The organism is Acinetobacter sp. AG3, assembly GCF_022343575.1.
Lineage (GTDB): Bacteria > Pseudomonadota > Gammaproteobacteria > Pseudomonadales > Moraxellaceae > Acinetobacter > Acinetobacter guillouiae.
This window is the reverse complement of the sequence record NZ_JAKQZD010000001.1, coordinates 2,249,189-2,306,135: the sequence shown is the minus strand read 5'-3', so window position 1 is coordinate 2,306,135 and position 56,947 is coordinate 2,249,189. Positions and strand designations below refer to the sequence as shown.

The window sequence follows — 56,947 nt, the reverse complement described above, 5'->3', positions numbered from 1 at the left end:
GATTTAAATGAGGTCATTCATTTAGCAAGTCTTTATGATTTGATTTTAAATGTTGGTACTTCTTATTCAATCTTCTTTATTACGCGTTTGTAGGATAAAACTTCTGATTGTAGATTGTTAGATGGTATATGTCGTGATTTCTATATCTAGGAGTTGCTTAGGGTCTGTTGACAATTCGTCTAGGTTTGCGACTACGTGTGTTTTTTAGGCGATACAAGGCACGAAATATGAAATTTAGTCATTCTAAATGAATAGTTCGTAACGAAGTAGCGGCAAAAAACACGCTAGTCCCCCGCTGCGCCTTGCGCTGCAAACAAAGCAGTGCTTTGTTCTTGCTCAGGGTTGTGGCTAAAATTATCTCAGTCTGTGTTATGAAACTTGAAAATAGTCTCGCTATTATCCTTCATGCTTTACGACGTATACGTCTCATGCTCAATTTTAACCTACAACGCAAGCCATTTATGAAATGTCTATAGACCCTTATATTTCTTCTAATTCACTTTTGCTTAGAAACATATGACAAAAGTAGATATTTCTAGCAAGTTTTTTTATGTTGTAATACTTTTGATTTTAATCAATTCATACTTGTTATGATTTTTTAAAATATCTTGATAATCTTTTTTAAAGTATCGGATTTCCCCGGGGATATATCCAAGGATATTCAGCAATGTCGAATAATTTTTTAGATTTAATTCATAAACGCCGTACAATTTATGCGATTGGACGTCATGTTAATCAATCTCCTGATCATCTTACTGATTTGATTCAGCAAGCGATCAAGCAAAGCCCATCTTCTTTTAACTCGCAATCATCTCGTGCAGTGATCTTGTTTAATGCTGAACATGAGAAGTTCTGGAACTTTGTAAAAGTTCAACTCAAAGCTTATGCCAAAGATGAAGCAAGTGCCTTAAAAACAGAGACTAAAATAGACAGTTTTATCGCAGGCTTTGGTACCGTTCTTTTCTTTGAAGATTTAGATGTGATCCAAAACTTACAGGAAAAATTTCCAGCTTATGCAGAAAACTTTCCGATTTGGGCTGAACACTCTACAGCAATCGCACAATTTTCAACGTGGACAACCTTAAATAGCGAGGGTATTGGTGCATCCTTACAGCACTACAATCCAATTGTCGATGAACAAGTCCATGCGGAATGGGATATACCCAAAACTTGGAAACTTCGTGCACAGTTGGTGTTTGGTTCAATTGAAGCGGAGGCTGCTGAAAAAGCCTATATCGATGATGCTGTGCGTTTTAAAGTGTTTAAATAATTTTTTATTTTCTCTAGCTTCTTGGCTTGCTCAGCCAAGAAGCTTTGCTATTGAAAATGCTAATCAATCTATTGATCTAATTATACAAAGTGTCGGTTATTTAGACCCAATTTCTTTTCGCAGACTGTTTAGAAAGAAAACCAGCTTAAAACCCTTAGAGTATCGTTGTAGTAGATTCAGTCGTCGAGTATCAGCTTTTCAATTGAATTTAGCTTGAAAGTTGAGTTGTTGCTATTTACTCACTAAAAGCTGAGGCGACGATGGACGCTTTTTTAAGTTTTATTGATCATTGCTATATAACAAACAAATCATTAAAAAAGAAAACGATTTCCAAAAAAGTGCTAAAGAGGCTTTGATTTAAAATTTAAATGTACTATAGTAAAGCTAGAAAAGTTGAGTAATATGCTTGGTTTTTATGCAGTTGATTCTTTATTTCAAGTTAAAGATCTACAGTTAAAAGCAAACTTATACTTTTTTCTATCTCTCTCAATATGAGCAATCAATTGTGTTAAGAAGCAGTGGTCTGTTGCTGGCATTTGCAACAGTATTTTTACAGCTTGCGGTTTTTTTACAGCCGTTATTACCTGAGCAGTATCAAATTGCTCCGGTCTGTGAAGACATCACTCAAGCTTTATTGCGACCAACACATGCACATCTTCATCATGAGCAAGAATCTAGTTTTATTCATCACTATTTACATTTAGATCAAGCCCAACAAGCAAGCAGTTCAAGTCATGATCATCATGACATTAACCATCAATGTCAGTATTGTGTGGTATATGGCAATTTAGTGATGCCACCAGAAATTGGCGTAAAAGAAATCCTAGTGCGTATTCAAGTACGTTTAATGGCTTATGTTGAAAACTTTCAGCATGTCTATTTTCAATTACAACGCCTGTTTCTGATTCCTCAAGGGCGAGCCCCACCTGTAGTCTTTGCATAACACATTCACCGATCCATAGGTTTAGCATTTTTAAATAAAGGCTTTAAAGCCATGCGATCGTATTTCGAATTTATTGTGTAGAGAATGATCATGATTTTTCAAAATTTCCTCGATTTGCAGGAAAGCAGCCTTTGCATGCTATTTTTAGTATTGTTTAAAAATACCGCAAAAAGAAAACAACAGATTGTACTGAATGTTCAGGCGTATGCTGAGTGTGTACAACAAAAAATGTTTATCAATGTATTCAAAACTCAATCTTTACCAACTTTACCAATGAATAAGGTGATGTCATGGATCTAGGATTAACTGCTTTAGAATTGGCGCGTATTCAGTTTGCTTTTACTGTTTCTTTCCATATTATTTTTCCTTCAATTTCTATCGGGCTTGCAAGCTTTTTAGCTGTGCTTGAATGGCGCTGGCTAAAAACTCAAAATCCTGTTTACCAAGATTTATTTAAATTCTGGGTGAAAATTTTTGCTGTCGCTTTTGGGATGGGCGTGGTTTCTGGTGTGGTGATGAGTTATCAGTTTGGAACAAACTGGAGTGAATTTTCACGTGTTGCAGGCTCGGTAACTGGTCCATTACTGGCTTATGAAGTGCTGAGTGCATTTTTCTTAGAAGCTGGTTTCCTTGGCATTATGCTCTTTGGTTGGGGGCGCGTAGGTCCTCGGGCGCATTTCTTTGCAACGGCTATGGTGGCGATTGGTACCTGTATTTCAATGTTTTGGATTTTATCTTCAAACAGTTGGATGCAAACACCACAAGGCTTTAGCATCGAAAATGGGATTATCGTGCCGCAAGATTGGTTTGCAATTGTGTTTAACCCCTCATTTCCTTACCGTTTAGCCCATATGGCTGCGGCAGCATTCCTTGTTTCAGCCTTACTGGTGGCTGCAACTGCTGCTTGGCATTTATTAAAAGGACGCCGTGACGCATTAATCAAAAAATCGTTCTCTATGGCATTGTGGATGATTCTGGTCCTTGCACCATTACAGGTTCTCATCGGTGATAATCACGGTCTAAATACCTTAAAACATCAGCCTGCTAAACTTGCAGCGATTGAAGGGCATTGGGAAACCAATAAAGGTGAGGGTATGCCGCTATATCTGTTTGGTATTCCAGATATGCAAGCAGAAGAAACTAAATATGCTATTGGTATTCCAAATCTTGGCAGCTTAATCATGACCCATACGCTGGATGGTGAGGTAAAAGGCTTAAAAGAGTTTGCACCTGAAGATCGTCCTAATTCTACTGTGGTGTTCTGGAGCTTTAGAATCATGGTTGGAATGGGCATATTGATGATTCTACTCGCCGTGATGGCATTGTTTCTACGCAAAGGCGGCAAGCTTTATGAAAACAAATGGTTACACCGTTTTGCTTTTGCTATGGGACCTTCAGGATTTATTGCCTTGCTTGCAGGCTGGTTTACCACAGAAGTTGGTCGTCAACCGTGGGTGGTATATGGAGTGATGCGAACCAAAGATGCTTTATCTCCAGTTTCTGCGGAACAAGTTGGCCTCACTTTAATTATTTTCGTTGTGGTGTATTGCATCGTATTTGGCATCGGCATTTACTATATGTTGAAATTGATGCACAAAGGTCCACAATTTATCTACGCCACACCAGAAAGTGTAGCGCATAGTGAAGAAGCGGTTATTTTGGCCTCTAAACGTCCATTGACGAGTGTTGAAGATAGCGTTGATTCCAATGAACAGGAGCGTAAATAATGATTGATTTATCTCTGATTTGGATTGTCATTATCGCCATTGGTGTATTCATCTATGTAGTATTAGATGGTTTTGATTTAGGGATTGGGATTTTATTTCCCTTTGTTAAAGATCAACACGAACGTGATGTGATGATGAACACCGTTGCACCTGTTTGGGATGGTAATGAAACCTGGATGGTATTGGGCGGTGCAGCATTATATGCGGCGTTTCCAATGGTCTATGCCACTGTATTATCCGCATTATATATGCCAGTTATCCTTATGGTGATTGCTTTAATTTTCCGTGGTGTGGCTTTTGAGTTTCGTTTTAAAGCCAATCGAACCAAACACTTATGGGACAAAGCATTTATTGGTGGATCAATACTTGCCAGCTTTTTCCAAGGGATGATTCTTGGTGCGTATATTCAAGGGATTAAAGTTGAAAACCATATGTATGCAGGTGGTGGTTTAGACTGGTTATCGCCGTTTACTGTGTTTACAGGTATTGGTGTTGTTGTACTTTACGCAGCACTGGGTTGTGGATGGTTAATTTTTAAAACTGAACTTGATTTACAAGATCGTATGTATCAGTTGATGCCTAAATTAATCGTTGCTTTGTTTGTCATCTTTGGCGCAGTCAGTATTTATACCCCGATGGCGCATCCTGAAATTGCAGCACGCTGGTTTAGCCAACCACAATTGATGTATTTTAGTCCTGTACCCATATTGGTGGTGCTGTTTACTTTTCTTGTGCTTCGCGCATGTAAAAAGCGTAATGAACTAAGCCCATTCCTTTATACCTTGGCTTTGGTTTTCCTTGCTTATACTGGGTTTATCATCAGTTTGTGGCCTTATGTTATTCCGCCATCAGTGACTATCTGGGAAGCTGCCGCGCCACAGAGCAGCCAATTATTTGCTTTAATTGGTGCATTGATTTTAATTCCAATTATTTTGATCTATACCGGGCTTTCGTATTGGGTGTTCCGAGACAAAGTTCGAATCGGTGATGAAGGTTATCACTAAGGTTAAACGTAGCATGTTTAGTCTTTTGGCTTGAGTAAAAAATAGCCTAATCAAGACTAAACATGCAGCAGGGTAAAAATTTAAAGCTTTAAATGAGGTAAGCAAGTATGAAACTATCTCAAACACAATGGTTTGTCGTGTTATGGCTAGGTGGATTTCTAACATTGGCGATTATTGCTGGTTTTTTTAGAATGTTGATTCAGTTGGCCTACTAAGGTTTTACTGAATAAAAAATGAGGAACTATGTTCCTCATTTTTTATTTAATTTTTTGTTTTAGCGAATCGACAATAAAAATAATCTGTATATAAGCGGCTTCTAACAAATTAATAAATTTTTTTCATCAATCAAAAAATGATCATCTTTGATTAAATCAGGCCAAGGGTGAAAACGGTTTGGTTTTTATTGAATGGGTTATATGACGTGACAAAGGTAAATTGTTTTTTTAAATAGATGTTACTCAGATTGGGCTTAATTCTATGTGGTTAGAATTTTTTCTAGTACTTTAAAAATAATTTGAAAATCATCATCCTCTAACCAAGCTGAATTACTAATGGTAAAACTTTGTGCTGCGAAGCGCGTTGCATTTGGCGTATCGGCATGTATATGCGATAACGCTGGATAGTGGGAAATTGAACGTACAATAAGTTTGGTTATGCCTAAACCTGAGCACCAAAGTTCATCTAATATTTTTTGACATAATCTTTCGTTTTCTACAAAACAAATCAAAAAGGGAAAAGTTGCCTGAGTATTTATCTGTTCATCAAATATATGTAAGTTTGGCAATAATCTTAATTGTAAGATACGCTTTTTAGCTCGCTGTCTTGCTTGTTGCCAATGTAGTGGAAGGCGTGTACTGGCATGTGCTGCGACTTGACTGCGCCATTTTCCAAGTTGATGAATAGGGATACTGTCGAGATCAAAGTTATCACCTACAGCTGTGATTTCATCATGGTTTTCTAGCGCCTTACGCAAAGGTTTGCCATAGAGCCATGTTAAAGTTGCAGGACGATAAAGCAAACTATACGCCATCAACTCCAAACAACGTTTCAGCTCCCATTGCTTGAGCAGAGGTAATGTTAGGGAACTCTCATAAAGTTGCTGGTTGATTTCTAGATCTCGACTAAACAATACACCTCCTTCAGCACTGGTTAGTCCTTTGCCAAAAGCCAGACTAAAAAATGCAATATCTCCAATTAGCCCTACGCTTTGATAATGGGTTTTAGCACCCATAGATTGAGCAGCATCTTCAATGATAAAGGTCTGATAATGTCGGGCAATTTCTTGGACTAAGCTAAAATCATAAACTAGACCAGCAAAATGAGTCACCACAATTGCCAAGGTATTTGCATTGGTTAATTGTTGTAGTTGTTGAATCTCAAAATTTAAGCTATTGGTTTCTATGTCACATAGAACGGGCGTTAATCCTATTTTCTCAATCGCCAGTGCCACCAACGGACATGTCCATGCTGGAATAATGACTTGTTTACGTCGTGGCTGTCTTTTTTCTAGCGTTTGCAAGGCAAGAATTAGAGCAACTGTACCTGAGCAAGTTAAACTCGGTTGAGGAATATTGAGTAAATGGCTTAGATATGTGGATAGATCTGTTTGACGAGCAGAAGGAAACAGATCTCTAAAATTAATCGTGAGGCCATTGGTCGGTGGGATTTCTTTTTTCATATTTAGATGTCGTAAGTCATATTCCTATGTATTGGTTCAAATAGGGTGTGGTTTTACTTCAGTAATTCATTGGTTGAAAGATGTTGTTTTGACTCATCTTTTGCTAAGAAAAGTACACCAATTAAAATCAGTGTTGCGCCTAGTACTTTTGCAAAGGTGAGTGGTTCATTAAACAACCATATAGACAGAAGCGTGACGCTAATCAACTCCAAATGTGATGCAGCAAAGGCAGGTCCAACAGGTGCATGTTTGAGTAAAGTCATCCATGTAAAAAAGGCCCCGATATAGCCAATAATTGCCCCATAAATCCAATAATGACTCAAGATACGGATTAACCAAGCCATATCATAAGTCAGTGGCATTGCATGGATGGACGCAAATTTAAAACTGATTTGGGCCAAGGTGTCAAAAGACATTAATATGATAAAACCGATGATATAAAATAACTTCATGTGCCTAATCCCACAACAGTGACGCCTAAGCTAATTAAGATGACACCGATCAGTCGATTACGTGTGAGCTTTTCATTGAAAAATAAACGCCCAGCGATAAGGATGACAACGATATTGATACTGCCTAACATCACACCATCAGACAATGGGACTAAGGAAAGGAAAATAAGCCAAGTGAAAAACTCAATGATATAACTGGTGATACCAATCCAAATCCAGGGGCGTATTGCCATTGCTTTCCAATGTGCAATGCCATCATGTTGAGTATTTTCTGATGCTGCTGCCTTAAAAGCCAGTTGACCGATAGTATCAATGACAATAGTTAGAAACCAGACAGCAGCAATAGCTAAATTCACGCAGGTTCACCATGTTTTAAATTCGCTTCAACAGTGCTTATTCCAGCTGACTTTTCTACAGGGTTGGAAATAACAGCCAATTGTTGATGTTGCTTGATGAAATTTAATGATGCTTCAATGACTTGTTTACGATCGTTATCAATCGTGATCATATGGTAGCTTTCGTAAAGCCAAATTAATTGTTTTTGGCCCGATACTTTGTCATAGATCAACTGACTATTTTTTTTATCCGCAATATCATCATGAAATGCATGTAAACAAAGCGTCGGAGCGGTAATTTTATATAAATTTTTACCAACATTTTTGGATAAGCGTTGCATCTGATAAAGTGAATGCCAAGGATTACCTGGCAATCCAGCTTTACTACTATCATCACTTTTCATGGCTTCTAGAATACGCATACGCAATTGTTGGTTTTTAATGCCGTAAGGCTCAGTTTCATCAAAGGCACTATTTTTAAAAATATTTAAATGCGAAACGATAGGTAAAACGATAGGCGCGAGTATTTTTGACCATCGTGGAATACTCCAACCATCAAATTTAAATGTTGGGCTATAACAAATCACTCCAGAAACTGGATGTTCTGAAGCATATTTAAGTGCCAATAACGAGCCCATAGATAATCCAATGACAAATATTTCATCAGTATGCTTTTTTAATTCTTCAGCAGCTTGGCAAATACTTGAATACCAGTCTTCCCATTTTGTTTGGACCAAGTCTTGCATTGTTCCGCAATGTCCTGCGAGCTGTACGGCTAAGACACTATAGCCCATTTGCTGACAGGGCTTTGCCACACTACGCATTTCATTAGGTGTGCCTGTTAAACCATGGATCAGTAGTACACCAGTACGACTTCCATTGATGAAGAATGAGTTATCTTTAATCATGCAAGCACCATAATCGTTGGATCAAGTTCAAAATCACTCATCAGTAACTTTTCTAAAGGTTGATGAATTTCTGTAATATTTTTAAAAGGCGTATATAAAATTTGTTTTTCGCGGCAATGTTCAATCAGGGATTTTTTTGCAAAGACATAATTTGCACTTTCGGCAAGACAAAAATCTGAACGACCATCGCCAATTAAAATAATATTTGCCTGATGATTCATCTCAGCAATTTTGCATTTACAGGTGCCACTTGCACTTTTACAGGCTAAATTGGTATTTGGAAATTCTAATCGCCATTGGTATTCATTTACTTGAACCAAATGATTCGCGATAACTGGAAGATGCCCAAGATTATACTTAGATAAAATATATTGAATCACCAGATCTAAACCATCGCTAACAATGGTCAGTGGTATGTTATGTAAAGCGCTCAATTGCACCAGATTTAAAAAACCAGCATCAATTTCTATTTGATCTAAACATTGATAAAACGCTTGTTGATTCATATGCAATAAAGCGATTTGTTGTTGCATACATTGCTTTGAGCCAATCAATCCTTGTTCCCATTGCTGCTCAATGGCTTGCCATCCATCTAAGGCAAAAGTTTCCAATAAATGATCAGTTGTATCATTTAAACTAATAGTCCCATCAAAATCACATAATATATGCCAAAGGTTTTGTGAGGTCGTATTCTGTTGCGGGCTTATCAGGAACATAATAAGTTTTACCACTGTTATTTTAATAAACTTGTCACATAAATTAATTTTCGATTCTTAATTAAATCTTATGGGAAATTAGTGGCAAAAAGATGACGTTGCTGTATTGTAAAAAAGTGTAATTTATTAAAATTATTTAATTTATTAAAAATTAATAACTTATTTTTTTATCGCCTCAAATTAAAGGAATTTAAAATTCATATTTTTGACTGAATTAAGTTTCGGGTCACAAAACAAAACAATGTTAATGGAATTTTACTTTTTTTTAAGATTCGCATAAGAAAGCAAATTCATATTTAGCCCACATCGCAAATATGCTGATTTCAGATTTGAAGTCATTATAAAAATGCGTTGAATGGACCGAAATATGAACAATCATTTAAAACCCATAAAACTTGCACCGATTATCGGAATACTACTTAGTTCATCCTATGTATATGCAAATGATGATCAGCCTGCAGCTTTAAGTATTGGTGCAAATTACACTGTCGATTTTCAGCCATATAAAGGAAAACGTACCTATCAGAGCTTATTACCTACAGCTTTCTATGATAACGGTCGCGTTTATTTAGAAGGCGATGAAGCCGGTGTTTATCTTTTAAATGATGATCACAATGAACTGCGGTTAAATGCTGCATACGATGGCAGCAGTTATGACCCGAGTGGGGAGCTGACTGGACTACAACGCCGTAAATGGTCAGTCATGGCGGGTGGTAGTTATATGCGAATAACGCCATTTGGGGGTTTTAAGGCCCAGATTGGAACAGACGTACTTTCTCGAAGTAAGGGCACGATTGCCACAGTATCTTATCTGGCCGAAATCAGTCGTGGTAAATGGTCTTTTTACCCTGAAATCGGCGTGCAATGGAACAATGCTAAATATAACCAATATTACTATGGCGTAAGTTCATTAGAAGCCCAACGCACAGGTATCAGTTCTTATCAACCCAGCTCAAGCTTTCATCCTTTTTTAGGGATGGCAGCTGATTACCAGATTTCAAAAGATTGGAGTGCTTTTGGCACTTTAAACGTCGATTTTCTTTCAAAGGAACAAACAAATAGTCCAATGATTGACCGACGTACAGATATTTATCCATCCATCGGCATCAAATATAAATTTTGAATGTAACTCATTTCTCCACTCAGATTTTGTTTCAAAACAAAACTGAATCAATTAAAAGCTCGAAAAAGGTAACAACATGAATATCAAAGAAAACCATCTTTTTGCAGAAGGTCAGGCCATGACAAAACGTGAACCATTAGATGAAGCACAACTCTTGGCGGATGAAGCCAAATATTGTTCGTATGGCGATACCGTGCATTATGTCAATCCGCCTAATATTTTTACAGATTGTCGAGGTAGCTATGTTTACAATGACCAAGGCACGCCATTTCTTGATCTTCAAATGTGGTATTCAGCAGTTAATTTTGGTTATAAAAACCCACGCCTAGACCAAGCATTAATTAATCAAATTCATACCTTACCTCAAATTGCCAGCCAATATTTACACCCAACTAAAATTGAATTGAGCAAAGTCATTGCCGAAGATATGTTGAAAAAGACCGGCGTAAAGGGACGTATTCACTATAATGTTGGTGGATCACAAGCGATCGAAGATTCATTGAAATTGGTGCGAAATTTCTGTCATGGTAAAAGCCGTATGTTTGCTTTTGAAGGCGGCTATCATGGTCGAACTTTAGGGGCTTCTTCAATTACCTCAAGCTATCGCTATCGCCGTCGTTATGGTCATTTTGGTGAACGTGCTCAATTTATCCCTTTCCCATATCCTTTTAGACGTCCTAAAGGGATGACAGCTGAAGAGTATGCAGTAAAACTTGTGGCTGAGTTTAAACGCTTATTTGAAAATGAATATCATGGTGTTTGGGATCCTAAAGTTCGCGAAAGTGAATTTGCCGCTTTCTATATTGAAACGATTCAAGGAACAGGTGGTTATGTCATTCCACCTATGAATTTTTATCCAGAGTTAAAAAAAGTTTTAGATGAACATGGAATTTTATTGGTTGTTGATGAAATCCAAATGGGCTTTTATCGTACTGGTAAATTGTGGTCATTTGAACATTTCGGTATTACCCCAGATGTATTGGTATTTGGTAAAGCTCTGACCAATGGTTTAAATCCGCTTGCAGGCGTTTGGGCGAAAGAAGAAATCATTAATCCTGAAGTTTTCCCTGTTGGATCAACGCACTCGACTTTTGCATCAAATCCATTGGGTACGGCAGTGGGGCTTGAAGTCATGAAAATGCTGGCCGAGAAAGATTATGAAAAACAAATTATGGAAAGTGGTGCATATTTCCTTGAAGGCTTAAAAGATCTACAGAAACGCCATCCTGAAATTGGTGATGTTGATGGGTTAGGCTTAGCTTTACGTGCAGAAATATGTCAAGTGGATGGCTTTACTCCAAATAAAGCATTATTGGACAAAATGGTAGATATTGGTCTTTCAGGTACTTTGGAGTATCAAGGTGAAAAAAGTGGTCTAGTCTTAGATGTGGGCGGCTATTACAAAAATGTGATTACATTTGCACCAAACTTGGAAATCTCACGTGCTGAAATTGATCAAGCAATGGTTTTATTAGAGCAGTTATTACTACGTGCTAAAAAAGAGCTGTGATTCAGTAGGTTGAATTTATGACAATGCAAACCGATCTCAATCAATTGGAACCACATTCACTGGTAGATGCTTTTATTCAGCATCCACCTAAAATGTTTGATGTAAATGATTCAAGCGATTTTTTAACTTTTTTTACAACAGATTTTAATCTACTCACGACTTTAGATCTTCCTGTAAAAAAACGCATTGAATCTACATTAGGTTATTCATATTGGGGGCGGTTTTTGCATTTAAAAACATGTTTTATTGGAACGACCGTAACCGAATATAGCCCACTTATCAGTAGTTTACCGGTCAGTGATTTGCTGCAACAACTCAAGCAACGTATAGGCCAGCAAAGTTTAACGATTATTAAAGATTTACCAATAAATTCGCCTTTATTAACTGCGCGAGAGAATCTCTATAGTCAGCAATTTATTGAAGTTGCAGAGCGTGCCGGTTTTCTGGCGATAGAAGGGCAAGCTTTGGCTTATGTGCCAATTGATTTTGAAAATCGAGAAGATTATTTAGCAAAATTTTCAAAAAGCCGCCGTAAAAATTTGAAACGCAAGTTGAAAAGCTTAGACGATTTACGGGTTGAGATACTCGATACAGGTGCGCAACAATTTGCACAGCACGCATTTCGAGCGCAGTTATATCAGTTATTTTTAAATGTTTACAATCAAAGTGAGGTTCACTTTGACTTACTCACTGCTGAGTTCTTTGATGAAATTTTGCAAGATGCTGAAAATGGTGGCAAAGTTTTTTTGTATTGGAAAGCGCAAATTTTAGTGGGATATAACATTTGTTTTGTGTACCAAGGTAATCTTGTTGATAAATATATTGGTTTAAATTATCCCTTAGCCATTGAATATAATCTTTATTTTATCAGTTGGTTCATCAATCTGGATTATGCCAAACAACATCATTTAAAATTTTACATTGCTGGTTGGACAGACCCTGAAGTAAAGGCTCAGTTGGGTGCTAAGTTTACTTTTACACGGCATTTAGTCTGGATTAAACAACCTATATTAAGATTTGTACTCAGACGACTACGCCATTTGTTTGAAGCAGATGCACATTGGCATGAAAGTATGCAGGAGTCAAAATCATGAATAGCATTAGGCAACATGTTGTTCTCAATTTTGATGGTTCAGTCGAGATTTCGAATGCTGCGCAAAACATCGATCTTGCCAGTTGGCAAGAACAAATCCGTTTTGGATGTCATTGGAAAAAATTTCAGCAACTTGAAGATTATCTAGCCGAGCAATTACCTCCATCAGATCAATTGGGTTGTGTATTTATGGGAAGTGGTGATTATCATCATATAACCCAGCTGCTTTTAAAACGGATAACAAACAATGAACCTGTTCATTTAATTGTTTGTGACAATCACCCTGACAATATGCGTTATCCGTTTGGAATACACTGCGGTTCATGGGTGTATTGGGCCAGTCAATTGCCACAGGTTGCCCGGATCGATGTGATCGGCATCAGCTCAAGTGATATTAGCTTAAAACATGCATGGGAAAACCATTGGTCTCCTTTATATAAGGGCAAATTGCATTATTGGAGTATTCAACAAAAGGCGAATTGGACCCAATGGATTGGCGCACAACATGCATGGCATGGTTATGATGAGCCAGACCAATTAATGTCAGATTTTTTTAATGAAATACAAAAAATTGATCTACCTATATATTTATCTATAGATAAGGATGTGTTGTCTAAAGATGTGGTGATGACCAATTGGGATCAAGGGCATTTTTTAGAAAAACATTTGCAGGATCTAATTCAAACTTGTTCAGCGCGTCTAATCGGAGCCGATATTACTGGGGATGTCTCAGCTTTTCATTATCAAAGTCGATTGAAAAGGTTTTTAAGTGAATCCGATGGGCAACAAGAGCCGACCCAAATCGAAATTGCTCAATGGCAAATACATCAGCAAGCATTAAATCAAAGATTGCTTAACAGTATTCATCACGCCTGGAAAATAGATGAATAAAACAGATCGTATTCGGTCTCATGTTATAACAACAATTATTTTTGATTTACGATCTTGATCATGTATACCGCAGCAAGAGTTTTTTCTGATGTTTGAGCTTATTATCGTAAAAAAGTAGGACTAAGATCATTGTAAAACAATAAAATAGCCTAAGCAAAATTATATAAATGCAATTGGATTTTCTCATTTATAAAGACATAAAAAGTACTTTATCTAATTTAAACTGGATTTTATGTCATGTTTAGATCATTTTCTTGCCAAGATGAATGGTTAAATACCGATTCATTCTGATCAATGTTTTCATTATCCATAATATATAAATGGCTGGCATTGTTGAACTTTAGTTTTTGAGGATATCTAAATAGAAATAGGGTTCTAATTGACGAATTTCTGTGGGTTTAAGACCTGCATCTAACAGGTATTTTTCTCTATTTTCGAGAACATCACGGACATCCTTAATACAATCTCTGGCTTGATCTAGGTTGAGTCCAAAGGCATTGCTACGACTGATAAGGTTGTCATAGCTTCCAAACCGTCCATCATTGCCTAAAACCAGAGCATGTTCATTTGGAAATGAGCTTGGCATACCATGAGGTAAAACATCAAAAAGCGGGCTTAAAGCATAATGTTGTTTTTTCATGTCATACATCAAAAAACCATGATTTTTTAAATGATCGTCAGTATTGCTAATCATGACATTCAGCACCATCCGCTTATAGAGTTCTTTTTGATTACTGATAGCATCAAAACAAATCTGACTACAGACTTTGGCAATACTCATATAGGACATTTTAGGATCTCCTATACGAATTTTCTGAATATTGAGCAAACTATTGGCACTTATATAGTGCTTTTTACGTTCAGGGCAGTTTCGATCAAAGCGTTCAACTAAGAGAATAGGGCGACCGGCACATTCTGTTAGTTCGGCATTACATGTATTGAGCCCCATATCTCGTGCCATATTCAGCGAAGCATATTCGACTTTACAGGTATCAAACAAATCATCACTTTTATTAAATTTGGCAATCCATTCTTTATTTTTATACATCACAAGGGTTTTGGGTCTGGCTCCGCCCATTGAAGCCCCGTTATATAACAGCTTGTTTAATTCAAGTTGCTCAAGTTTCATCTCAAACGGATCTCGTTTTTTTTCGATGAGTTCAGTAATTTGTATGAAAGTTTCTAATTCTGCATATTGAATGATATTTGAATTGTTTTTTATATGCGATTTAGACAAGCTTCCAACAATACAGCCGACTGAATTTCCTTGTGAAGCGAGTAACCATTCCAATTGATTTAATGGTGTTCTACGGTGTAAGGCATTGGTTAAGCGTTTACCCCAATTGTCTGGTGTTGCATCTGCAAGTACACCAAAACCATCTTTAGAAATAGTTTCATATGGTTTGTTATAAGACTGAAAGCTTAGATTAAGTGGATCTAAAGGGAAGGCATCTGCACGTTGTAAGTATGATTGACCATAAAGAAAGCGATAAATCGGTTTTTCATAAGAATAGTGTGCAGCAATTGTTGGCTGGGAGCCTGTATCTATGAAAACATAACATCCTTTAACTTCATCCATGTTCATTTACCTATCAGAAATCATCACTAATCACAGACTGTTTTTTTAATCTTGCACGTACTGAACTATTACGATTTTCGAGTGCCAAGCCAACTTCATCCAACTCAGGATTCGCGAGTGAGCCTAGGGTATGTTCAAGGCCAAAGATCACTAAAACTGAAATCACATTTTTTAGGCTGGTACTTGGATCACCTTTTTCCATACGTGAGATCGTTCGGTTATCTACATGAATGCGATTGGCCAAATCATGAATGGTCATATTACGTCGAAGTCGGGCTTTTTTGATATTCGTCCCAATTTGAGTCAACATGTCTTCCACACCATCAAGCATAAAATTATGCGCCGAAGTTCTCATCGCAACATTATCCAAAACATGACATAAAATGTATATTATCATGGTTAACATGGATTTTATGTCTTATTTTTATAATTTGAGTTCAATGTATGAAATGTCGAATGGAATAGATAAGTGGCTTAATTTCACCTACTAGAATGAAGAAAATCATTAAGAATAGGGATGATCGTACGTAAGCGGCTTAACCGCATGCTAAATCCAATCGTTTATAAAATAGCCTAAGCAAAAATTTTAGAAATTTCTTCTCTTAAATAAATGTGCCTAGAATTTTCATTTAGCACACCGTGCCAATAAATTCCCATATTTAATACAGGTAGATCAATAGGATGCTCAAAAATATTAATACTTTGATCTACCTGTAAATGTGCCAGTATTTGCTTTGGAATGGTTAACATCGCATCAGGATATTGTGCTAAAACTTGCAGGGCAGTTGAATAATGCTGACAACGCATAAAAATCTGACGACGAAATTGCGCTTGATTTAAATATATGTCCTCTAAAAGCAAACCAGTACGGCGTGAAGAAACACCGATATGAGGTGATGCAAAATACAGTTCAGAATTGATATTTATATGCTGAGAACAAATCACAAAATGATCTTGAACCAAATTTTGATAATTAATTTTATCACCATAATTTTGTTCTAGATCAATGACAAAATCGACTTGTTGAGCAGCTAAATCAGCAATTACATTCTTGCGGTCAAGCTTGGTACTTAGAAACTGAATGGTTAAATTCAATTTTTGGAAATGGTGAATCAATTTGGGAAAAATAATCGGTTCAATTTCATCATGTATTGCAATGCGTAAGGTTTGTACTGAACTGGGATCAAACTGTTGTTTTTGTTTGGAGATATTTTGAAAAGCAAATAAAGCATTTTGTACAGATGGATAAATCTGTTCAGCAAAAGGTGTCGGCAGCATTTTACTCCCAGCGCGAACAAATAAATCATCTTGCAAATGCTGCCTAAGTCTTTGTAAAGCATGACTCGCAGCAGACTGAGTAATGCATAAAATCCTTGCCGCTTTTGAAATATTTCTTTGCTCATAAATGGTGATAAAAAGTGGGTATAAATTAATATCAATATGATTGAAAATCGACATATCAAGATTGGTTTTATTATGAATCATATTCATAGTAAGGTATTGAATTAAATCATTTGGTTCATAATAGGTTTTCAGCTAAGGTAAAGTAAAGAGTCACTATTCAAATATTTATCCATATATTTACAGGAAGATAAGCATGTTTGAACTTTCAGCACGTGCGCAAGAATTTGTAGAACGTACCAAAGCCTTTATTAAAAATGAAATTGAACCTGTAGAAGCTGATTTTTGGAATGAAGTCCATCATCTGAATCAAGGCGGTGATTGGACAAAATGGCAATGGCCAGCACAACTTGAAGTCCTGAAAAATAAAGCAAAAGCTGCTGGACTTTGGAACATGTTTCTACCAGACCTAGTATTGGGTGCAGGTTTATCTGTACAGGAATATGCCCATATTGCAGAACTCTCAGGCCGTAGTTTAATCGCACCCACAGTATTTAATTGTAATGCTCCAGATAGTGGCAATATGGAAGTGCTATGGCGTTATGGTTCAGATCAACAAAAACAACAATGGCTTAAGCCGTTATTAGAAGGAAAAATCCGTTCAGTATTCTGTATGACTGAGCCAGCAGTTGCTTCATCGGACGCAACCAATATGCAGGCGACTGCAGTGGTAGATGGTGATGAAATTGTATTGAATGGTCGTAAATGGTGGTCTTCAGGTTTGGGAGATCCAAATGCGAAAATTATTATCTTTATGGCGCATACACCTGATGAAAGCAAAGATCGTCATCATCAACATTCCATGGTTTTAGTGCCTGTGGATACTCAAGGTGTGACCATTGAACGTATGTTACCCGTGTTTGGTGATTATGATGCGCCACATGGGCACGGCGAAATTAGTTTTAATCAAGTTCGTGTACCTGTAAGTAATTTTATTGGTGGTGCTGGACAAGGGTTTGAAATTGCACAAGGGCGTCTAGGTCCGGGTCGTATTCATCATTGTATGCGATGCATTGGTGCTGCTGAAAAAGCATTAGAATTAATGATTGATCGAGGAATGAGTCGAACTGCTTTTGGTAAAGAAGTGCTTAAATTAGGTGGGAATTTAGAACGTGTGGCAGATGCTCGTGTTGCGATTGATCAGGCACGACTGTTAACCCTGTATGCGGCGTATAAAATGGATACTCAAGGGACTATGGCTGCGCTTACCGAGATTTCAGCCATTAAAGTCGTTGCACCTTCAGTCCTTGAAAAAGTAGTTGATATGGCCATTCAAATTCATGGTGGCATGGGCGTATCACGAGATACACCTTTAACAGGATTCTTTGCTCAAGCCCGCAGTTTACGTTTAGCGGATGGCCCAGATGAAGTGCATAAAGGGATGATTGCAAAATTAGAATTAAAAAAACGAGGTTATGGCTCGCGAAAAAAATAACAATTTGCTGATAAAAAATAACTGCTTTATGTTAGAGGTGTTATATATAAAGTAGTGAGCAAGTGAAGTTTTTAGTTAAAAGTATCATTCTTTATAGATGTATGGTTTAAAACATAAGATTCAGGGAAATAATATGTCAGTCATTGATATTGGTGGAAGTATACGTGAAGGAGAGGAGCTGGACATTCGTGCTGTCGGAAATTGGCTCATTGAAAATGGATCTGAAATTTCAGGCAATGTAGAAGTGACTCAATATTCTGGCGGAGCTTCAAACTGGACCTATCGTTTAAAATATGACAATGCTGATTTAATTTTACGTCGTCCACCCAAAGGGACAAAGGCGAAATCTGCACATGATATGGCGCGTGAATATCATGTACAAAAATGGCTTGCACCATACTACCCAGTTCTTCCTGAAATGGTTGCGCTGTGTCAGGATGAATCTGTAATCGGTTGTGACTTCTATGTGATGAAACGCATTGAAGGTATTATTCCGCGTGCCAAACTGCCCCCTGAACTGAATTTTACTCAACAGCAAGTGCATGAATTGTGTATTAATGTCTTAGACAAGCTGATTGAATTACATCAAGTTCCATATCAAGGCACCGAACTCGAAAAACTTGGAAAAGGTGATGGGTATTGTCGTCGTCAGGTTGAAGGTTGGGATGCACGTTATGAAAAGGCGCACACCATCAATGTGCCGAGTTTTAAATTTGTACGTAAATGGCTTAATGAAAATATTCCTGCTGACTCAAACACGTGTTTGATTCACAATGATTGGCGTTTTGATAATGTTATTCTTGACCCTAAAAACCCAACCCAAGTGATTGGTGTATTGGATTGGGAAATGGCAACCATTGGTGATCCTCTCATGGATTTAGGTTCTGCTTTGGCCTATTGGGTGGAAGATACAGACAACCAAATTTTTAAATCAACCCGTCGCCAGCCTACACATTTAAAAGGGATGTTTACCCGTAAAGAAGTGGTTGAATATTATTTAGAAAAAACTGGATTAAAACCAGATAATTGGGCATTCTACGAAGTATTTGGTATTTTCCGTTTAGCTGTAATCGCACAGCAAATTTATTATCGTTACTATCATAAACAAACAGATAATCCTGCTTTTAAAGATTTTTGGATTGTGATTCATGCCTTACATATTCGTGCCTTAAAGCTCATCGGTATACAAAAAATTGAAGCCAATGAAGTTGCACAGAAATATCTTGAAAAATTTAAGGAAATTTTAGGAAAATGACCACAATCTACCTCGTACGTCATGGACAAGCGTCATTTGGTGCAGAGAGTTATGACAAGCTTTCACCCAATGGCGAGTTACAAGCCAAACTATTGGGTCAATATCTCGATAAAATTTTGAAAGAAGAGCCTTATGTGGTTGCAGGTTCAATGTTACGCCATCAGCAAACAGCAAGTTTTGCTTTGGCTGAAAGTTTTTCTGATGCTCAAATTGTGACTGACCATCATTGGAATGAATTTAACCATCAACAAGTTTTTGCTCAATATGATCCGCGTTTTAATCAACCGCATCTACTTAAACAGGATGTTGCCAAAGAAAAAAGTCCACGTGCTTACTTGGCAAAAATTTTTGAAGGGGCAATTGACCGTTGGACTGGTGGTGAATATCACCATGAGTATGACGAATCTTGGCCAGATTTTAAAAACCGTGTAGAAACGGCTTTACAGAATTTATGTGATGAGCTGGTAAAAACCAAACCTCGCTATGCAATCGTATTTACTTCTGGCGGTGTTATTTCAGTTGTTGCAGGAAAACTTTTGGAGTTAAGCGCCAATAAAACCTTTGCATTGAATTGGGCAATTGCCAATACCAGTTTAACCACATTACGACTGGTGGGAAATGAACCACAACTATTGAGTTTGAATGAACATCATTTTATTAAGGCTGAAGATCCGCAACTATTGACGTGGATTTAAAGTCGCACTTTTAGAAATATAAAAACAGTTTAAGGAATTTGTCATGGCAAAAACCATTTTAATCACAGGCGCAAGTTCTGGAATTGGTGCAGGAATGGCACGAGAATTTGCGCAAAAAGGTTATAACTTAGCCGTCTGTGCGCGTCGTTTAGAGCGTTTAGAAAGCTTAAAACAAGAGTTGGAGTCTAAATATGGTATCAAAGTGATTGCCAAAACTTTAGATGTGACCAACTATGAGCAAGTATTTCAAGTCTTTCGAGCATTTAAGCAAGACTTTGGTAAGCTCGATCGTATTATCGTCAATGCAGGTGTTGGTGATGGTCGTCGAATTGGCAATGGTAAATTTGAGATTAACCGTGCAACTGTAGAAACCAATTTTATTTCTGCATTGGCACAGTGTGAAGCTGCTGTTGAAATATTCCGTGAGCAAAAGTTTGGTCATCTGGTTGTGATTTCTTCTATGAGTGCACTTCGTGGTATGCCTAAACACTTGACCGCATATGGCGCAAGTAAAGCTGGTGTAGCTGCTTTAGCGGAAGGGATACGTGCTGAGTTAATTGACACGAAAATTAAAGTTTCTACGATTTTCCCTGGTTATATTCGTACTGAAATTAATGAAGGGGCAAAAAAACTACCGTTTGAGGTCGATGTTGAAACAGGTTCTCATTTATTGGTTAAAGCAATTGAAAAACAACCTGTTAAAGCTTATGTACCCCAATGGCCTTGGTTACCGATAGGCCTAGCCATGAAAATATTGCCATTAAAAATTGTGAATAAACTTGGTTGAGCTTTATTCAGTTTTAAAAGACCCTGCAAGGGTCTTTTTTATTGCATTGCATAGATAAAGCTTTAAAATCTAACTGGATAAAAAATAATGAGAATTTTAATATGTTTATCGTATTGGGTTTTTTCCTGACCAGCTTTTTAGTTTTTCTTGCGCGTATCTTGTATCTCTTCTTTTTTGAAAAGCACTGTGAAATTCAACAATGCCTGATGCAAATGGATGATATTCAAAAGTTAATGTATCTTGGTATCATTTTAATCGGGACCTATAATGCCTATTTGATGAGCAAAAGTAGAAAGTATGCGGTTTTAGTTTTTGAGTTTATTGGTACATTTATATTTGCTTTTGCCTTAAATTTTGTTGATTTAGCCCAATAGCAACTTGGCCATACAATTAAGTAAAATCGACATTGAACTTTATGATTTTAATATTGCGACAAGCTATATCCGACTCTGACTGATTTTGAGATAGCTTTGTTCAATTGGTACCCAAATATGCTTTTAAAAATTTCTACTATTGTTCTTGTTCCAGCGTTAATTCTTCAAGGTTATCGCGTCAAGAAAAATACACTTCGATTACCTGAACCTCAAGGATTGCGAAAAGGTGTTATAGGACAAGGAAAAGCGCTATCTATTTTAATTTTGGGTGACTCTGCTGCAGCAGGTGTAGGAGTTGAAGATCAACGTGAAGCCTTATTGGGATGTGTACTCGATGAATTAGCCTCTAATTTTGAAGTCACTTATCAATTAGAAGCGAAAACAGGAGATAGCACTTTAGAAATTTTGCAAAGAACCAAGCAATTAGACAATCAACAGTTTGATGTTGTGATTACATCGGTGGGAGTAAACGATGTCACAAAACTCATTTCACCACAAAAATGGATTCAGCAACAAAAGAAACTTTATACAGAAATTGAAGCTAAGTTTTTACCAAAGATGATTTTAGTCACGGGTGTTCCCCCAATGAATCTGTTTCCAGCATTACCAAATCCACTGGGATGGCTGTTTGGACAGTATTCGAGTGCAATGAATCACAAGTTAGCCCAATTCATCGAAAATAAAATCAATTATCAATTGATTCGTTTTGATTTAGCCCATTTTAAAACTTTAAATTTACAAATGGCACGTGATGGTTTTCATCCGAGTCAGGAAATTTATCAAATTTGGGCAAAACAAATTTCACAGTGTATTTTTAGCAAATTTAGCTAATACAACGTTCAAATCTCTATCTTTGACTATAATAAAAGCCTAAAAGCACGATTCAAAAAAGTATCAACGCCATTCATAAAATATTGCTTTATTGATTTCGCTAGAAAAAAATTAATTAACTAAAATCACTATTTTGTATCTTTACACTGAATATTTTCTTTTTCTTTGTAATAGTTTAAAGCAATATCTAAGTCTGAAAGTAATTTAGTTTCAGTATAGTTCTCTGGATTTAATTTAAGTAAATTTGGCATGTAATTCGATTTGTATTCTTTAGGATAATCTTGACATACGATTCTGGTCTTATCATCCAATGTCGTATTTGGATCATCAAGTTGATCAAGATATTTACTAATCATTTCATCTGATTGTTCAAATTGTGCAGTGAGGGTTGGTCGATCTGTTTGCGCAGTTGCATGCTGCTCAGGCTCTTTATTGCAAGCAGACAGGGCAATGATCAAGAATAATGCTGTAAAAAGTTTAATGTTCATAACGAATTGATTTTTAATGTTAAGAAAAAGTTTTCGGTTGTATAAAGTCAGTTAATATTTAGATAAATCTTAAAGAACCTTAACTATCAAATATATTACCGAGATATGCAATGATTTTTATTACCATATCTTGAAATTGTTACAAATTCAAGATATTTAATGATTTTATTTGAACTTTCCGATTAAAAACAGCACATCGCCAAGTTTTGTATTTTTTATACGGGGGCAAATTGACGCAACGACTTTTATTAGAACTAAGAATATTGATTAAAGCTTTGTTCTATATGAAATTTCTAGTAATTTTTTAAAGCCAGTAATCACAGCAGCAATAAAGAGTTGACCCGTCATAAAGAGATTTGATGCAAAATAGTTTTGTCGGAATGTTGTTGAAATTTATTTAAAAATAATAGCTTAGTGGTCAAGTTGAAAAAATCAGCTAACGTGTTGTGTTAAATAAATTTTTTGTAAGGTTTATTTCTGATCTCAACCTGAGTATCTTATCCTCAAAATATTAAGAGGGTATTTCATGAAAAAAATATTCATTATTGCTTTAACAACCTTAGCATCAAGTTTCTCCTTTGCAGAGAACTTACAGTGTGAAAAAAGCTATGAGATTTTTAATAAGCAAGCTGACAAGGAAGTCGAAATACTAAAAAATGGTTCACTTGATGATGTTCTAAAATTTTATGATCAGATTGAATATGACCGTAAACTTAAACCTAAGCATCAAGGACAAACCTTTTCTTCAGCTGACTGGATCAGTGATGCTGAGTACAGAAAAGACATTAAATTACAGCAAGATTTAGCTAAAGATGGTTCTTATAAAAGTATAGATTCTTCCTTTTTAAAACCAAAGTTAAATTATATCTCTAGTGTAGGTGAAATTTGTGTTGTTCCTATGCGATTACAAGATGAATTTTTCAAAAAGAGAGGTGGATCAGGAAATTTGAACAACACTTATAAGTGATATTTTGCTCCCCAAATGATGTTATAAACATCAATATATGGAGTATTTTATGGCACGTAGACCAAGAAGAAATCATTCAAATGATTTTAAAGCTAAGGTAGCACTTGCTGCGATTAAAGCAGAAAAAACACTTGCTGAATTGAGTGCTGAATTTGATGTTCATCAAAACCAAATTATCGACTGGAAAAATCAACTGATTTCAGCTTCCTCGCAAGCTTTCGATCAATCAAAAGCTCCAACAGAACCACCCATCGATCTAAAAAAACTACATGCAAAAATCGGTGAGCAGGCATTAGAAATTGATTTTTTAGAAGGTGTGTTGAAGAAACTGGGCCGCTTCAACCACAAAAGTTAATCGATGACTCACTTCAGATTTCAGTATCTAAGCAAGCTCAGCTGCTGAAAGTCTCCCGTGGTTGTTATTACTATCGCCCAAAACCTGTGAGTGCATCAGATCTGAAGCTGATGCGGTGTATGGATGAGTTACATATGCAATACCCTTTTGCAGGTAGCCGTATGATGCGTGATTTGTTGAATCGTCAAGGACATCATATAGGACGACGTCATACACGTACTTTAATGAAGAAAATGGGCATTAATGCGTTATATTGCAAACCAAATTTAAGCCAGGCTAATCAAGCTCACCGCAAATATCCATATCTGCTCAAAGGATTGGCTATTCAGCGCAGTAATCAAGTGTGGTCTACGGATATAACGTATATCCCTATGGCAAAAGGCTTTGTTTATTTATGTGCTGTGATTGATTGGCATAGCCGCAAGGTACTTGCGCATAGAGTATCGATTAGTATGGAGGTTACATTTTGCATAGAAACATTAAATGAAGCTATTGAAAAATATGGTCGACCTGAAATATTTAATACAGACCAAGGCAGTCAGTTTACCAGTGATGCATTTATTGATGTATTGAAATCAAATGGCATTCAAATCAGTATGGATGGTAAAGGTCGATGGGTTGATAATGTGATGGTTGAACGATTATGGCGGAGCGTTAAATATGAAGAGGTGTATCTCAAAGCCTACAGCAATGTTTTGGATGCGAAGAAGCAATTAAACGCATATTTTGAATTTTATAATTTGAAACGACCTCATTCGAGTCTGGACAAAATGACTCCAGATGAGTTTTACTATGACCAGCTACCACAACAAAATAAGGTAGCTTAACTAGAGCAGAGTATCACTTATAAATAAGCTTTTAGTTGTTCAAACATGTGGGACCACCTCTAAGCCTATGCTGACTGAGGCGGACGTTATTTTTGTACGCGACATTCAAACTAATGAATGGCGAAGATTTATCTATTTTGGAATTGAAGATAAAAAAGACTTTAATGAGTTTTTCCCTGATTTTCCTAAAAATGTAAAGCTTGCTCAAATGTTAATAGATAACAAAAATTTTGCTGAGAGCACTTCAGAATTTGGTTTGTTAATGCTTGAAGAGATGGGTGTTGAGATCACAGCAGAGATGAAGGAAATGATGAAAAATCAAACAGAGCCTTTTAGAGTTAAGTTAAGCGCGAATGGCTACTGAGTTTTATTGTGTAAGTTGTATTTAAAATACTTAAATGAATTGCACCCTTAACAAGTTGGATCCTTTTAGCTTCATTCAAAGGGTGCTTTGATTTAATATCTATATCAAGATAGATAATTTAACTCATCTTAAATATTAAAATCTTCAAGTGATGGATTATTTTAATGTTGACTCTTATACTATATACCCAATTCTAGGTATATTTATCTATTATTATTCTAGATATATTAATTTTTTATTTTCGAAAAATGGAAGGTTAAAATGTCAAATGAATCACAAATTACCATTACGTTTCCTGAAGGGTCTGTATTAACAGCAACTGCAACAGATACTCCATCGACATCTACTGGCTTTAGTGTTAAGGCTCAAGGTACAGGATCTTTTACAGGTTTAAGCTATACAGTTTCTGCACATACAAAAGGCACATTAGAGGCAAAAATAAAAGTTATGGCTATTACATCTGAAGATGTAAAAAAATTAAATGATTTGGTTCTAAGTATGGTAAATGCATCAACTCAAAAAGAATTTAAAGAGTATGAAAAAACACATGCAAGTGCCAATCTCAGTATTTGGTCATTTTGGAGTGCTGGTGCATCAGCCTCTTATGATAAAACAACTGAAAATATGCAGAAAAGTGGATTAAATGAAGAACAGATTACAACCATTATTAATAAAATGTTTGAAATAGCTAAGAGTCAATCGAGTGTAAAATTAAAGTTTGAGATTGATAATAGTCAAAATGATTATTCCGTTAGTGGTGATCTACAGCTATATACTATTGGGGGAACTATACAGACCGAAAAAGGGACAGCAGAATTTAGATTTCTTGCGGATAAAGGAACAGCAGGAAAAGGCTCAGATACAGCACCAGCCGAAGGTGAAATAATTCCATTGTCATAATTTTTTAATAACACTAATAGACTTCTTGCTTAAATTTGATTTTAGTAGTCCTTAAGCTTAATAAAAACTTATAGATAATTACTATTTTAATTTTTAACTAATGCAAGAAGTTTAATATTAATAATATGAGGAATGTAGAATGTTAAAATCATATATTAAAAAAGCTATAGTACTTATCACAATATTTTCGAGCTCTGCAGTATTCTCAGCATATTTGGATTTTTCATCAAATTGGAATGCTGTAAGTACAATTCCTATGTCAAAAAGAACAGCCTCTAGTGTGGTTAATTCTTGCCCTACTGTGCAAAATTATGCAATGAAAAAGGGAGATCGTTCCGGAGCAATGGTTGTGGCAGGCCCGCACACATCTAATACTGACGAGCATTTACATTTAACGGTTCGTCTATATAACAATGGTATTCATGAAAGAACTTGCCATGTTTATGTTGATCAAAAAGGAAATTTTACAAGTTGCAAATGTTTTTATACTTAATCGTTATTTCAGTAATAGAGCTGATCCAGCAGGCTTGTTTATCAATTGCACTCAGATAATGAACATTTTAAAAGATCTATCAGTTTCCCTAAAATAGAAAAGTAATTTACAGGCCCAAGTAATTATTTTTAAAAGATAATACAAATTTACAAACGCTCATTTTCTGTATTGATTTTGAGCGTTTGAGGTTTGTATTTCCTGTTTATACCAACCTACACAATATCAGTAGAGATGTCTTAAATGGTATGGAACTTTTTCAGATATATAATTGTGAGAATTAATGCCAGCATTGTACAAACCATAATAATCATTGATAGATTCATAAGTGGATTAAAATTAAAGCTATGACTGATTGGCACTACAATTAAGCAAATTAAGAATTGAATAGCACCTTGAAGTGCGCTTGCAGTACCTGCACGTTGACCTTGTTGAGATAATGCCAATGCATTACTGTTTGCACTTACCAATCCAAGACCTGCGACAAGACCAAACAATCCGAGCATGGTTGAGGATAGATTGACCAAATCATATCGAGGCGAGATAAATAGCCAAATCGCACTCATCACTTGAATCAGAATACCAAGTAATAAGATTCTTATAAGGCTAAATCGACCAATCAGACGAAGATTGATTTGCGAGAAAATAATCAAACCAGCGGCATTTATACTGAAATAATAACCAAAATTTTCAGGTTTTATCTGAAATTGATCAATGAAAATCGCTGGTGCAGCGGCAATATAAGAAAAGAATGCTGCATAAGACAAACTACCTATAAGTGTAGGGGTTAAAAAACTTTTGTCCCGACAAACATGGAAATAATTGATAAAAATATCGCCGACATGAAGAGATTTTCTTTTATGGTGATTCAGTGTTTCTTCAAAATAAAAATGCACAAGAACAAGATTGATGACACCGAAACAGGCAAGGAAAATGAAAATACTTTGCCATCCCCAATTGACTAAAAGCCATCCACCCAATATCGGTGCAAGAATTGGTGCCAGCCCCATCATGAGCATCATGCTGGATAAAGCTCTTGCAGACTGTTTAGGTGTTAATCGATCACGAATCGCTGCACGGACCATCGCCATTCCAACGCAACCACCTAAAGCTTGTAATACTCTTGTCATTAACAATTGATCTATTTGTGTGGTAAAAATACACAAAACAGATGCGATCACAAATAAAGTTAATCCAAAATATAGCGGTGGTTTACGCCCAAATCGATCACTAATCGGGCCATAAACAAGTTGACCAATGACTAAACCTAAAAAATATGCGGGCAATGATGATGACACAACACTAGTTGTCACTCCAAATTCTACTGCAATTTCAGGAAATGCAGGTAAATACATATCTATTGACATAGGGCCGAGCAAGGTTAAAAAGCTTAAAATACTGATCCATGCTAGGGTATAAGGTTTTGTTTCAGAGGGGGTATCATTGGATTTCTGTATATGGGGTGATCGAGGCATAATCTTACCTAAATGATGATCTTCCGCAGAATGGATGAAAAAAAACAGCGTCACTCAGATTTATGCATTGTGCTCATTGCTTAAAATAAGAAGCATTTCATCCATTTTGGGAATGTCTAGATAGAATGTATTGGCTAATTTAAATTCAGCTGACACGTATTTATTTCTGATATTCGTTAACCGAAATGACAAGCAAAGGTTTGCACCACGATTTTATTGTTTTTCACAATCAGCGTATCCGTAGCCATTTTTGCATTAGGCGCTGACCAGCGAATATAGGCGACTTCACCATAGACTGTTTTTTCTTCTATGCTAATTTCACGTGTACCTTCAGGGAAAAAATCCCGATATACGTTTATAAATGTTTCTCGAATCTGATCGGTACCACGTATTACCGTATCGGTTCCATTGATAATGATGGCATCAGATGCATAGTCTTGCACTGTTAAGTCCACATCACCTAAGCGGAAAGCATTTAAATGCCTTTCTAAAACAGCTAAAGTTTCTGTTATTTCACGATTTTCAGTATTTTGTATATTCGTAGTATTCATAAATAGATCTCCAACATTGCTATAGATAGGGGCCGTATCTAACGACTGATCAATACATTATTGTTGTATTGAAGCGTCCCTTGTAGCTACAGAACAGTTGAAACAGTTATTCCGATTTGTTGAAAATCCACCAATAAAACTAATTTTTAATTGAAAGTGTGATGTTTTTTCCCATATTCAAAGCGGATAGTTGTTGGTTCAATTTTAGCTGTTCAAATTTAAGCGCGATAAAATCAATAAAACATCTAGTTTTTGCGGGCATGTGCTTTTTGCTAGAAAAATAAAGATTGGTATTTCCTAAATCTGCATACCATTCAGGTAGGATTCTAATTAAAGTTCCATCTTCTATATATTTTCTTGCATGAGCAGTGGAGATCGCAGCAACACCTAATCCTAAAGCGGCGCCTTGATGTAATGCACTTGGATCATCTGCGATAAGTTTTTCATTTAAATTTAAGTAAAACTCTTGTTCATTTGGACCTGTAAATTGATATTCATGTAACTTACCGGTTTGAGGAGATTTCATGACAATCCCATCCCAATCGGAAATTTGCGCTGGATGATTGGGTCGTGTTTTATGTTTTAAATAATCAGGTGAGGCAACAATAATCATGTGCAGTGGGGATAGTGGTCTGATAATAATGCCTTGACCTAATTTAATCCCACTTCCAATTGCCACATCAAAATTATCTGTTATTAAGTTGACCTGTCTATTAGATAAGTGCCACTCAAGTTTGATATCTGGATAGTTGCTGATAAATTCAGGCATAAATGGCAGGATATATTCCACCCCAAATCCAGCACTTAAACTGACTTTTAGAATGCCTTTTGGCTTGCTCGAATCAACATTAAATTCTGAAATAGTTGTCTGAATACTATTTAAACTGTCTCGAATACTGATAAAAAAGTGTTCACCATCTTCCGTCAATTTAAGATTTCTGGTACTTCGATGAAAAAGCCGAACACCTAAATTTTGCTCTAACTGCGCTACATTTCGAGACACTGCGGCAGGTGTTAGGCTTAAATGTCGTGCTGCGGCTGAAAAACTTCCATATTCTGCACTTTTTATAAATGATTCGAGATTAGACAGCGTTTCCATATTCTATTTTCAATTTTTACTTGAAAAAGATTATAGCAAAAGCACTCTACTTCACAATGAGTACTGATTTTATAGTCGAGAGACTTTAATGAAAGAGTAATGTGAAATGTTAAACAAATTATCGTTGGTTGGAAAAGTTGCGTTAGTTACCGGTGGGTCGCGAAGTATTGGTGCTGAAATTGTCAAGACGTTAGCCGCCCATGGCGCTATAGTTGCTTTTACGTATCATTCTTCGCAAATCAAAGCTGAAGAATTGATTAAAGAAATCGAGTTTCATGGTGGGCAAGTCATAGCGATAAAGGCAGATTCAGGAAATCCTGAAATGCTAATCAAAGCGATAGAAGATGTTGCTAAAAAATTCCATAAAATCGATATATTAATCAACAATGCTGGAATAAGTCATTTAGGCAGTCTAGAGTCAGTATCAATCAGTGCTTTCGAGCGATTGGTGGCTGTTAATATTATGGGGGTATTTTTGGCCACACGTGAAAGTTTAAAACACATGGGTAAAGGCGGAAGAATAATAAATATAGGCAGTACGATGGTCAATTATTCTGGTTTTAGTGGAGCATCAATTTATATTCTTACAAAAGGTGCAATCACAGGATTTTCACGAGGATTAGTTAGGGAGCTTGGCGTTAAAGGTATTACAATTAATACCATTCACCCTGGTCCAACCAATACTGATATGAACCCTATAGATGGACCAATAGCAAGCCTATTACTGCCTAATATCCCAGTAGGTCGATATGGCGAGGGCATTGATATTGCGAATTCTGTTTTATTTTTAGCGAGTGAACAGGCGAGCTATATTAGCGGTGCTGAATTAAGTGTCGATGGCGGTTTTATTGCTTAATTCCTTTGGATCAAAATCAAATTTATATGTTCAGCCCCCAGAAAATGAATTGAAATTTTCTATTCCAAATCTATGGAAAAAACCCTCTATTTATAGAGGGTTAAAACAATTCAAAAATCATACTGTTTCAATAGATTGCTGCTTAGCTTGTTTTCACATCAAAATTCGAACTCAAATACAAAATGTTTTTCGGCTCAACTAAAGAGACATTTTTCTTTTCATCTATTACAGCACAAAGGGCAGAACCACATAAAATACGGTACTGTTTAAGATTATTTTCATTGCCAGTAATTTTTATTAAAGGTAATTCTTTAATATTGGAAAGTACTTCTGAACCATTTTTTTTACCTTTTTCTTGTGTGTCAAGAATAGATGTGAACAACATGAATGAACAACCTATGATTAAAGATACATAGATAGTAAAAGTTGTATAATTTTTCTCCAATTTATCAGTCTGGCTTGAATTATGTGGTTTAACTTGATGTTTTAATCGAAATTTGATTTTACGTCTTAAGAAATCAACAATCTTTTGATCTAACTCGAGTGAGACATAGATGTATTTCAAAACATAAAGAGTTATGCCAATTAGGAAAATAGTTATTAAAGGGTTTAATGCTTTAAGAAATCCCCAATAGATTTTGTCTTGAACGCTAAAGTTTAAGACTATAGGATCAACATAGAAAGGGCGTAAAAAACCGCCTAAATAAGCTTGGCCAGATACAAATAGAAAAATGGCAATCAGTGAAATAATGATTGCTGTATCCAATGAGAAATTAAACTTCATTTTCTTTCCTTATTATTGATTTTTAGGGCAATGCCTGCCATTTATATCCGATAAGCAACCACATGCTTTAGCATCGCTATCACAGTCTGAGATTCAGTTTGCTCAAATTTCTTTATTTACTCATAACATGTTTGTGCTTGAATGTAAGTTCCAAAGTCTACACATATTTTTCAAAAAATGGATAGACGTGTGCCACAAAACTAAAAATTTCTGAATTTATTGTGAAAGTTAAAAATTAAGTAAAAGATAAAAATGACAAACCACGCTTAGCAAGTAAAAATGTTAAGATAACAGCATAATTCTTAAATTATTTCTTATTTATAAATGACTGATATCGAAATAGAAACCCACCCACTCAAACCATTTCTTCCTACAAATGCCAAGCTATTGATGCTTGGTAGCTTTCCACCGCCTCAAAGCAGATGGAAGATGGATTTTTATTATCCGAATTATCAAAATGATATGTGGCGAATTTTTGGGCTTATTTTCTTTGATAATAAAGATCACTTTTTAGATTTACCTAATAAAAATTTTAAGGAACAACATATTCGCGAATTCTTAATCGAAAAAGGTATCGCAATTTTTGATACGGCGTATCAAGTTATTCGCTTAAAAGGGAATGCCTCAGATAAATTCCTACAGATTAAAACCCCCACAGACCTATCACAGCTTTTAGCGCAAATTCCTGAATGTAACAGCATCATGACCACTGGAGATAAGGCAACAGATACCCTGATGTTATCTATGCCTGAAGAAACTGAAAAGCCACAGATAGGGCAATCCTCACAAGCTATATTTGCTGAACGAGAGATATGTTTATATCGGATGCCTTCTTCATCAAGAGCGTATCCATTAGCACTGGATAAGAAGGCAGAGGCATATAAGAACTTATTTAAAGAAATAGGCTTACTTTAAGTAAGCTTAAAACTCATAATTTGGCATCATGGTTGGGTATTGAACCCATTTAAAACCAGTCACGTTAAAATCTCGAACATGGGTAAAACTAGACCAAATCAATTGGCTCCCTTTAGTCCATGAGAGCGGTTTGATACGCTGTTCAATCATTGCTAATTCTTCAGCAGTGGCGATACGTAGTTCACCAATTTCGATATTTAAACGAACACCGGGGAAATCTGAAAATTTACCTAAAATCATCGATTTCAACCAGAAAAAACGCTTACTATTCACTGCTTGTAAACATGCTTTGCTATTGTTAGGAATGTTTTCTTTAAATGATTCACTATAAGTATCAAAGAAAAATCCAGTTTGATTATTTTTTAAGAATACGGTTCCTATAGGCGTTATATTAGGTTGCCCCAATTGATCGACAGTTGCAATCGAACAATGCATAGAGGCACGTTGAGCAGTTGAAATGGTTTTTATTATTTGTTGCCAATTTTGAGAATCAATCATGTTTTTTCTCCTTAAAGCGTCAACATGTTGAATAAAATTAGCAAAATAAACCATATCTGTAATTGACAGTTTTTGTTTTAGCTTAGGCATTTATCCCATTGTACTTGATTAAATCGATATACACATATAGTCAATAAATGCTTAAGCTTTTGCATTTTCTATGCAAATCGTTTTGCCAGAGCAACACAGATCACGACTGCAAAGCAAACAACAATCATTGCAAAACTTACATGCTCACCCAATAGAACTGCTGAAAGCATTAAACCAATAAACGGTTGTACCAATTGAATTTGTCCAACTTTGGCAATTCCGCCCAACGCTAGACCTTTGTACCAAAAAATAAAACCGATCAACATACTAAACAGTGATACATAGATTAAACCAATTGTTTCAGGCCAATGAATATTTGCAAAGCTTGATGGTAGGTAATATAGACTTGAGATGAGCATCAAGGGTAATGCAACCACCAAAGCCCAACAAATCACTTGCCATCCACCCAGTTCTCTTGAAAGCTTTCCACCTTCAGCATAACCCAGTCCACAGACAACAATTGATGCAAGCATATAGAGATCACCCACACTAAAACTTAAATTACGGTTTTCATAAAACATAAATCCAACCACAATGGCGCTGCCAATTAAGGCAAATAACCAAAATTGTGTAGCAGGTTTTTCACCCCCGCGTAAAACTGCAAAAATTGCAGTCGATAAAGGCAAGAGACCAACAAAGACAATAGCATGTGCTGAGGATACTGTTTGTAAAGCTAAGGCCGTAAATAATGGAAAACCAATCACCACACCTAAAGCCACAATAACCAATGATTTAAATTGGGCAAAAGAAGGCTTTGATTGTTGTAAAATAAACAGGCAGATTAAAGCAATACTTCCTGCAATGGCTGCCCGAGCTGTGGTTAAAAATTCTGGACTAAACCCCATGACGGCAATACGGGTTGCAGGCAAAGAGCCAGCAAAAATCGCGACACCAATAAAACCATTTAGCCAGCCAATATTTGTTTTATCCATCATCAATTACTCAGTCAATTTATGATGATTTAAGCGCTATTTACTGGAAATATATATGTACACTACAGTACAATTTTAAATAACTGTTATGCTATTTTTACCAGTACAATTCTAATCAATCTAACGAGTTTCCTCAGATTTCTTATCTTTAAAATATGTGGCTTTTAAATGGCAAAAACTAAAATTGAACAAACAGTGCTGATGATTAAAAATCAAATTTCGAATAAAAGTTTGATTGCAGGTTCACGCTTACCTTCAGTCCGTCAGTTTGCTACACAAACAAATTGTTCTGTTTCAACGATCGTTGAAGCCTATGCCAGATTAGTTGCGGAAGGTGTTTTAGAATCTCGTCTTGGTTCTGGTTACTATGTATTAGGTAAAGCCGAACCGATGCAAATGATTGATACTGAAATACAGTATCAACGTGAAATAGATCCCTTATGGATTTCAAGGCAGTCATTAGAGGCGAAGACGGATGTGCTAAAACCGGGTTGTGGCTGGTTACCGACCGCTTGGATGCCTGAGCAATCGATCCGTAAAGCGTTAAAACAAGCTGCCAAATCTGAAATCATCATGCTTACTGATTATGCAACACCGCATGGACATTTGGAGTTACGTAAATTTATTGCCAGAAAAAAAGAACTGTATGATTTAAAATTTAAATTGAATCAGATGCTTATTACTGACTCAGCAACCCAGTCCATTGATTTAATTTTTAGACATTTGCTTAGCCCTGGTGATGTGATTTTGATTGATGATCCTTGCTATTTTAATTTCCGCGCCTTGATTAAGGCACATCATTTAAAAGCCGTTCCAATTCCATTTACAGAAACTGGACCAGATGTAGAGAAATTTGAACAAGCACTGAATTTAAAGCCAAAAATCTATTTAACCAATTCAGGGATTCATAACCCAACAGGAGCCACGATTTCGCTACAAACGGTTTATCAAATTTCCAAGCTGGTTGAGAAAACTGATTTATTGATTATTGAAGATGAAATTTTTGCTGATTTTGAATATACACCAGCACCACGTTATGCTTCATTAGCAGGTTTTAAGCATGTCATTCAGATTGGCAGTTTTACCAAAACTCTATCAGCTGCAATTCGTTGCGGTTATATCATTGCAGAATCAGAACTGATTGATCAATTGATCGATTTAAGAATTGCAACCAACTTTAGCAATAGTCATTTAAATGCAGAAATTATTTATCAGGCTTTAATGGACAGCAGTTATCCTAAACATTTAGATTGGTTAAAGAAACATTTGCTTAAAGTCAGCAATGAAATGATGCAAAAGTTGGGGCAACTCGGTATAAAACCGTGGATTGTGCCAACAGCAGGGATTTTTTTATGGTGCAAATTGCCAGATGGTATACAGGCAGCGGAATTATCAAAATTATGTCTTAAACAGGGCGTAATTCTTGCGCCGGGTAATTCTTTTAGCCAAGCTGAAAATGCAGGGCAATTTATGCGCTTTAATGTTGCACAATGCGTGGATAAAAAAGTCTTTGATATTTTGGCGATGTCAATTCAGCAGTTAAAAATAAATAACTTACAAAGTTAGCGAAAATCCTTTTCCTTATTGCTTTAAAATATGGGTAAATAGTAAGCAAATTTATATTGATTTCAGTGGAATAATTATAATGAGTGTTCAGGATGTACCAAGTCCAATTGATTTAAAAAATCCGCAAGATGCTTTGCAATGGGCTAATGAAGCCAATGAAAAACGCCCATGGCGTTATGAGTTTTTTGACTATTATGTGAATTTAATTCAAAAAGCAGCCAAAGAGAAACACTATCAAACTGATCAAAACGTGCAGTTCAATATTTTAGAAATAGGTTCAGGTCCTGGTTTTTTTGCCAAACATTTACTTACCCAGTGTGCTGATATTGAATATACTGCGCTAGATTTCTCTGATGCAATGCATGAGCTTTCTAAAAGTAAGCTACTTTCTTCTGAGTTAGACAGAGTGCAATATCTGATTGCTGATTTTAAAAATGAAGATTGGCGCGATCAGCTTGGACAGTATGATGCCATTATTATTCATCAAGCTTTACATGAGTTACGCCATAAAAACTATGCAAATCAATTTCATCAACAAGTAAAGACATTATTAAAACGTGATGCTCTGTATTTGGTCTGTGACCATATTTTTGCATCAGATGCGATGAGCAATAATGACTTGTATATGTCGAAACATGAACATTTTCAAAGCTTAAAATATGCAGGCTTTACTGACATAGAACTGGTTAAAGAGATCAAAGGGCTCTGTCTGTTTGAGTGTTATTTGTAGCAGTAAATTTTTAATACGTTTGGTATATACGTTGTCATTACAATAAAATTACATCATCCATTCAAGTGGTAAATATGAGACGCTATACATGACAAATCGTTGGAATCGTGTTGTTTCAGGGTCAACTTTATATTCAATCACTTTGCCATCCGCACGATGATCTAGCCAGATCAGTTCACCTTGCGGATTAAGTTTTAACTCATAAGCAACCCTAAATAGGGTTTGATCCAATAGATTTGAAATTTGCTCTTGTAAAGGATCTGATTGAACAACCAGTCCAACTTCGGTATTGATATTGAATGATCTTGGATCAAGGTTAAATGAACCAATAAAGACTTTGTCATCAATATTGATAAATTTTGCATGCAAACTGGATTTATTTTTGCCTTTTTTCGGAATGATATTTCCTGTAAGGACCTCATACCAAGTGCGGCGATTGCGTTCTATATAAGGTTTAAATTCATAAAGTTTTGCGCCTCCTTTAAGCAGGTCAACTCGATACTTTTGATAGAACGCATGGACAAGCGCAACATCATTTGCCATAAAGGAGTTGGTTAAAATTCTGACTTTGACATTTTGTTTAGGGAATTGGTTGATGAAATCCGTCCCATTTTTTGTAGGAACAAAATAAGCGGCAATCAAATCCATTTCTTGTTTGGGATCACCCAAATGTTGGTGAATTTGGTGTGAAATTAATTCATTACTGTGTGCTTGTCCTAAACTTTTCTTTGGAGAATCTGCCAGAAAATCGGCATAAGCCCAATTGATTTTATTTTGATTAAGCTCATTGGCGAGTTCTTTCTGCTCAAGATTTACTTTTTCATCTGTCGTATGTTCAGCTTGTTCAAGTCGTTCAAAGCTTTTTCGCAAAGTTAATAAATCGTGTTCAGAACCTTTATCAATAAATTGATCAATCGGATAGCTTAATTGAAAATTCCAAAAGTCGGTAAAAACTTCATTTGCACGATTGACCGCTTTACCAAAAAATAAAATATCCATATCGGTAAATTGGAAAGATTCACTGGCATCAAAATATTCACTGCTGATATTTCGTCCGCCTGTCACAGCAATTGCACCATCAGCAATAATTAATTTATTGTGCATTCGATGGTTGATTCTGTTCATTCTAAAAATATAATCCATTACACGAAAGTGTCGGAATTTATAAGGATTGTATAATTTGATCGAAATGTTTGGATGTGTCAGCAATGCACTTAATTGCCGATCTATTTTTGTTCCGTTTTGATCATCGATTAATAAGCGTACTTTTACACCGCGGTCAGCAGCTTTAAGCAATTCGTGTAGCATTAAATTGCCAATAAAATCATCTGCCCAAATATAGTATTGTAAATCAAGTGTATATTTGGCTTTCCGAATCAGATGGATACGTGACGCGATACTTTGGAAAGCATCATTCATGGCTAAATATGCAGTGAGACCTTGAGTAAGCATCTGTTTTGCTTGAGGCTCATTGATCCAATGCTCTGCATATACTTTAACTTGTTGTTCTTGTTCTGGTTGATTCATAGGTAAACTACATCCAGTGATTGAAAAAGCCAAAATAACGAAGGCAAGTGAAGTCTTTGAATGATTCATTCTTTCAATGAGTACTTTAAATTTTACTAAATCATATCATCAAGTTAATGGTTGAATCTGTAAAGAGAAAAAGGTTACTGTAGTCCAACTGTTAAAACACAAACCTATTAGGATATTTAGCTATGAAATCACGTGCTGCTGTTGCATTTGGTCCAGGAAAACCTTTAGAAATTGTGGAAATTGATGTTGCTCCTCCACAAAAAGGCGAAGTCCTTGTTAAAATTACCCATACAGGGGTTTGTCATACAGATGCATTTACTTTATCAGGTGATGATCCAGAAGGCGTATTTCCAGCGGTTTTAGGCCATGAAGGGGCTGGTATTGTTGTCGAAGTTGGTGAAGGTGTAACTTCAGTAAAACCTGGGGATCATGTGATTCCTTTATATACTGCAGAATGTGGCGAATGCTTATTCTGTAAATCAGGCAAAACCAACCTGTGTACAGCCGTTCGTGCTACACAAGGTAAAGGGGTTATGCCTGATGGAACGACACGTTTTTCTTATAATGGTGAACCTATTTACCACTATATGGGGTGTTCAACTTTTAGTGAATATACTGTCGTTGCTGAAGTATCATTGGCTAAAATTAACCCAGAAGCAAATCCTGAACATGTCTGTTTGCTGGGTTGTGGTGTAACGACAGGGATTGGTGCAGTCCATAACACAGCAAAAGTACAAGAAGGCGATTCAGTTGCTGTATTTGGTTTAGGTGGTATTGGTCTGGCTGTTGTACAAGGTGCGCGCCAAGCGAAAGCAGGTCGTATCATTGTTGTTGATACCAATCCTGAAAAATTTAAGTTGGCAGAAGATTTTGGTGCGACTGATTTCGTTAATCCAAAAGACTATGACAAACCTGTTCAAGAAGTGATTGTTGAAATGACAGGTTGGGGTGTAGACCATTCATTTGAATGTATCGGCAATGTCAATGTGATGCGCTCAGCGCTTGAATGTGCTCATCGTGGGTGGGGACAATCAGTCATCATTGGTGTAGCAGGTGCAGGTCAAGAAATTTCTACCCGTCCGTTCCAGCTTGTGACTGGTCGTACATGGAAAGGAACCGCATTTGGTGGGGTAAAAGGCCGTACACAATTGCCAGGTATGGTTGAAGATGCGATGAAAGGTGATATCCAACTTGCACCTTTTGTTACCCATACAATGGGCTTAGATAAAATTAATGAAGCATTTGATTTAATGCATGAAGGTAAATCAATCCGTACAGTGATTAACTTTTAAGCTTAAATACTGAGCACCACCCAGAACCAGTGATACATCATGTATCACTGGTTTTTATTTGCATGATAAATGTATGAGTTTTATATATTAATTTTTTAAGCTTATCTTTTTTTGTTATGTTATGACTTTAAAGCAAAAAATCAAAATAGGTCGTCTTATGAAAAATGTTGCAATTTTAGGTCTTGGTATCATGGCTTTAACCGTATCAGCATGTTCTTCGCTTCAAACTAATGCAACGCCAGATCAAACAGCACAAAACACTCAAACTACATGTGTTGCTGAACGCGCAACTCAATTGATTGGTCAAAATGATATGTCTGAAGCGAAAATTAAGCAGCTTACACAGGCATCAATCGTACGTAAAGTTGCGCCAAATCAAGGGGTAACTATGGATTATCGTATTGAACGTGTGACAGTAACTGTAGATCCTGCGACCAAAAAAATTACCCAAGCGACTTGTGGTTAATAACACAAATTTAAGTCTTATATGATTGAATAAATACTAATTTATTCAATCATGATTTTAAAGTTTAATTTAACAGAATCGCTTCATCTATTTGACATAGAACAATCATTATAAAAGACTAAAATAACAATATTTTGCTACTGAATGACAGATAATGCTTGCTTAAAGCAGTTTTTTTGTTATGTTTTAAGCTGTACTTTTGGATGTGTAGCGTTAGAGCACAATACTTCAATTCATTAGCTATTATTAAAACCCTATGAAAAGACTATTTTTAATCCTATTTGCGATTTTGATATCAAATTCAATATTTGCTCAGAATGAAAACTATAAAATTGCCATGGATAATTTTATAAACAACTATAATTCTGATCAGTATGAAAAAATTTATGATGAATTTTCTGTTGAAATGAAAAAGACATTGCCGCTTGAAAAGACAAAGCAATTTTTCTCAGGATTAAAATCTCAGGCAGGAAAAATTGAAAGTAAAGAATTTCTCAGCGATCAACAAGGAACTTATCAAAGTTATAAAACCAAGTTTGAGAAAATGGTGTTAACGGTCAATATTTCGCTTGATCAAGAAAATCATATCAAGGGACTTATTATGAAGCCTAATGAAGTCCAAAAAGAGATAAACAGTAGTAATACTGTGAATGCACTTAACGCTTATCCAAAAGAAATCTCAGACATCATTTTTTCGAATAGCCAAAATTTTCCAAATAATACGCAACTTTCTATTGCAGTCGTTCAAAATCAAAAAGTGAAATATTATGGGGTTATCAAAACTGATGGCAAGATCAAACCGATTGAAAACCAGAATAAGGTTTTTGAAATTGGTTCTATTACCAAAGTTTTTACATCGACCGTTTTAGCTTCGCTTGTTGATGAAGGAAAAATTAAATTAACGGATGAAATCAATCCATTTTATCCATCTTTAAAATTTAAAAATAACACTCAACTGAATTTTAAAGACTTGGCTAATCATACTTCTGGTTTACCGCGCTTACCAGAGAATCTAGATTTATCGAATCAAAGTAACCCCTATAAAGATTATGGTAAAAGTCAGATTGAACAATACCTTAAAGATGATTTGAAAATTGAAAATGAGCCTGAAAAAAAATATGTTTATTCCAATTTAGGGGCGGGATTATTAGGCTATACGCTTGGCGTATCACAAGGAAAAAGCTTTCAAACATTATTACAAAAGAGAATTTTTGATAAATACACAATGAAAAACTCATTTGTAAACTCGCAAAATCTAGATACTAAGTTAGTAAAAGGGCAAAATCCTGATGGACAAATCGTATCAAATTGGGATTTTGACGTTTTGTTTGGTGCTGGCGGGCTATTATCAACCACAGAGGATTTAGCAAAATTTGCAATCGCACAATTCGATCCTAAAAATACCGAATTGACTTTAACACGTACACCGACCTTTGAAATGAACAAAGATATGAAAATCGGTTTAGCTTGGCATTTGTTGAAATCACAAAATGGAAAAGATTTGGTTTGGCACAATGGCGGAACTGATGGCTATTCATCTTCAATGGCAATAAATGTTGAGGATAAGACTGCTGTTATTGTGCTATCTAACCTCTCAGCTTTTCATCCAAAAACGAAAAACATTGATAAATTATGTTTTCAGCTCATAGATGAGAAGCAAAAATAATATTTGGATTTTACATATGGGGAAACTTAACACTGCAAATATTTTGAGTAGATTGGAGGTTTACTTTTAGTTTGTGATAGCTGGATTGAAATAATAAATACAAGTTTTTCCCCTCAATTGAAACTCATGTTCTTGTCGTTGTATGCCACTTTAGAGAGATACTGAAATGAAATATAGGGAAATTGAGCCAAATGGATTTTTGAGTAATTTTGTGAAGTGTTTTTGGTATTACGAAACTATGGGAATAGATGTTCAGCATACCATTTTGCCAGATGGTTACTTTGACTTAATTATCGAGTTCGTAGATGGAAATTTAACAAAAGTAAAACTGACTGGAATATGGAGAAGACCAAAAGACATACAAATTTCTAAAAACACTAAGTTCTTTGCGATCAGATTCAAGCTGTTAGCCCTTGAGTATATATTTAGAACACAGATAAAATCTATTTTAGATATGACGATAAATTTACCTGAGTCTTTTTGGAGAATTGACGAGTATCATTCAGACGAGTTTGATAAATTTGTTTCTGAAATAACGAACAATTTAGAGGCTTCAATAAAATTCTTAAAGCCCATTGATCGCAGAAAATTAAAACTATTTGAAATCGTGTATCAACAAAAATCTACATCGGTGTCTGAAATTTCCAATAGCATTTTTTGGAGTAGCAGGCAAATAAATAGATATTTTCAATCCAATTTCGGTATTACATTCAAGGAATTTTTAAGTATTGTACGTTGCAATGCGACTTACCCAGAAATTTCAAATGGTAATCTAAATCCAAATTCTGACTATTTTGATCAAGCGCATTTTATCAAAGAAATTAAAAAATATACTGGGGTAACGCCCAAAGCGTTAAGTAAAAACAAAAACGACCGATTTTTACAATTATCAAAAATGGATGAAAGGCAATAATTCTATAACTTAATTTAAAGATGAATTAAAAATGAAAATTTGCAAAATTTCTCCAAACTTTGAAGTGACTGATATTAAAAAAACAACGGCTTTTTACACAGAAAACCTAGGCTTTAATCTGATCATGGCGGTTCCAGAATCACAAGATGGAATCGATCAAACTTTTCTTGAAAATAAAGAATATGTTTATGCGCTGGTGCAGAGGGATAACGTGGAATTTATGTTTCAACGTTCTGATACCTTTAAAAATGATGTTGTTTTTTCAAGAGGGTTAGCTATTGGAGCAACAGTATCTTTTTATATGGAAATAGAGAGTATTAATGAATTTTATTTAGCACTAAAGCATAAAAATCTTCAGCTCACTGAACTAAAAACAACATGGTATGATATGCAAGAATTCTATTTAAAAGATCTGAATGGCTATATTCTTGGCTTTGCTGAAAAAGTTGAATAAATGCCTTATAACATCATTTTAGCGTCTTGGGTAAATAAAATCCGCCATATGGGCAATAAACCATTGGCGGAAAGTTTTCCAAAATGATCAGAATGAAGTATTACTTTTTAACTCAGTAAAAATGCTTCATTTACTCCAGATTGCTTAACAAAACAATCATCATGAGAGACCAGAATGACAGCACCTTTAAATTGCTCAATGGCTTGCGCAAGTAATTCTCGTGACTCAATGTCTAAGTGATTTTCAGGCTCATCCAATAACAATAAATCAATATTTTGATGATGATGACTTATTCCAAGTAATGCTACTTTAAGTTTTTCACCGCCACTGAGTTGCCCCAATTTTAAGAGTGCTTTTTCGCGGCGGATCCGCAGTTGACCTAATAAATTTCGCCATTCAACCTCCAGTATATCTGGATTAAATTTCGCTAAATTCTTGATCACAGAAAGATCATCATTGAGTAAACTAAAATTTTGATCCAAATATAAACTTTGCCCGGTAAAGAAAATTTCAGTACTTTGTGATTGATCAATCATTTTTAATAGGGTGGATTTACCCACGCCATTTGCACCTTTAAGCTGGATTTTTTCACTGGCTTGGAGTGACAACTTTATTTTCTGTGTGGTGGTATAAGGCAATTGTAAATCGTGAATTCTTAATATTTCACCTTGTTTAGATGATTGAAAATGAAAGTCAAATCGTTGTGGTTTAATTTTTTCTAATGTTGTTTGTTTCTCCTGTAAACTGCTCTGTGTTTCATCAGCTTGGCGAATTTGTTGTGCACGTAATTTCCCAAAACTTTGCCCAGCTTGCTCTTTTTTAAAATCCAGTAGAATCTTGGCTTGAGAGTTCGAGTCACGCAATTGAGCACCTTTACGTTGACGTTTTTGTGCTTTCATTAAACTATCATGCTGTTGTTGCTTTAACTGTTTAAATTCACGTTTTTCTTGTTGAATAGACTGAGTTAAGGCATGGATTTGTTGTTGGTGCTGTTGAACATAATCAGCATAATTTCCCGAAACATGTTGTAAACCTTGCGCGGTTAAAGCATAAATATGCTGCACTTGATTCAGCAATTGAAGATCATGACTAATAATACAAACTCCCGCCTTATGTGCCTGAATCGATTCAATTAACCATTTTCTTGCCATGGCATCTAAATGATTACTTGGCTCATCTAAAAGTAGATAATGATCTTGCTTTAGAAATAAGCGACACAAAGCCAGCTTGGTTTTTTGACCTTCACTTAAGTATTGTATGGGAAAATTTAAATCAAGCGGCAGTTGTGCATTGCTTAAAATTTGTTGCCATTTTTGAGGTAAATCCCAACAGTTTTCCACCAAATCATAATCTTCAAAACTGGCACTACTGTTTTCAATACGCTCAAAAGCATTGTGTAGATGAGCAATATTTAAAGCTTCAGCTATGGTTTTCGCATTTAATCGTTGTAATTGTGCTAAATAATCATGTTGGATATGCCATGCAATTTGCCCTGAATAGGCTAAATCTGAATGCTGTTGTAGGTGTAATAGTTTAAAAAGTAATGATTTTCCCAAACCATTACGACCAATCACAGCAGAAGTTTGCCCTGAAAAAAGCACAAAATTTAGTTGTGTAAACATTGTTTGAGTGGGGAATGCCAAACTCAAATTTGAAATAATACATGCTTGTTGCATTCAATGATCCTCATATAGAGGATGCACAAAATAGTATGTAATAAAAGCTTTAAATAACAGTAGATTATTTAATTTATCGTAAAGACGGTATCAGAACCAAAAGATAAGTATAGCCTTGAGTAGAATCTATTTTGCACATCAAAAATTAAATAAATAATGATGAGAAAATGACTTACTTCATTGGCGTTACTCTTTTAAGAAGGGGATAAGAATGCTTATTGTATAAGAATAAATCTGTATGTCAATGTTCAGTTTTTAAAATGCTCATTAAAAAAGAATCATCTCAAAACTTAACTCCCTTATGAAAAGGGAGTTAAGTGGCAGTTGATTGAACCAATCAACGCTTATCAATTTATTTAAGCAGTTGCTTTAATGACTTCTGCAACAGATGTTGCTACATAATCAATATTTTTTAAATTTAAGCCCGCTGCACACATACGGCCACTACGTAGCAAATAAATGGCATATTGATCTTTTAATATATCCACTTGTTCAGCCGTTAAACCTGTATAGCTAAACATGCCTTGTTGTTCTGTAAGGTAATCAAAATTACGACTAGGTAAAGCAGCAGTTAATTTTGCCTTTAATAGTTCGCGCATTTGGATGATACGCTCACGCATTTCTTTAAGTTCTGCATGCCATTTTTCAGTTAATGTTGCATCATTCAATACATTATCAACCACTAAGGCACCTGTCGTTGGAGGGCTTGAGTAGATACGGCGTACAGTTGCTTTAAGCTGACCTAAAACCTTTTGTGCAGTTGCTTGGTCATCACAAATAAAGCTTAAGCCACCAACACGCTCACCATATAGTGAGAAAATTTTAGAGAATGAATTACTGACAATGAAATTCAATCCTGACTTGTCTAAGGCACGAATTGCATAAGCATCTTCTTCTAAGCCTTGACCAAAACCTTGGTAAGCAATATCTAGGAATGGAATTAAATCACGTGCTTTCAATACTTCAATTACACGATCCCATTCAGCAGGTGTTAAATCTGCGCCTGTTGGGTTATGGCAACAAGGGTGAAGAAGAACAATGCCTTTTGCAGGGATTTGCTGTAAATCCTCTAACATGCCTTCAATATTGACACCATTGGTTGCTGCATCAAAATAACGGTAGAAATGTGAATTGATTCCTGCACCATTAAAAATTGCAATATGGTTTTCCCACGTCGGTTGGCTCACCCAAACATCAGATTCAGGGAAGTATTTTTTTAGAAAATCTGCGCCTACTTTAAGTGCACCAGAACCACCTAGGGTTTGAATGGTCACTGCACGACCATCTTTACGTGCTTGGCTATCTGCACCTAAAACCAGTTTCTGGGTTGCTTCGTTATAAGACTTTGAACCATCCATCGGTAAATAAAGCTTTACCTTGTCATTGCTTGGTTCAATATTTTTCAAAGCCGCTTTTACAGCGTCTAACTGAGGAACAATTGTGTCCTCATTATAATAAAGACCAATACTTAAATTTACTTTGTGTGTCCGTTCATCCTTACCAAAGGCTTCCATTAGAGAAAGAATTGGATCACCTGCATAAGGATCTACATGTTGAAACATGGTCTAAAGTCCTAAATCAATCGAAAAAATCAAGTCTGATAATATAGGTAATTCAAACCCCGACTCAACAGTAGATTGAGGTTTATTTTTTATTATTTATTCAACTTTAGATTAAGGTCATCGCACATTTGTCTATATTTATAGCCAAATGTGTATTCTCTACAAAATAGAGGATAAATAAGATAAAACTTAAACAGTGTATCAAGTGCGGTATTGAAAGAGAGATAGCTAAGATATTGATTGTTTTTAGGTCGCAGTATTGTTAATGAATGATAAAACTATTGTTCTGCATTTCTCTTCTTGTCATCATAGTGCAAGCGCAATATTTAAATTCTGGATGGTTTTTAATGTTACTGAATTATCAATACGATCAAGCTCAAGATAGCCATGAAACTCAAAAAGTCACACTGGTATTGATTCACGGGTTATTTGGAAGTTTAAGTAATTTGGGCATTATTGCACGTGAATTTCAAGGCAAATTCAACTTATTACAAATTGATGTTCGAAATCATGGCCATTCTGCACATTCAGATGAAATGAATTATCAATTGATGGCTCAGGATGTTTTGCAAACACTTGATCATTTAAATATTGAAAAGTTTATTGCGATTGGACATTCTATGGGTGGAAAAATTGCAATGAAACTTGCAGATTTAGCGCAAGATCGTATGCAAAAAATGATTGTCTTGGATATGACACCTTTTGCATATCAAGAAAATCACCATGATCAAATTTTTAAAGCCTTATTTGCGGTTGAAAATGCACAAATTGAATCTCGTAAAGAAGCAACAGAGATTATGCGTCAATATTTAAAAGAAGAAATGGTGATTCAATTTTTATTAAAATCATTCAGTAAGGGAAAATGGCTGTTTAATGTCCAAGCTTTATTTAATCATTATGCTGATATTTTAAGCTGGGAAAATCAGCAGGTGAATCCTATTCCAGCATTGTTTATTAAAGGTGGAAACTCTCCCTATATTTCAAAAGCTGAACATTTTTCTGCAATCGAAACCCAGTTTAGTCATAGTCAAGTTAAAGTCATTGAACAAGTCGGGCATTGGTTACATGCTGAAAAACCGGCTGTAGTCAATCAAATGATCTCTGGGTTTATAGAATGAGGTTTTAGACTCTGAATAAATTAAAACAGCATATTTAAAGGTAATATGCTGTTTATAAATAATTGTTTTATAAACACTACCAGTTCTTTAGTCCACTATGGTCAAGAAAGTGTGTTGGTTTTGAATTTTCCATTGAGTACTAGATATGAAATTAGACCTAAAACCAAACCCCAAAATGCACCCCCAACACCAAATAAACTGATATTGGCCGTCGTTGCGAGAAAGGTAATGAGTGAGGCTTCTCGGCCATCAATATCACTCATCGCATTTGCAAGACTTCCAGCAATTGTACCTAATAATGCAAGTCCTGCTAAAGTGCTTATAAAAGCGACTGGAAACGCTGCAAAAACAGCTGCTAACGTTACACCAAAAATTCCAACAAGAATATAAAACACACCTGCGGCAATCCCTGAAATCCAGCGTTTTGATGGATCTTCGTGGGATTCCTTTCCAGTGCAAATTGCAGCAGTGATCGCAGCAAGATTAAATGCATGTGAACCAAACGGAGCCATGAGGAACGAGCCTAAGCCTGTCACGATAAGAATCGGTTTAGCATTGGTGTGAAAACCATCATTTTTAAGAACCAGTAAACCTGGCATATATTGTCCTGTTAAGGTAATTAAAAATAAAGGTAAAGCAACACTCAGTATCGAGTTTATAGAAAAAGTTGGTGTGGTAAAAATAGGCGAGGCTAATTTTAGTTCAAATCCCGAGAAATCAATCCGTGATTGTAAAAGTAAGAAAATAAAGCCAAAAATCAAGACACTAATAATGGCAAATCTTGCAGAAAATCGTTTGGTGATTAGGTAAATCAAAAATAATGAAATCGCCAAAAAGGGATCAATTGTCATATTGGTAAAGGCAGCAATCCCAAATTGCAATAAAATACCTGCCAAGAGACCAGATGCAATACCTGCTGGAATTAGACCAATCAATTTTTCAAAATAGCCCGTAATTCCCAAGATCACAAATCCCAGTGCAGAAAGTAAATATGCGCCAATTGCTTCGGAATATGGCACGGTTACAAGCGTCGTAATTAAAAATGCAGCGGCAGGTGTAGACCACGCAGTGATAATGGGTTCTCGGGTATACCAGCTTAATAATATTCCTGTGATACCAACCCCAATAGAAATAGACCAGACCCATGAGGCAGTGAGTTCAGGGCTAAGACCAGCCATCTGCGCAGCTTGAAAGATTAAAATAAAGGTACCACCATAATTAACAATGACCGAAATTAAACCAGCCATAATGGGGGGAAAAAAATCATTAGAATGATGTTGAAAAGACATAAACTCTACCCCTAAGATTTAAAAAAAGAAGTAGTAGAGTGTATTTTTGATTGTGGTATTGCCATAAGATACACTTTTAATATTTTTTAAGGTACCAGTTTGCCAATATGACTTTATCTTCTGCCTTTTTACTTAACTTTGGTAAAGGTGAAGGAGTTAAGAATGGTTTTTATATTGCTAAATACAATGAGAGTAGTGCTTTGAATGCAGCGAAGAAAAATACCCTCAATTTAGGTTTCTTAATGATTTTTTGAATTTCATAGATCGTACAATATAAACAGTTATTACAATTAAAAAACTATTGAAACAAGAGTTCAATAATAAATATGAGTTTATCCTCTAAGATTGAATATTAAATAAATTTTTCGATAGGATAAAAGTATGAGCCATAGTAAGCAACTCACCATATTTGATGTCTTAAAATTTAGTCATGAAAAGCAAAGAGAATTATCTGATAAATTAATTGAAACCAGTGGCAACTCAGAAGAAAGAAAGCATTATTTCTCATTATTGAAAAATGAATTATTTGCACATGCAGTGGCTGAAGACAGGTATTTTTACATACCTCTTATGATGACAGATGCAGGTTTGAATATTACAAGACATGCTCTGTCTGAGCATCACGAAATTGATGAGCTACTTGAGCAACTTACTGAAAAAGAATTCAATAATCCGAGTTGGTTACGTATAGCAAATCAGCTACGAAAGCTTGTACATCATCATTTAGATGAAGAAGAGCATAAATTTTTCCAGCAATCTGGTAAAATTTTAAAAGATGATGAAAAACTAAGCTTAGCTAAAAAGTATCAACATGAATATGATAAATATATTGATAAAGACAAAACAAGTTTAGTTAATTAATGATTTAAACTTTTTAAAATTTAGCTAGATAGATAAGTCAGATTTGAAAACTGATGATTTGATGACAAGAACGCCAATCGTATCGATTGGCATTCTTGAAATATCAAATTACTTTAGGTAAAAGCTATAATGTTTGCCACTCATTTCTTGCTTCTTCTGAATTTTTATTCAAAATTACGTTTCCATCTTTAATTTCACTCGCCCAACTTAATGGAATCAGATGATGTTCATTATGTTCATCATCACTTCGAGTCAATTTAATTGAATCTTGTCCCTCAAGATGATCAACCTTACCGATCTGTGTACCACATGAAGCAATTACTGAAGCATGTTCTTTAATATCGTTTGCATTAACGTTACTCATAATGTTTGCTCATCTATTGTTCAAGTTGAAATATCAGTCTAAGACATTTAAAAAATTAGTGATGTAAGTATTTTAAAGTTTTAAGTTTTGTTGAGTTAATAATGTAAGGTTTATAGATTTATTTAATTTATAAATGTCATTTTTGAATAAATATATAAAATTAAAAATAATGTGATTCTGTTCTCAATTAATTAATTTTGTTATGCTTTATTCATTTTTTTTTGTGATGTAATTATAATTTATAAGCTTTATTGATGTTTTTTTGATTATTTTATTTTTTTTGATCTTAATTAGATGTTTGAAAGTATTGATGTAAGATGTTGTTTTATAATGTTTTATTTTTAAATAATTAACGGTGATGTTTTAATATGTTGTATTGTAATTTGATGTTATTTATTTAAAAATTTCTAAAACGATAATACTCAATAGGGCTGGTGTTTTGAGCTAATTTTATTTTAATTTGGTTAATTTAATTTTGTACAAACCTTTCTTGAAACTATAACAAATAGTAATATTAAATAAAAATATTTAATCTAGGATGATTATCGTTGATTGATTAATTGAATTAATAACTTTTATCAAAATAGAGGATTAAATATGTCAAATTCTAATATAGATAACGAAGTAGTTAAGGATCTCAGTAAAGAACAACGTGACCAATTGAATGCCGATCCAATTTCCGGTGAGCCAGGCGCACACCCAATCGGGACAGGTGTTGGAGCCGCAGGCGGTGCAGTAAGTGGTGCAGCTATTGGAGCTGTTGGCGGACCTGTAGGTGCTGCAGTCGGTGGGGTAGTAGGTGCAGTTGTTGGAGGATTAGCTGGAAAAAGCATTTCTGAAGCTGTAAATCCAACTGATGAAGATGTTTATTGGCGTGAAACTTACAACACTCGCCCTTATTATAAAGACACGATTAACTTATATGATAATGTAGATTACGATCGTGATTATCGTGATGCATATCAGCTAGGGTACACTTCTAGAAGCAATTACCCTTATGAAACAAAGTTTGAAGAAGTTGAAGCAGATCTTAAGCTTCAATGGGAAAAAACCAAAAGAGAGTCTCGTTTAAAATGGGAAGAAGCAAAGCATGCAGTAAAAGATGCTTGGGATCGAGTAACTCGTTAACAGATACTCAAAAAAATAGCCCTTCAATGTAAGGGCTATTTTTTTGTCACTAGTAAACAAATGGCAGCAATCCACTACAACCATTAATTGTGGTAACATATTGAAAATCCAAGTGAATGCAACGACATGCAAGCTATGCCAATCCAATACAGACTGAGTGGATTCTATTTTTGGTATTATTCAATAGTTGGAACTTTTTTACCGTATTGGAGCTTATATCTTCAAGATCAAGGATTTAATTATCAAGAAATCGGATTACTGTCGTCTATAGCCATTTTAACCCGTATATTTGCACCTTTTATTTGGGGATTTATCGCAGATAAAACAGGAAAACGAATGTTGTGGGTTCGTGTGGCAACCTGGATGGAAGCTACGATCTGGTTTTTAATTTTTATCATTCCCAACAATATGCAATCAATTGCATTTCTGATGCTGATTTTTAGCTTCTTTCAAAATGCCATACTTGCGCAATTTGAAGGTGTAACGCTGTTTTGGCTGGGTAATCAACATACAGCATTGTATGGAAAAATTAGAAAATGGGGCTCTATTGGATTTATTATTGGCGTATTTAGTATCGGTGCGATTTTAGAAGTTATTGCAATTCAATATTTACCAATGATGTTGTTATGTATTGCATTTACAGCTTTTATTTGGTCCTTTTCGATTAAGGAACCCAGCACTGCACCGAGTGCACAAAAAATATTAGACCCATTGCTTCCCATTCTAAAAAGACCAGTGGTTTTTTCATTTTTTATCATTGAATTTATTATGCTTTTTGCACAAGCACCATTTTATAGTTTTTATAGTAATTATTTAAAGCTTGCTGGTTACAGTACAACTCAGATTGGCTTTTTATGGTCAGTTGGGGTGATTGCTGAAATTATCATGTTTAACTATGCAAATTTCTTCCTAAATCGTTTTTCATGGCGAAGCTTAGTCGCACTTTGTTTAATCATGACCAGTATTCGATTTATTTTGGCAGGTTTATTTTCAGAAAGTTTCATTATTCAATTTATTTCTCAAACTTTTCATGCATTTAGTTTTGGTTTATTTCATATTATTGCAATGCGGGTCATTTTGCAGAACTTTGCAGCCAAACAACAGGGCAGAGGGCAAGCGCTATATAGTACCATGTGGGGACTTGGCGTTGCATCTGGCAGCATCTTAGCTGGGCAATATTGGGAAAAATTATCAGGAGAATATATTTTTATCATTGCTGGATTTTCAGCATTGCTTGGTTTGCTATTGATTAATTTTTTACCTAAAACATTACAAACGATTCAAAGATAAATGAATCTCTTTGCAGAAAAGAGATTCAGAACGTTCAAATCAATTCTGTACGGGTTAATTTAGTAAATAAACAATAAGGTGTACAATAAAAGGTCCAACCAATACCATAAAAATACCAGCTAAAACCATGGTTAAACTGGCAATAACACCTTCATCTTTATCACGCATATAAGCTTTACTTGTACCAAAACCATGTGCCGCATTACCCAAAGACGCACCTTGTGCAAAGCTTGATTTCAGTCTTAAACCGCCTAATACCAAATCACCAATTAACATACCAGTCACCCCAGTAATCATGGTGAATAAAATCACCAGTTCAACTGAACCGCCGATATGGGTTGTTAACTCCATTGCAAATGGTGTGGAGATTGAACGTGCCATTAGACTATAGGTTGTTGTTTGGTCAAAATGAAATAACTTGGCAAGGTAGAATGCACTGATCATTCCAGCAAGCATACCAATGACCACACCCATAGAAATTGAAATGAGATGTTCTTTAATGATTTGGCGATATTCAAAAATTGGGATTGCAAAGGCAACAGTTGCAGGCCCTAACATCCATATAATCCACTGACTATCAAGCATATAAGCATCATAAGAAACATGTGCTGACAGTAAAATGGTGATTAAAACAATCGGAACCAAAATTGCTGGAGATAAAATTAAGTATGGAAATTTACGATAAAGCTTTTTGACCAACACATAAGCGACTAATGTGATCACTAGGCAAAATATTGAAATGGCAGACATTATTTATCTCCCTGTAATACATGTACGGTTTTATGAACATGACGTTGTTTCAATTTCCGCTCTAGTTTAAAACCTATATGCACACTATAAGCAGTAAATACCATCACACAAATTGTGCCCAGTACAACCACAACAATCAGTTGCCAACCCTCAGTGATAAATAGGTTTTTATATTTCATTAACCCGATAAAACAAGGAATAAAAAATAGTACCAATTCACCTAGAATGAAATCTGAGCCTGATTTAATCCAATTTAACTTAAAAATACCTGTCATGAGCCCAATCAAAACCATAAATAAGCCAATCACAGCTGCCGAAATAGGTAAATTAAATTGCTTTTGAATGATTGAACCAATCCACCAAATCAAAATTAAAAGCCCAATTTGCAATGTGACTTTATAGATTGATGAAATTTGATGGCTTTGAGTGCGCGTAGACATTTTATTGCAGATATTTTAAAAAGATACGTTATTTTAGTTGCAAACATCACAGCATATTATGAATAATTAAACCATAATTATGCGTTTTTGGAATAATTGATGGACATTAAAAATCTTAAAATTTTTGTAGAAATCGTTAATTGCGAAAGTTTTACTTTGGCTGCGGATCGTTTGTTTATGACACAGCCTACACTCAGTAAATCAATTAAACATTTAGAAGAAGAACTTGGCACAGCTTTGTTTAAAAAAGGTGAAGCTGGAAGAAAAAGGGAAGTTGTACTTACCTATATTGGTGAATTAATTTATCAACATGCTTTAAATATCTTAAATGAACAAAAGCAAATATTTGAAAATATTGATCAAGTACAGCAGTTAAAAAAAGGTAAATTAACCATAGGCTTACCACCATTAGGCTCGGTATTACTTAGCCCTTTAATTGCTTTATTTCACCAGAATCATCCTAATATTCAATTGAAATTCTTAGAAGTTGGTGCCAATGGTATTGAGGAAGCAATTGCTGATAAAAGTATTGATGTTGGGATTTTACTCGGTAATTTAAGACCAAGTTTTGCGGCAATTCCTGTGATAGATTCACCGATGTGTTTATTAGCAAAGAAAAATTCACATTGGAATCAAAGAGATTCAGTAAATTTGCATGAACTTAAAGAAGAAACTTTTTTACTTTACGCTGATTCTTTTACATTAAATAAGATGATTATACAGGCTGCAAATGCTGTAGGTTTTGAACCAAAAGTGGTGTGTAAAAGTAGCCAGTGGGACTTTATCACCAAAATGGTGGAGTTTAATATGGGGCTCGCCATATTGCCCAAAATTTATTGTGATCAGTTAGATCAAGGGAAGTTTTGCTCAGCAATCCTTAATGAGCCTAAATTACATTGGACATTGAGTATGGCTTGGAATACGACTGTAGCAATGAGTCCAGCAACCAAAGCTTGGTTAACGATTGTAGAGATGCATAGAGATAAAATTCATTTCTAGATGGATTGATAGCTTTTAAGTCTTAATAAATTGAGATTAGCATGACTCAGGTGTGAATTTCATAAATATTAAAACTATTTATATCAAATGTTTAATTATAATAATTTCGCATAATATATATTATGTTAAATAAAATATTAGGTAAGTTGTCTACTCACATGTTGTTTGCAATGGCTACCTAATTATTAGAATTTGACTAATTTATATTTAGAAAAAAGTTAACTAGAAAATAAGCTGTAATTTTCTATGTTAATTACGCTTAAATTCCAACCCTCTCATTTTTCAATTAGCTCAGGTTATAATGATGGCCTCCCAAAATATGGTTGATCTATTATGAACGCCTCCAATGACCCTCTACACGGCAAAAAACTTGCTGACATTTTGGATGAATTATTAGATTACTACGATGGCTTTGAAGGCTTAAGTCGTAAAATTGAAATTAGATGTTTTTGCATAGATCCAAGTGTTAAGTCATCATTGCGATTCTTACGTACTACCCCATGGGCACGTGAAAAAGTAGAAAGCTTATATTTGTATGTCTTACGCCAAAAAGCCAAACAGAAATCGTAGCTATAAAAACCCTGACTCAGCATAGACAAATTTAGTCTATTCTTAAGACTTCATAGCTAGGTTCATGAACCAAATATTTTATAAATTGTTATTTTAGTGCGCTAAGTAATTAAATTTATTGTTTATTAAAAATCAATTTAATTGTGAAATAAATTCTAGGTGAACATAAGTTAAATAGAATATCAGAGACTGTGGCTACACAATGCTGTTGTTGTTACAGCTCAGCAACTTGAATCAGTAAAATTATATTCAAGTTGCTGAGTATTCCAAGTAACATAATATAAGTTATGCTGAAATCAGATCGCTACTCGATTTTGTATGGTGATGGCTTCAATGTACTTTCGTATTTGCTTCAGTTAAATAAGCTTTCTTCGATGCCTTATTCCATAAACACAGTTCTTGCCCTATTTTGTTTTTCATATGTGCTTGCGGATATTTTCCTTGAATCAAGAGTGCCGAATATCCAACACGATCATCAAACAGCATGACATTACTTACTGTCTTGGCATTTTTAAGTTGACTTGCTTTTATACAAGCCGCTTTTATTTCCTGATCATGCTTGTTCCATGCCTGCTCGGAACTTCCGAAAGCGACGCTAATCACAGCAGAACTTGCCACAAAACCTAAAATAGAAAGATATTTTAAAAATATACGATATCTCAATATCATGATGATTGTCCTGTAAATTCGAGTTTCTGGATCTATACTGAAACAATCTGATGAGATAATCTAGCAATTTACACATGCTGTAACAGCAGATATTCAGGATTACACATATCTCTGGAAAGTTGTCCGTGATTAAAATTTTAAAATATAGATCAAAGACTTAAAAAAAGTTCTATTCTATAGAAGCATTACCTGACTCACGTGATTCCATACAGTGATCAATAATTTCTCGCGTCTTATCGGTTGCGGAAATTATAATTATGACTATTAATTAAAGCGCTAACTTTGCTGTGTGGCCCTGTCTATGTGATGCATCTATAGCTTGTGATCTTGAAAAGCCCATCCCTTTTAAAATATATATCTTGCGCTTTATCTATTTTTATGTATGATTGAGTAGTCACTCAATTAATATATTTGTCTATGGCCCGTCCTCGTAGTGAAGATAAACGTAATGCAATTTTAAATGCTGCTATTGAAACATTGGCAGAACTTGGAGAGCGTGCATCTACTTCAAAAATAGCTAAAGTCGCTGGTGTAGCAGAAGGTACTTTATTTACTTATTTCAGTAATAAAGAGGAATTACTTAACCAATTATACCTTTCGCTAAAGGCCGAACTGCGTCAGGTCATAATGCTGAATTATCCGAACAACTCAGACCTACAAAGCCAAATGTTTTATATCTGGCAAAGCTATTTGGACTGGAGTTTAGATGCCCCATTCAAACGTAAAGTGATGGCACAGTTGTCGACTTCAGAACAAATTACAGAGCAGAGTAAACACATTGGTATGCAAACTTTTTGTGATTTTACTAGGACTATTCAAGAACATATTGATGACGGCAAATTAAGAGATTATCCACCCTTGTTTATCGGTTCGATTTTGGGTGCACTTGCCGAAGTCACACTCAACTTTATTGCTCAAGACCCTTCTCAAGCTGATCTTTATCGGAAGTCTGGTTTTGAAGCTTTTTGGCATGCAGTTTCAATGTAGATAAAGACTAAAGTAAGGATGTGCAGCATTCTTATTTTTTAAATTAATTAATGAGTGATTAAATACTCATTTAAATAAATCAAAATAAGCACTTATCTCAAGTTCTTATTTACAGATATAGCTTGTTCCACTCAAGGAAAATAAAATGACAATTTCAAACGCAACAGACTTGCTTTCCCCCTTTATGTCATCACAGCAGCACAATGGGAGATATAGCAATACAAGACCGAATCTGCACACACATTCTTTCGGAAAAACGCTAGGCTTAATGTGGAAATTTCTATTTAACAAACCCAAAAATACGGTGCCAAACCAAGAAATTCCTGTGTTAAGTTTATCAAAAGAACAACTCATGAGTGCCCCTGACCGTTCTCTATTTCGTCTTGGGCATTCGACCATTTTATTAAAATTACGTAATGAATTTTGGTTAACCGATCCTGTTTTTTCTGAGCGTGCCTCGCCTTTTCAATGGATTGGCCCAAAGCGTTTTCACCAACCACCGATTAGCATCGCAGACTTACCGCCCATTAAAGGCGTGATTTTGTCGCATAACCACTATGACCATCTTGACTACCATGCAGTAATCCAGCTCAAAGACAAAGTTGAACACTTCTTAACACCACTTGGTGTTGGTGACACACTGATTAAATGGGGTGTGCCAGCAGAAAAGGTTCAGCAACTTGACTGGTGGGAAATAACCCATGTGGCTGGTCTTGAACTGATTGCTACCCCTGCCCATCATTTTTCAGGCCGTGGTATGGGTGATAGCAACGCAACGCTTTGGGCATCGTGGGTGATTATTGATAATGATCTACGGGTGTTTTTTAGTGGCGATACTGGTTATTTCGATGGGTTTAAAGAGATTGGACATCGTTATGGTCCTTTCGATCTTACCATGCTAGAAACTGGGGCCTATGATCCAGAATGGCCAGATGTTCACATGCAACCTGAGCAAACTTTACAAGCGCATATCGATTTAAAAGGACGTCATTTGTTGCCTGTCCATAATGGGACTTTTGACTT

62 protein-coding genes (1 of these 62 only partly in view) are annotated in these 56,947 nt (G+C 35.5%); 39 read left to right on the top strand and 23 right to left on the bottom strand.

Annotated elements, in window-relative coordinates; translation table 11 throughout:
• The first annotated feature begins 667 nt into the window (after nt 1–667).
• The 6 genes from L3V46_RS10715 to L3V46_RS10690 all read left to right on the top strand — a co-directional run bounded on the left by L3V46_RS10715 (nt 668) and on the right by L3V46_RS10690 (nt 5,159).
• On the top strand, nt 668–1,270 hold the full coding sequence (locus tag L3V46_RS10715; protein ID WP_239045675.1) for a nitroreductase family protein: 603 nt from the start codon (nt 668–670) through the stop codon (nt 1,268–1,270).
• 502 nt (nt 1,271–1,772) lie between these two features.
• Nucleotides 1,773–2,213, top strand: coding sequence for a DUF2946 domain-containing protein (locus tag L3V46_RS10710; protein WP_035370977.1), 441 nt, complete (start codon nt 1,773–1,775; stop codon nt 2,211–2,213).
• Nucleotides 2,214–2,348: 135 nt separating this feature from the next.
• Nucleotides 2,349–2,513 carry a hypothetical protein gene (locus L3V46_RS10705; protein ID WP_239045674.1) on the top strand — a complete coding sequence of 55 codons (165 nt, stop codon included), beginning with the start codon at nt 2,349–2,351 and terminating at the stop codon, nt 2,511–2,513.
• Nucleotides 2,504–3,940: a cytochrome ubiquinol oxidase subunit I gene (locus L3V46_RS10700; protein WP_239045673.1), complete on the top strand. Its 1,437-nt coding sequence runs from the start codon at nt 2,504–2,506 to the stop codon at nt 3,938–3,940. Before L3V46_RS10705 ends, L3V46_RS10700 begins: the two co-directional genes overlap by 10 nt.
• Nucleotides 3,940–4,944, top strand: coding sequence for a cytochrome d ubiquinol oxidase subunit II (gene cydB / locus L3V46_RS10695; protein ID WP_239045672.1), 1,005 nt, complete (start codon nt 3,940–3,942; stop codon nt 4,942–4,944). Before L3V46_RS10700 ends, cydB begins: the two co-directional genes overlap by 1 nt.
• A 107-nt stretch (nt 4,945–5,051) precedes the next feature.
• A complete protein-coding gene (locus L3V46_RS10690) occupies nt 5,052–5,159 on the top strand; it encodes a DUF2474 family protein (protein WP_004821434.1) in 108 nt (35 codons plus the stop codon).
• A 260-nt stretch (nt 5,160–5,419) separates the two neighbouring features.
• Here the strand turns inward: L3V46_RS10690 and L3V46_RS10685 are convergent, their stop codons facing one another.
• The 5 genes from L3V46_RS10685 to L3V46_RS10665 are packed head-to-tail and all read right to left on the bottom strand — an operon-like array spanning nt 5,420 to nt 9,033.
• Complete coding sequence (locus tag L3V46_RS10685) at nt 5,420–6,622, bottom strand: DegT/DnrJ/EryC1/StrS family aminotransferase (protein ID WP_239045671.1); 1,203 nt, start codon at nt 6,620–6,622, stop codon at nt 5,420–5,422.
• 53 nt (nt 6,623–6,675) lie between these two features.
• Nucleotides 6,676–7,074, bottom strand: coding sequence for an EamA family transporter (locus tag L3V46_RS10680; protein ID WP_239045670.1), 399 nt, complete (start codon nt 7,072–7,074; stop codon nt 6,676–6,678).
• A complete protein-coding gene (locus L3V46_RS10675; protein ID WP_239045669.1) occupies nt 7,071–7,430 on the bottom strand; it encodes an EamA family transporter in 360 nt (119 codons plus the stop codon). The genes L3V46_RS10680 and L3V46_RS10675 overlap by 4 nt, the downstream gene beginning before the upstream one ends.
• Nucleotides 7,427–8,317, bottom strand: coding sequence for an alpha/beta fold hydrolase (locus tag L3V46_RS10670; RefSeq protein WP_239045668.1), 891 nt, complete (start codon nt 8,315–8,317; stop codon nt 7,427–7,429). The genes L3V46_RS10675 and L3V46_RS10670 overlap by 4 nt, the downstream gene beginning before the upstream one ends.
• Nucleotides 8,314–9,033 (bottom strand): MtnX-like HAD-IB family phosphatase, encoded by a 720-nt coding sequence (locus L3V46_RS10665; protein ID WP_096734076.1) that lies wholly within the window; start codon nt 9,031–9,033, stop codon nt 8,314–8,316. Before L3V46_RS10665 ends, L3V46_RS10670 begins: the two co-directional genes overlap by 4 nt.
• Before the next feature lie 367 nt (nt 9,034–9,400).
• Between L3V46_RS10665 and L3V46_RS10660 the strand changes: the two genes are divergently transcribed.
• The 4 genes from L3V46_RS10660 (at nt 9,401) to L3V46_RS10645 (ending at nt 13,650) form a co-directional block, all read left to right on the top strand.
• Nucleotides 9,401–10,156 carry a MipA/OmpV family protein gene (locus tag L3V46_RS10660; protein ID WP_034610468.1) on the top strand — a complete coding sequence of 252 codons (756 nt, stop codon included), beginning with the start codon at nt 9,401–9,403 and terminating at the stop codon, nt 10,154–10,156.
• A gap of 76 nt (nt 10,157–10,232) precedes the next feature.
• On the top strand, nt 10,233–11,666 hold the full coding sequence (locus L3V46_RS10655; RefSeq protein WP_239045667.1) for an aminotransferase class III-fold pyridoxal phosphate-dependent enzyme: 1,434 nt from the start codon (nt 10,233–10,235) through the stop codon (nt 11,664–11,666).
• A 23-nt stretch (nt 11,667–11,689) separates the two neighbouring features.
• Nucleotides 11,690–12,760, top strand: a complete 1,071-nt coding sequence (locus tag L3V46_RS10650; protein WP_171066906.1) for a GNAT family N-acetyltransferase — start codon at nt 11,690–11,692, stop codon at nt 12,758–12,760.
• Nucleotides 12,757–13,650 (top strand): hypothetical protein, encoded by an 894-nt coding sequence (locus L3V46_RS10645; protein WP_004821452.1) that lies wholly within the window; start codon nt 12,757–12,759, stop codon nt 13,648–13,650. Before L3V46_RS10650 ends, L3V46_RS10645 begins: the two co-directional genes overlap by 4 nt.
• Before the next feature lie 340 nt (nt 13,651–13,990).
• On the opposite strand, the gene L3V46_RS10640 is transcribed toward L3V46_RS10645, so the two are convergent.
• The 3 genes from L3V46_RS10640 to L3V46_RS10630 all read right to left on the bottom strand — a co-directional run bounded on the left by L3V46_RS10640 (nt 13,991) and on the right by L3V46_RS10630 (nt 16,720).
• Nucleotides 13,991–15,229, bottom strand: coding sequence for a HipA domain-containing protein (locus L3V46_RS10640; protein ID WP_004821454.1), 1,239 nt, complete (start codon nt 15,227–15,229; stop codon nt 13,991–13,993).
• 13 nt (nt 15,230–15,242) lie between these two features.
• Nucleotides 15,243–15,584 (bottom strand): helix-turn-helix transcriptional regulator, encoded by a 342-nt coding sequence (locus L3V46_RS10635; RefSeq protein ID WP_051065603.1) that lies wholly within the window; start codon nt 15,582–15,584, stop codon nt 15,243–15,245.
• Between the two features lie 218 nt (nt 15,585–15,802).
• A complete protein-coding gene (locus L3V46_RS10630) occupies nt 15,803–16,720 on the bottom strand; it encodes a LysR family transcriptional regulator (RefSeq protein WP_034610471.1) in 918 nt (305 codons plus the stop codon).
• A 106-nt stretch (nt 16,721–16,826) separates the two neighbouring features.
• Here L3V46_RS10630 and L3V46_RS10625 point away from each other — a divergent pair, with 106 nt between their 5' ends.
• From L3V46_RS10625 to L3V46_RS10600, 6 genes are all read left to right on the top strand, one after another.
• On the top strand, nt 16,827–18,065 hold the full coding sequence (locus L3V46_RS10625; RefSeq protein WP_239045666.1) for an acyl-CoA dehydrogenase family protein: 1,239 nt from the start codon (nt 16,827–16,829) through the stop codon (nt 18,063–18,065).
• A 133-nt stretch (nt 18,066–18,198) separates the two neighbouring features.
• Nucleotides 18,199–19,320 (top strand): phosphotransferase family protein, encoded by a 1,122-nt coding sequence (locus tag L3V46_RS10620; protein WP_239045665.1) that lies wholly within the window; start codon nt 18,199–18,201, stop codon nt 19,318–19,320.
• Nucleotides 19,317–20,015, top strand: coding sequence for a histidine phosphatase family protein (locus L3V46_RS10615; protein WP_151802968.1), 699 nt, complete (start codon nt 19,317–19,319; stop codon nt 20,013–20,015). The genes L3V46_RS10620 and L3V46_RS10615 overlap by 4 nt, the downstream gene beginning before the upstream one ends.
• Nucleotides 20,016–20,058: 43 nt before the next feature.
• Complete coding sequence (locus L3V46_RS10610) at nt 20,059–20,802, top strand: SDR family oxidoreductase (RefSeq protein ID WP_004720558.1); 744 nt, start codon at nt 20,059–20,061, stop codon at nt 20,800–20,802.
• Between the two features lie 101 nt (nt 20,803–20,903).
• On the top strand, nt 20,904–21,176 hold the full coding sequence (locus L3V46_RS10605; protein WP_239045664.1) for a hypothetical protein: 273 nt from the start codon (nt 20,904–20,906) through the stop codon (nt 21,174–21,176).
• Nucleotides 21,177–21,293: 117 nt separating this feature from the next.
• The gene (locus tag L3V46_RS10600) at nt 21,294–22,007 is read left to right on the top strand and encodes an SGNH/GDSL hydrolase family protein (RefSeq protein WP_239045663.1); all 714 of its coding nucleotides are present in this window, start codon (nt 21,294–21,296) and stop codon (nt 22,005–22,007) included.
• Nucleotides 22,008–22,135: 128 nt separating this feature from the next.
• Here L3V46_RS10600 and L3V46_RS10595 read toward each other — a convergent pair whose 3' ends face one another.
• On the bottom strand, nt 22,136–22,495 hold the full coding sequence (locus tag L3V46_RS10595) for a hypothetical protein (protein ID WP_004821472.1): 360 nt from the start codon (nt 22,493–22,495) through the stop codon (nt 22,136–22,138).
• A gap of 526 nt (nt 22,496–23,021) precedes the next feature.
• Here L3V46_RS10595 and L3V46_RS10590 point away from each other — a divergent pair.
• The 5 genes from L3V46_RS10590 (at nt 23,022) to L3V46_RS10570 (ending at nt 26,401) form a co-directional block, all read left to right on the top strand.
• Nucleotides 23,022–23,462 (top strand): hypothetical protein, encoded by a 441-nt coding sequence (locus L3V46_RS10590; protein ID WP_239045662.1) that lies wholly within the window; start codon nt 23,022–23,024, stop codon nt 23,460–23,462.
• Between the two features lie 49 nt (nt 23,463–23,511).
• Nucleotides 23,512–24,644, top strand: a protein-coding gene (locus L3V46_RS10585; RefSeq protein WP_223235881.1) for an IS3 family transposase whose coding sequence is annotated in 2 segments (ribosomal slippage) — nt 23,512–23,764 and nt 23,764–24,644 — 1,134 coding nt in all. Because the reading frame shifts where the segments join, the coding sequence is not laid out codon by codon here.
• 67 nt (nt 24,645–24,711) lie between these two features.
• A complete protein-coding gene (locus L3V46_RS10580) occupies nt 24,712–25,008 on the top strand; it encodes a hypothetical protein (protein WP_239045661.1) in 297 nt (98 codons plus the stop codon).
• 261 nt (nt 25,009–25,269) lie between these two features.
• Nucleotides 25,270–25,908, top strand: a complete 639-nt coding sequence (locus L3V46_RS10575; RefSeq protein WP_239045660.1) for a hypothetical protein — start codon at nt 25,270–25,272, stop codon at nt 25,906–25,908.
• Nucleotides 25,909–26,047: 139 nt separating this feature from the next.
• Nucleotides 26,048–26,401, top strand: coding sequence for a hypothetical protein (locus L3V46_RS10570; protein ID WP_224965464.1), 354 nt, complete (start codon nt 26,048–26,050; stop codon nt 26,399–26,401).
• Between the two features lie 236 nt (nt 26,402–26,637).
• Here L3V46_RS10570 and L3V46_RS10565 read toward each other — a convergent pair whose 3' ends face one another.
• The 3 genes from L3V46_RS10565 to L3V46_RS10555 all read right to left on the bottom strand — a co-directional run bounded on the left by L3V46_RS10565 (nt 26,638) and on the right by L3V46_RS10555 (nt 29,523).
• The gene (locus L3V46_RS10565; RefSeq protein ID WP_239045659.1) at nt 26,638–27,873 is read right to left on the bottom strand and encodes a Bcr/CflA family multidrug efflux MFS transporter; all 1,236 of its coding nucleotides are present in this window, start codon (nt 27,871–27,873) and stop codon (nt 26,638–26,640) included.
• Between the two features lie 176 nt (nt 27,874–28,049).
• Entirely contained in the window at nt 28,050–28,424 is a 375-nt protein-coding gene (locus L3V46_RS10560) for a nuclear transport factor 2 family protein (protein ID WP_239045658.1), read from the bottom strand.
• Between the two features lie 139 nt (nt 28,425–28,563).
• The gene (locus L3V46_RS10555) at nt 28,564–29,523 is read right to left on the bottom strand and encodes a LysR family transcriptional regulator (protein WP_239045657.1); all 960 of its coding nucleotides are present in this window, start codon (nt 29,521–29,523) and stop codon (nt 28,564–28,566) included.
• Between the two features lie 106 nt (nt 29,524–29,629).
• Here L3V46_RS10555 and L3V46_RS10550 point away from each other — a divergent pair, with 106 nt between their 5' ends.
• Nucleotides 29,630–30,379: a 3-oxoacyl-ACP reductase family protein gene (locus L3V46_RS10550; RefSeq protein ID WP_239045656.1), complete on the top strand. Its 750-nt coding sequence runs from the start codon at nt 29,630–29,632 to the stop codon at nt 30,377–30,379.
• 142 nt (nt 30,380–30,521) lie between these two features.
• On the opposite strand, the gene L3V46_RS10545 is transcribed toward L3V46_RS10550, so the two are convergent.
• Nucleotides 30,522–31,163 carry a hypothetical protein gene (locus L3V46_RS10545; RefSeq protein ID WP_239045655.1) on the bottom strand — a complete coding sequence of 214 codons (642 nt, stop codon included), beginning with the start codon at nt 31,161–31,163 and terminating at the stop codon, nt 30,522–30,524.
• 324 nt (nt 31,164–31,487) lie between these two features.
• Here L3V46_RS10545 and L3V46_RS10540 point away from each other — a divergent pair, with 324 nt between their 5' ends.
• Nucleotides 31,488–32,078 (top strand): uracil-DNA glycosylase family protein, encoded by a 591-nt coding sequence (locus L3V46_RS10540; protein WP_056511095.1) that lies wholly within the window; start codon nt 31,488–31,490, stop codon nt 32,076–32,078.
• Between the two features lie 6 nt (nt 32,079–32,084).
• Here the strand turns inward: L3V46_RS10540 and L3V46_RS10535 are convergent, their stop codons facing one another.
• Nucleotides 32,085–32,576, bottom strand: coding sequence for a pyridoxamine 5'-phosphate oxidase (locus L3V46_RS10535; RefSeq protein ID WP_034610562.1), 492 nt, complete (start codon nt 32,574–32,576; stop codon nt 32,085–32,087).
• A gap of 158 nt (nt 32,577–32,734) precedes the next feature.
• Nucleotides 32,735–33,598 carry a DMT family transporter gene (locus L3V46_RS10530; RefSeq protein ID WP_034610565.1) on the bottom strand — a complete coding sequence of 288 codons (864 nt, stop codon included), beginning with the start codon at nt 33,596–33,598 and terminating at the stop codon, nt 32,735–32,737.
• 168 nt (nt 33,599–33,766) lie between these two features.
• On the opposite strand from L3V46_RS10530, the gene L3V46_RS10525 reads away from it, so the two are divergent.
• Nucleotides 33,767–35,164, top strand: coding sequence for a PLP-dependent aminotransferase family protein (locus L3V46_RS10525; RefSeq protein ID WP_239045654.1), 1,398 nt, complete (start codon nt 33,767–33,769; stop codon nt 35,162–35,164).
• A 79-nt stretch (nt 35,165–35,243) separates the two neighbouring features.
• Nucleotides 35,244–35,894 carry a class I SAM-dependent methyltransferase gene (locus L3V46_RS10520; protein WP_239045653.1) on the top strand — a complete coding sequence of 217 codons (651 nt, stop codon included), beginning with the start codon at nt 35,244–35,246 and terminating at the stop codon, nt 35,892–35,894.
• Between the two features lie 48 nt (nt 35,895–35,942).
• Here L3V46_RS10520 and L3V46_RS10515 read toward each other — a convergent pair whose 3' ends face one another.
• Nucleotides 35,943–37,421: a phospholipase D family protein gene (locus tag L3V46_RS10515; protein ID WP_239045652.1), complete on the bottom strand. Its 1,479-nt coding sequence runs from the start codon at nt 37,419–37,421 to the stop codon at nt 35,943–35,945.
• 191 nt (nt 37,422–37,612) lie between these two features.
• On the opposite strand from L3V46_RS10515, the gene L3V46_RS10510 reads away from it, so the two are divergent.
• The 5 genes from L3V46_RS10510 (at nt 37,613) to L3V46_RS10490 (ending at nt 42,221) form a co-directional block, all read left to right on the top strand.
• Nucleotides 37,613–38,722 (top strand): S-(hydroxymethyl)glutathione dehydrogenase/class III alcohol dehydrogenase, encoded by a 1,110-nt coding sequence (locus L3V46_RS10510; RefSeq protein ID WP_239045651.1) that lies wholly within the window; start codon nt 37,613–37,615, stop codon nt 38,720–38,722.
• Between the two features lie 157 nt (nt 38,723–38,879).
• Nucleotides 38,880–39,188, top strand: coding sequence for an I78 family peptidase inhibitor (locus tag L3V46_RS10505; RefSeq protein WP_239045650.1), 309 nt, complete (start codon nt 38,880–38,882; stop codon nt 39,186–39,188).
• A 256-nt stretch (nt 39,189–39,444) separates the two neighbouring features.
• Nucleotides 39,445–40,854, top strand: a complete 1,410-nt coding sequence (locus tag L3V46_RS10500) for a beta-lactamase family protein (RefSeq protein ID WP_239045649.1) — start codon at nt 39,445–39,447, stop codon at nt 40,852–40,854.
• 166 nt (nt 40,855–41,020) lie between these two features.
• Nucleotides 41,021–41,767, top strand: coding sequence for an AraC family transcriptional regulator (locus tag L3V46_RS10495; RefSeq protein ID WP_239045648.1), 747 nt, complete (start codon nt 41,021–41,023; stop codon nt 41,765–41,767).
• Between the two features lie 31 nt (nt 41,768–41,798).
• Entirely contained in the window at nt 41,799–42,221 is a 423-nt protein-coding gene (locus L3V46_RS10490) for a VOC family protein (RefSeq protein WP_239045647.1), read from the top strand.
• 107 nt (nt 42,222–42,328) lie between these two features.
• Here the strand turns inward: L3V46_RS10490 and L3V46_RS10485 are convergent, their stop codons facing one another.
• Both L3V46_RS10485 and L3V46_RS10480 read right to left on the bottom strand, forming a co-directional pair.
• Entirely contained in the window at nt 42,329–43,897 is a 1,569-nt protein-coding gene (locus L3V46_RS10485) for an ATP-binding cassette domain-containing protein (RefSeq protein WP_239045646.1), read from the bottom strand.
• A 356-nt stretch (nt 43,898–44,253) separates the two neighbouring features.
• Nucleotides 44,254–45,459: an amino acid aminotransferase gene (locus L3V46_RS10480; RefSeq protein ID WP_239045645.1), complete on the bottom strand. Its 1,206-nt coding sequence runs from the start codon at nt 45,457–45,459 to the stop codon at nt 44,254–44,256.
• Nucleotides 45,460–45,806: 347 nt separating this feature from the next.
• On the opposite strand from L3V46_RS10480, the gene L3V46_RS10475 reads away from it, so the two are divergent.
• The gene (locus tag L3V46_RS10475; RefSeq protein WP_239045644.1) at nt 45,807–46,577 is read left to right on the top strand and encodes an alpha/beta fold hydrolase; all 771 of its coding nucleotides are present in this window, start codon (nt 45,807–45,809) and stop codon (nt 46,575–46,577) included.
• Nucleotides 46,578–46,678: 101 nt separating this feature from the next.
• On the opposite strand, the gene L3V46_RS10470 is transcribed toward L3V46_RS10475, so the two are convergent.
• Complete coding sequence (locus L3V46_RS10470) at nt 46,679–47,866, bottom strand: benzoate/H(+) symporter BenE family transporter (RefSeq protein WP_239045643.1); 1,188 nt, start codon at nt 47,864–47,866, stop codon at nt 46,679–46,681.
• A 107-nt stretch (nt 47,867–47,973) separates the two neighbouring features.
• On the opposite strand from L3V46_RS10470, the gene L3V46_RS10465 reads away from it, so the two are divergent.
• Together L3V46_RS10465 and L3V46_RS10460 are read left to right on the top strand one after the other, a co-directional pair.
• Nucleotides 47,974–48,120, top strand: a complete 147-nt coding sequence (locus tag L3V46_RS10465) for a hypothetical protein (protein ID WP_239045642.1) — start codon at nt 47,974–47,976, stop codon at nt 48,118–48,120.
• A 127-nt stretch (nt 48,121–48,247) separates the two neighbouring features.
• Entirely contained in the window at nt 48,248–48,727 is a 480-nt protein-coding gene (locus tag L3V46_RS10460; RefSeq protein ID WP_239045641.1) for a hemerythrin domain-containing protein, read from the top strand.
• Between the two features lie 124 nt (nt 48,728–48,851).
• Here the strand turns inward: L3V46_RS10460 and L3V46_RS10455 are convergent, their stop codons facing one another.
• Entirely contained in the window at nt 48,852–49,091 is a 240-nt protein-coding gene (locus tag L3V46_RS10455; protein WP_239045640.1) for a DUF2171 domain-containing protein, read from the bottom strand.
• Between the two features lie 597 nt (nt 49,092–49,688).
• Between L3V46_RS10455 and L3V46_RS10450 the strand changes: the two genes are divergently transcribed.
• Nucleotides 49,689–50,219 carry a hypothetical protein gene (locus L3V46_RS10450; RefSeq protein WP_239045639.1) on the top strand — a complete coding sequence of 177 codons (531 nt, stop codon included), beginning with the start codon at nt 49,689–49,691 and terminating at the stop codon, nt 50,217–50,219.
• Between the two features lie 126 nt (nt 50,220–50,345).
• Nucleotides 50,346–51,509 (top strand): MFS transporter, encoded by a 1,164-nt coding sequence (locus tag L3V46_RS10445; protein WP_004821496.1) that lies wholly within the window; start codon nt 50,346–50,348, stop codon nt 51,507–51,509.
• Between the two features lie 54 nt (nt 51,510–51,563).
• On the opposite strand, the gene L3V46_RS10440 is transcribed toward L3V46_RS10445, so the two are convergent.
• Both L3V46_RS10440 and L3V46_RS10435 read right to left on the bottom strand, forming a co-directional pair.
• Complete coding sequence (locus L3V46_RS10440; protein WP_004821497.1) at nt 51,564–52,259, bottom strand: LrgB family protein; 696 nt, start codon at nt 52,257–52,259, stop codon at nt 51,564–51,566.
• On the bottom strand, nt 52,259–52,699 hold the full coding sequence (locus L3V46_RS10435) for a CidA/LrgA family protein (protein ID WP_004821498.1): 441 nt from the start codon (nt 52,697–52,699) through the stop codon (nt 52,259–52,261). Before L3V46_RS10435 ends, L3V46_RS10440 begins: the two co-directional genes overlap by 1 nt.
• A gap of 99 nt (nt 52,700–52,798) precedes the next feature.
• On the opposite strand from L3V46_RS10435, the gene L3V46_RS10430 reads away from it, so the two are divergent.
• On the top strand, nt 52,799–53,698 hold the full coding sequence (locus L3V46_RS10430) for a LysR family transcriptional regulator (protein ID WP_239045638.1): 900 nt from the start codon (nt 52,799–52,801) through the stop codon (nt 53,696–53,698).
• A gap of 333 nt (nt 53,699–54,031) precedes the next feature.
• On the top strand, nt 54,032–54,268 hold the full coding sequence (locus L3V46_RS10425) for a VF530 family protein (protein WP_004720475.1): 237 nt from the start codon (nt 54,032–54,034) through the stop codon (nt 54,266–54,268).
• A gap of 330 nt (nt 54,269–54,598) precedes the next feature.
• Here the strand turns inward: L3V46_RS10425 and L3V46_RS10420 are convergent, their stop codons facing one another.
• A complete protein-coding gene (locus L3V46_RS10420; RefSeq protein WP_105712640.1) occupies nt 54,599–54,937 on the bottom strand; it encodes a hypothetical protein in 339 nt (112 codons plus the stop codon).
• A gap of 417 nt (nt 54,938–55,354) precedes the next feature.
• Here L3V46_RS10420 and L3V46_RS10415 point away from each other — a divergent pair, with 417 nt between their 5' ends.
• Entirely contained in the window at nt 55,355–55,924 is a 570-nt protein-coding gene (locus L3V46_RS10415; RefSeq protein WP_239045637.1) for a TetR/AcrR family transcriptional regulator, read from the top strand.
• 145 nt (nt 55,925–56,069) lie between these two features.
• Nucleotides 56,070–56,947: the 5' portion of an MBL fold metallo-hydrolase gene (locus L3V46_RS10410; RefSeq protein WP_239045636.1), read on the top strand. The gene runs 142 nt beyond the window's last position; the window shows 878 of its 1,020 coding nt (coding positions 1–878); the start codon lies at nt 56,070–56,072; the stop codon falls past the right edge of the window.

Excerpts from the sequence above, each read along its gene's own strand:
- L3V46_RS10640 (WP_004821454.1), bottom strand. The coding sequence starts at position 15,229 with ATGGATGAAGTTAAAGGATGTTATGTTTTCATAGATACAGGCTCCCAG.
- L3V46_RS10590 (WP_239045662.1), top strand. The coding sequence starts at position 23,022 with ATGAAAAAAATATTCATTATTGCTTTAACAACCTTAGCATCAAGTTTC.
- L3V46_RS10600 (WP_239045663.1), top strand. The coding sequence starts at position 21,294 with ATGCTTTTAAAAATTTCTACTATTGTTCTTGTTCCAGCGTTAATTCTT.
- L3V46_RS10530 (WP_034610565.1), bottom strand. The coding sequence starts at position 33,598 with ATGGATAAAACAAATATTGGCTGGCTAAATGGTTTTATTGGTGTCGCG.
- L3V46_RS10515 (WP_239045652.1), bottom strand. The coding sequence starts at position 37,421 with ATGAATCAACCAGAACAAGAACAACAAGTTAAAGTATATGCAGAGCAT.
- L3V46_RS10460 (WP_239045641.1), top strand. The coding sequence starts at position 48,248 with ATGAGCCATAGTAAGCAACTCACCATATTTGATGTCTTAAAATTTAGT.
- L3V46_RS10435 (WP_004821498.1), bottom strand. The coding sequence starts at position 52,699 with ATGTCTACGCGCACTCAAAGCCATCAAATTTCATCAATCTATAAAGTC.
- L3V46_RS10420 (WP_105712640.1), bottom strand. The coding sequence starts at position 54,937 with ATGATATTGAGATATCGTATATTTTTAAAATATCTTTCTATTTTAGGT.
- L3V46_RS10645 (WP_004821452.1), top strand. The coding sequence starts at position 12,757 with ATGAATAGCATTAGGCAACATGTTGTTCTCAATTTTGATGGTTCAGTC.
- L3V46_RS10470 (WP_239045643.1), bottom strand. The coding sequence starts at position 47,866 with ATGTCTTTTCAACATCATTCTAATGATTTTTTTCCCCCCATTATGGCT.
- L3V46_RS10655 (WP_239045667.1), top strand. The coding sequence starts at position 10,233 with ATGAATATCAAAGAAAACCATCTTTTTGCAGAAGGTCAGGCCATGACA.
- L3V46_RS10615 (WP_151802968.1), top strand. The coding sequence starts at position 19,317 with ATGACCACAATCTACCTCGTACGTCATGGACAAGCGTCATTTGGTGCA.
- L3V46_RS10700 (WP_239045673.1), top strand. The coding sequence starts at position 2,504 with ATGGATCTAGGATTAACTGCTTTAGAATTGGCGCGTATTCAGTTTGCT.
- L3V46_RS10480 (WP_239045645.1), bottom strand. The coding sequence starts at position 45,459 with ATGTTTCAACATGTAGATCCTTATGCAGGTGATCCAATTCTTTCTCTA.
- L3V46_RS10580 (WP_239045661.1), top strand. The coding sequence starts at position 24,712 with ATGCTGACTGAGGCGGACGTTATTTTTGTACGCGACATTCAAACTAAT.
- L3V46_RS10415 (WP_239045637.1), top strand. The coding sequence starts at position 55,355 with ATGGCCCGTCCTCGTAGTGAAGATAAACGTAATGCAATTTTAAATGCT.
- L3V46_RS10650 (WP_171066906.1), top strand. The coding sequence starts at position 11,690 with ATGCAAACCGATCTCAATCAATTGGAACCACATTCACTGGTAGATGCT.
- L3V46_RS10665 (WP_096734076.1), bottom strand. The coding sequence starts at position 9,033 with ATGTTCCTGATAAGCCCGCAACAGAATACGACCTCACAAAACCTTTGG.
- L3V46_RS10525 (WP_239045654.1), top strand. The coding sequence starts at position 33,767 with ATGGCAAAAACTAAAATTGAACAAACAGTGCTGATGATTAAAAATCAA.
- L3V46_RS10670 (WP_239045668.1), bottom strand. The coding sequence starts at position 8,317 with ATGATTAAAGATAACTCATTCTTCATCAATGGAAGTCGTACTGGTGTA.
- L3V46_RS10560 (WP_239045658.1), bottom strand. The coding sequence starts at position 28,424 with ATGAATACTACGAATATACAAAATACTGAAAATCGTGAAATAACAGAA.
- L3V46_RS10625 (WP_239045666.1), top strand. The coding sequence starts at position 16,827 with ATGTTTGAACTTTCAGCACGTGCGCAAGAATTTGTAGAACGTACCAAA.
- L3V46_RS10495 (WP_239045648.1), top strand. The coding sequence starts at position 41,021 with ATGAAATATAGGGAAATTGAGCCAAATGGATTTTTGAGTAATTTTGTG.
- L3V46_RS10535 (WP_034610562.1), bottom strand. The coding sequence starts at position 32,576 with ATGATTGATTCTCAAAATTGGCAACAAATAATAAAAACCATTTCAACT.
- L3V46_RS10465 (WP_239045642.1), top strand. The coding sequence starts at position 47,974 with ATGACTTTATCTTCTGCCTTTTTACTTAACTTTGGTAAAGGTGAAGGA.
- L3V46_RS10690 (WP_004821434.1), top strand. The coding sequence starts at position 5,052 with ATGAAACTATCTCAAACACAATGGTTTGTCGTGTTATGGCTAGGTGGA.
- L3V46_RS10680 (WP_239045670.1), bottom strand. The coding sequence starts at position 7,074 with ATGAAGTTATTTTATATCATCGGTTTTATCATATTAATGTCTTTTGAC.
- L3V46_RS10510 (WP_239045651.1), top strand. The coding sequence starts at position 37,613 with ATGAAATCACGTGCTGCTGTTGCATTTGGTCCAGGAAAACCTTTAGAA.
- L3V46_RS10715 (WP_239045675.1), top strand. The coding sequence starts at position 668 with ATGTCGAATAATTTTTTAGATTTAATTCATAAACGCCGTACAATTTAT.
- L3V46_RS10570 (WP_224965464.1), top strand. The coding sequence starts at position 26,048 with ATGTTAAAATCATATATTAAAAAAGCTATAGTACTTATCACAATATTT.
- L3V46_RS10490 (WP_239045647.1), top strand. The coding sequence starts at position 41,799 with ATGAAAATTTGCAAAATTTCTCCAAACTTTGAAGTGACTGATATTAAA.
- L3V46_RS10505 (WP_239045650.1), top strand. The coding sequence starts at position 38,880 with ATGAAAAATGTTGCAATTTTAGGTCTTGGTATCATGGCTTTAACCGTA.
- L3V46_RS10705 (WP_239045674.1), top strand. The coding sequence starts at position 2,349 with ATGCTATTTTTAGTATTGTTTAAAAATACCGCAAAAAGAAAACAACAG.
- L3V46_RS10550 (WP_239045656.1), top strand. The coding sequence starts at position 29,630 with ATGTTAAACAAATTATCGTTGGTTGGAAAAGTTGCGTTAGTTACCGGT.
- L3V46_RS10575 (WP_239045660.1), top strand. The coding sequence starts at position 25,270 with ATGTCAAATGAATCACAAATTACCATTACGTTTCCTGAAGGGTCTGTA.
- L3V46_RS10660 (WP_034610468.1), top strand. The coding sequence starts at position 9,401 with ATGAACAATCATTTAAAACCCATAAAACTTGCACCGATTATCGGAATA.
- L3V46_RS10485 (WP_239045646.1), bottom strand. The coding sequence starts at position 43,897 with ATGCAACAAGCATGTATTATTTCAAATTTGAGTTTGGCATTCCCCACT.
- L3V46_RS10425 (WP_004720475.1), top strand. The coding sequence starts at position 54,032 with ATGAACGCCTCCAATGACCCTCTACACGGCAAAAAACTTGCTGACATT.
- L3V46_RS10500 (WP_239045649.1), top strand. The coding sequence starts at position 39,445 with ATGAAAAGACTATTTTTAATCCTATTTGCGATTTTGATATCAAATTCA.
- cydB (WP_239045672.1), top strand. The coding sequence starts at position 3,940 with ATGATTGATTTATCTCTGATTTGGATTGTCATTATCGCCATTGGTGTA.
- L3V46_RS10635 (WP_051065603.1), bottom strand. The coding sequence starts at position 15,584 with ATGAGAACTTCGGCGCATAATTTTATGCTTGATGGTGTGGAAGACATG.
- L3V46_RS10555 (WP_239045657.1), bottom strand. The coding sequence starts at position 29,523 with ATGGAAACGCTGTCTAATCTCGAATCATTTATAAAAAGTGCAGAATAT.
- L3V46_RS10630 (WP_034610471.1), bottom strand. The coding sequence starts at position 16,720 with ATGAATATGATTCATAATAAAACCAATCTTGATATGTCGATTTTCAAT.
- L3V46_RS10445 (WP_004821496.1), top strand. The coding sequence starts at position 50,346 with ATGCAAGCTATGCCAATCCAATACAGACTGAGTGGATTCTATTTTTGG.
- L3V46_RS10565 (WP_239045659.1), bottom strand. The coding sequence starts at position 27,873 with ATGCCTCGATCACCCCATATACAGAAATCCAATGATACCCCCTCTGAA.
- L3V46_RS10595 (WP_004821472.1), bottom strand. The coding sequence starts at position 22,495 with ATGAACATTAAACTTTTTACAGCATTATTCTTGATCATTGCCCTGTCT.
- L3V46_RS10440 (WP_004821497.1), bottom strand. The coding sequence starts at position 52,259 with ATGTCTGCCATTTCAATATTTTGCCTAGTGATCACATTAGTCGCTTAT.
- L3V46_RS10450 (WP_239045639.1), top strand. The coding sequence starts at position 49,689 with ATGTCAAATTCTAATATAGATAACGAAGTAGTTAAGGATCTCAGTAAA.
- L3V46_RS10685 (WP_239045671.1), bottom strand. The coding sequence starts at position 6,622 with ATGAAAAAAGAAATCCCACCGACCAATGGCCTCACGATTAATTTTAGA.
- L3V46_RS10620 (WP_239045665.1), top strand. The coding sequence starts at position 18,199 with ATGTCAGTCATTGATATTGGTGGAAGTATACGTGAAGGAGAGGAGCTG.
- L3V46_RS10610 (WP_004720558.1), top strand. The coding sequence starts at position 20,059 with ATGGCAAAAACCATTTTAATCACAGGCGCAAGTTCTGGAATTGGTGCA.
- L3V46_RS10475 (WP_239045644.1), top strand. The coding sequence starts at position 45,807 with ATGTTACTGAATTATCAATACGATCAAGCTCAAGATAGCCATGAAACT.
- L3V46_RS10605 (WP_239045664.1), top strand. The coding sequence starts at position 20,904 with ATGTTTATCGTATTGGGTTTTTTCCTGACCAGCTTTTTAGTTTTTCTT.
- L3V46_RS10545 (WP_239045655.1), bottom strand. The coding sequence starts at position 31,163 with ATGAAGTTTAATTTCTCATTGGATACAGCAATCATTATTTCACTGATT.
- L3V46_RS10455 (WP_239045640.1), bottom strand. The coding sequence starts at position 49,091 with ATGAGTAACGTTAATGCAAACGATATTAAAGAACATGCTTCAGTAATT.
- L3V46_RS10430 (WP_239045638.1), top strand. The coding sequence starts at position 52,799 with ATGGACATTAAAAATCTTAAAATTTTTGTAGAAATCGTTAATTGCGAA.
- L3V46_RS10540 (WP_056511095.1), top strand. The coding sequence starts at position 31,488 with ATGACTGATATCGAAATAGAAACCCACCCACTCAAACCATTTCTTCCT.
- L3V46_RS10520 (WP_239045653.1), top strand. The coding sequence starts at position 35,244 with ATGAGTGTTCAGGATGTACCAAGTCCAATTGATTTAAAAAATCCGCAA.